At 37.9% G+C, this 53,480-nt stretch carries 51 protein-coding genes, 2 tRNA genes and 4 pseudogenes; 4 read left to right on the top strand and 53 right to left on the bottom strand.

Going from position 1 to position 53,480, the window contains the following annotated elements; all coding sequences use genetic code 11:
* Positions 1–256: 256 nt before the first annotated feature.
* The 16 genes and pseudogenes from lysS to OR571_RS00645 all read right to left on the bottom strand — a co-directional run bounded on the left by lysS (position 257) and on the right by OR571_RS00645 (position 18,400).
* Entirely contained in the window at positions 257–1,747 is a 1,491-nt protein-coding gene (gene lysS / locus OR571_RS00720; RefSeq protein ID WP_282240973.1) for a lysine--tRNA ligase, read from the bottom strand.
* A gap of 181 nt (positions 1,748–1,928) precedes the next feature.
* Positions 1,929–2,957, bottom strand: a complete 1,029-nt coding sequence (gene dusB, locus OR571_RS00715; RefSeq protein ID WP_282240972.1) for a tRNA dihydrouridine synthase DusB — start codon at positions 2,955–2,957, stop codon at positions 1,929–1,931.
* A gap of 32 nt (positions 2,958–2,989) precedes the next feature.
* Complete coding sequence (gene folK / locus OR571_RS00710) at positions 2,990–3,502, bottom strand: 2-amino-4-hydroxy-6-hydroxymethyldihydropteridine diphosphokinase (protein ID WP_282240971.1); 513 nt, start codon at positions 3,500–3,502, stop codon at positions 2,990–2,992.
* The gene (gene folB, locus OR571_RS00705) at positions 3,499–3,864 is read right to left on the bottom strand and encodes a dihydroneopterin aldolase (RefSeq protein ID WP_282240970.1); all 366 of its coding nucleotides are present in this window, start codon (positions 3,862–3,864) and stop codon (positions 3,499–3,501) included. Before folB ends, folK begins: the two co-directional genes overlap by 4 nt.
* Positions 3,865–3,869: 5 nt before the next feature.
* Complete coding sequence (gene folP, locus OR571_RS00700) at positions 3,870–4,727, bottom strand: dihydropteroate synthase (RefSeq protein WP_282240969.1); 858 nt, start codon at positions 4,725–4,727, stop codon at positions 3,870–3,872.
* Positions 4,724–5,560 (bottom strand): aminodeoxychorismate lyase, encoded by an 837-nt coding sequence (gene pabC / locus OR571_RS00695; protein WP_282240968.1) that lies wholly within the window; start codon positions 5,558–5,560, stop codon positions 4,724–4,726. The genes folP and pabC overlap by 4 nt, the downstream gene beginning before the upstream one ends.
* A complete protein-coding gene (gene pabA / locus OR571_RS00690) occupies positions 5,561–6,151 on the bottom strand; it encodes an aminodeoxychorismate/anthranilate synthase component II (RefSeq protein WP_282240967.1) in 591 nt (196 codons plus the stop codon).
* Complete coding sequence (locus OR571_RS00685) at positions 6,148–7,560, bottom strand: anthranilate synthase component I family protein (RefSeq protein WP_282240966.1); 1,413 nt, start codon at positions 7,558–7,560, stop codon at positions 6,148–6,150. The genes pabA and OR571_RS00685 overlap by 4 nt, the downstream gene beginning before the upstream one ends.
* 110 nt (positions 7,561–7,670) lie before the next feature.
* Complete coding sequence (gene cysK, locus OR571_RS00680) at positions 7,671–8,594, bottom strand: cysteine synthase A (RefSeq protein ID WP_282240965.1); 924 nt, start codon at positions 8,592–8,594, stop codon at positions 7,671–7,673.
* 117 nt (positions 8,595–8,711) lie between these two features.
* On the bottom strand, positions 8,712–9,641 hold the full coding sequence (locus OR571_RS00675) for a peptidyl-prolyl cis-trans isomerase (protein WP_282240964.1): 930 nt from the start codon (positions 9,639–9,641) through the stop codon (positions 8,712–8,714).
* A pseudogene (gene hslO / locus OR571_RS00670) lies at positions 9,625–10,494 on the bottom strand (Hsp33 family molecular chaperone HslO); the annotation flags it as partial. The gene OR571_RS00675 and the pseudogene hslO, both read right to left, overlap by 17 nt.
* A gap of 11 nt (positions 10,495–10,505) precedes the next feature.
* Complete coding sequence (locus OR571_RS00665) at positions 10,506–11,288, bottom strand: type III pantothenate kinase (protein ID WP_282240963.1); 783 nt, start codon at positions 11,286–11,288, stop codon at positions 10,506–10,508.
* Between the two features lie 653 nt (positions 11,289–11,941).
* Positions 11,942–13,942 carry an ATP-dependent zinc metalloprotease FtsH gene (gene ftsH / locus OR571_RS00660; protein ID WP_282240962.1) on the bottom strand — a complete coding sequence of 667 codons (2,001 nt, stop codon included), beginning with the start codon at positions 13,940–13,942 and terminating at the stop codon, positions 11,942–11,944.
* Between the two features lie 98 nt (positions 13,943–14,040).
* A complete protein-coding gene (gene hpt, locus OR571_RS00655; RefSeq protein WP_142540934.1) occupies positions 14,041–14,583 on the bottom strand; it encodes a hypoxanthine phosphoribosyltransferase in 543 nt (180 codons plus the stop codon).
* Positions 14,584–14,602: 19 nt separating this feature from the next.
* Positions 14,603–15,988 (bottom strand): tRNA lysidine(34) synthetase TilS, encoded by a 1,386-nt coding sequence (tilS, locus tag OR571_RS00650; RefSeq protein ID WP_282240961.1) that lies wholly within the window; start codon positions 15,986–15,988, stop codon positions 14,603–14,605.
* Between the two features lie 45 nt (positions 15,989–16,033).
* Entirely contained in the window at positions 16,034–18,400 is a 2,367-nt protein-coding gene (locus tag OR571_RS00645) for a SpoIIE family protein phosphatase (protein ID WP_282240975.1), read from the bottom strand.
* Between the two features lie 394 nt (positions 18,401–18,794).
* Here OR571_RS00645 and OR571_RS00640 point away from each other — a divergent pair.
* From OR571_RS00640 to OR571_RS00630, 3 genes are all read left to right on the top strand, one after another.
* Positions 18,795–18,868: transfer RNA gene (locus OR571_RS00640), tRNA-Met, on the top strand.
* 91 nt (positions 18,869–18,959) lie between these two features.
* A tRNA-Glu gene (locus OR571_RS00635) sits at positions 18,960–19,031 on the top strand.
* A 74-nt stretch (positions 19,032–19,105) separates the two neighbouring features.
* Complete coding sequence (locus tag OR571_RS00630; protein WP_282240960.1) at positions 19,106–19,819, top strand: nucleotidyltransferase domain-containing protein; 714 nt, start codon at positions 19,106–19,108, stop codon at positions 19,817–19,819.
* A 57-nt stretch (positions 19,820–19,876) separates the two neighbouring features.
* Here OR571_RS00630 and OR571_RS00625 read toward each other — a convergent pair whose 3' ends face one another.
* From OR571_RS00625 to metG, 27 genes and pseudogenes are all read right to left on the bottom strand, one after another.
* Positions 19,877–20,326, bottom strand: coding sequence for a DinB family protein (locus OR571_RS00625; protein WP_282240959.1), 450 nt, complete (start codon positions 20,324–20,326; stop codon positions 19,877–19,879).
* A gap of 121 nt (positions 20,327–20,447) precedes the next feature.
* Positions 20,448–20,879, bottom strand: coding sequence for a S1 domain-containing RNA-binding protein (locus OR571_RS00620; protein WP_282240958.1), 432 nt, complete (start codon positions 20,877–20,879; stop codon positions 20,448–20,450).
* A gap of 140 nt (positions 20,880–21,019) precedes the next feature.
* On the bottom strand, positions 21,020–21,415 hold the full coding sequence (locus tag OR571_RS00615; RefSeq protein WP_282240957.1) for an FtsB family cell division protein: 396 nt from the start codon (positions 21,413–21,415) through the stop codon (positions 21,020–21,022).
* 24 nt (positions 21,416–21,439) lie between these two features.
* Positions 21,440–21,937, bottom strand: coding sequence for a spore cortex biosynthesis protein YabQ (yabQ, locus tag OR571_RS00610; RefSeq protein WP_282240956.1), 498 nt, complete (start codon positions 21,935–21,937; stop codon positions 21,440–21,442).
* Positions 21,934–22,236 (bottom strand): sporulation protein YabP, encoded by a 303-nt coding sequence (gene yabP / locus OR571_RS00605; RefSeq protein ID WP_142540926.1) that lies wholly within the window; start codon positions 22,234–22,236, stop codon positions 21,934–21,936. The genes yabQ and yabP overlap by 4 nt, the downstream gene beginning before the upstream one ends.
* Before the next feature lie 78 nt (positions 22,237–22,314).
* On the bottom strand, positions 22,315–22,605 hold the full coding sequence (locus OR571_RS00600; protein ID WP_142540925.1) for an RNA-binding S4 domain-containing protein: 291 nt from the start codon (positions 22,603–22,605) through the stop codon (positions 22,315–22,317).
* A 7-nt stretch (positions 22,606–22,612) separates the two neighbouring features.
* On the bottom strand, positions 22,613–24,070 hold the full coding sequence (gene yabN, locus OR571_RS00595; RefSeq protein WP_282240955.1) for a bifunctional methyltransferase/pyrophosphohydrolase YabN: 1,458 nt from the start codon (positions 24,068–24,070) through the stop codon (positions 22,613–22,615).
* Positions 24,071–24,085: 15 nt separating this feature from the next.
* Entirely contained in the window at positions 24,086–25,693 is a 1,608-nt protein-coding gene (locus OR571_RS00590) for a putative polysaccharide biosynthesis protein (protein ID WP_282240954.1), read from the bottom strand.
* Positions 25,694–26,568: 875 nt separating this feature from the next.
* Positions 26,569–27,105, bottom strand: a complete 537-nt coding sequence (gene spoVT / locus OR571_RS00585) for a stage V sporulation protein T (protein ID WP_142540949.1) — start codon at positions 27,103–27,105, stop codon at positions 26,569–26,571.
* 95 nt (positions 27,106–27,200) lie between these two features.
* A pseudogene (gene mfd / locus OR571_RS00580) lies at positions 27,201–30,726 on the bottom strand (transcription-repair coupling factor).
* Between the two features lie 91 nt (positions 30,727–30,817).
* Positions 30,818–30,928 (bottom strand): anti-sigma-F factor Fin, encoded by a 111-nt coding sequence (locus OR571_RS22895; RefSeq protein ID WP_481900351.1) that lies wholly within the window; start codon positions 30,926–30,928, stop codon positions 30,818–30,820.
* 53 nt (positions 30,929–30,981) lie between these two features.
* On the bottom strand, positions 30,982–31,047 hold the full coding sequence (locus tag OR571_RS22890) for an anti-sigma-F factor Fin (RefSeq protein ID WP_481900350.1): 66 nt from the start codon (positions 31,045–31,047) through the stop codon (positions 30,982–30,984).
* Between the two features lie 46 nt (positions 31,048–31,093).
* Positions 31,094–31,657, bottom strand: coding sequence for an aminoacyl-tRNA hydrolase (gene pth / locus OR571_RS00575; RefSeq protein WP_282240953.1), 564 nt, complete (start codon positions 31,655–31,657; stop codon positions 31,094–31,096).
* A gap of 172 nt (positions 31,658–31,829) precedes the next feature.
* Positions 31,830–32,429: a 50S ribosomal protein L25/general stress protein Ctc gene (locus OR571_RS00570; RefSeq protein ID WP_282240952.1), complete on the bottom strand. Its 600-nt coding sequence runs from the start codon at positions 32,427–32,429 to the stop codon at positions 31,830–31,832.
* A gap of 79 nt (positions 32,430–32,508) precedes the next feature.
* Positions 32,509–33,468: a ribose-phosphate diphosphokinase gene (locus OR571_RS00565; protein ID WP_282240951.1), complete on the bottom strand. Its 960-nt coding sequence runs from the start codon at positions 33,466–33,468 to the stop codon at positions 32,509–32,511.
* 22 nt (positions 33,469–33,490) lie between these two features.
* Complete coding sequence (glmU, locus tag OR571_RS00560; RefSeq protein ID WP_282240950.1) at positions 33,491–34,861, bottom strand: bifunctional UDP-N-acetylglucosamine diphosphorylase/glucosamine-1-phosphate N-acetyltransferase GlmU; 1,371 nt, start codon at positions 34,859–34,861, stop codon at positions 33,491–33,493.
* A 278-nt stretch (positions 34,862–35,139) separates the two neighbouring features.
* Positions 35,140–35,430 (bottom strand): septation regulator SpoVG, encoded by a 291-nt coding sequence (spoVG, locus tag OR571_RS00555; RefSeq protein ID WP_142540916.1) that lies wholly within the window; start codon positions 35,428–35,430, stop codon positions 35,140–35,142.
* Between the two features lie 721 nt (positions 35,431–36,151).
* A complete protein-coding gene (locus OR571_RS00550; RefSeq protein ID WP_282240949.1) occupies positions 36,152–36,523 on the bottom strand; it encodes a RidA family protein in 372 nt (123 codons plus the stop codon).
* Positions 36,501–37,352 carry a pur operon repressor gene (gene purR, locus OR571_RS00545; RefSeq protein WP_282240948.1) on the bottom strand — a complete coding sequence of 284 codons (852 nt, stop codon included), beginning with the start codon at positions 37,350–37,352 and terminating at the stop codon, positions 36,501–36,503. Before purR ends, OR571_RS00550 begins: the two co-directional genes overlap by 23 nt.
* 55 nt (positions 37,353–37,407) lie before the next feature.
* A complete protein-coding gene (gene ispE, locus OR571_RS00540) occupies positions 37,408–38,274 on the bottom strand; it encodes a 4-(cytidine 5'-diphospho)-2-C-methyl-D-erythritol kinase (protein WP_282240947.1) in 867 nt (288 codons plus the stop codon).
* Positions 38,275–38,495: 221 nt separating this feature from the next.
* Entirely contained in the window at positions 38,496–38,669 is a 174-nt protein-coding gene (locus tag OR571_RS00535) for a small, acid-soluble spore protein, alpha/beta type (protein WP_093276510.1), read from the bottom strand.
* 127 nt (positions 38,670–38,796) lie between these two features.
* On the bottom strand, positions 38,797–39,060 hold the full coding sequence (gene veg / locus OR571_RS00530) for a biofilm formation stimulator Veg (protein ID WP_053591096.1): 264 nt from the start codon (positions 39,058–39,060) through the stop codon (positions 38,797–38,799).
* A gap of 155 nt (positions 39,061–39,215) precedes the next feature.
* A pseudogene (gene rsmA / locus OR571_RS00525) lies at positions 39,216–40,093 on the bottom strand (16S rRNA (adenine(1518)-N(6)/adenine(1519)-N(6))-dimethyltransferase RsmA).
* Between the two features lie 3 nt (positions 40,094–40,096).
* Entirely contained in the window at positions 40,097–40,657 is a 561-nt protein-coding gene (gene rnmV, locus OR571_RS00520) for a ribonuclease M5 (RefSeq protein WP_282240946.1), read from the bottom strand.
* Between the two features lie 84 nt (positions 40,658–40,741).
* Positions 40,742–41,944, bottom strand: a complete 1,203-nt coding sequence (locus OR571_RS00515) for a G5 and 3D domain-containing protein (protein WP_282240945.1) — start codon at positions 41,942–41,944, stop codon at positions 40,742–40,744.
* Between the two features lie 123 nt (positions 41,945–42,067).
* Positions 42,068–42,847, bottom strand: coding sequence for a TatD family hydrolase (locus OR571_RS00510; RefSeq protein WP_282240944.1), 780 nt, complete (start codon positions 42,845–42,847; stop codon positions 42,068–42,070).
* A gap of 215 nt (positions 42,848–43,062) precedes the next feature.
* Positions 43,063–45,015: a methionine--tRNA ligase gene (gene metG, locus OR571_RS00505; RefSeq protein ID WP_282240943.1), complete on the bottom strand. Its 1,953-nt coding sequence runs from the start codon at positions 45,013–45,015 to the stop codon at positions 43,063–43,065.
* A 346-nt stretch (positions 45,016–45,361) separates the two neighbouring features.
* On the opposite strand from metG, the gene OR571_RS00500 reads away from it, so the two are divergent.
* On the top strand, positions 45,362–45,637 hold the full coding sequence (locus OR571_RS00500; protein WP_142540905.1) for an AbrB/MazE/SpoVT family DNA-binding domain-containing protein: 276 nt from the start codon (positions 45,362–45,364) through the stop codon (positions 45,635–45,637).
* A gap of 42 nt (positions 45,638–45,679) precedes the next feature.
* Here the strand turns inward: OR571_RS00500 and rsmI are convergent, their stop codons facing one another.
* From rsmI to OR571_RS00450, 10 genes and pseudogenes are all read right to left on the bottom strand, one after another.
* Positions 45,680–46,555: a 16S rRNA (cytidine(1402)-2'-O)-methyltransferase gene (rsmI, locus tag OR571_RS00495; RefSeq protein WP_282240974.1), complete on the bottom strand. Its 876-nt coding sequence runs from the start codon at positions 46,553–46,555 to the stop codon at positions 45,680–45,682.
* Positions 46,527–46,820: a GIY-YIG nuclease family protein gene (locus tag OR571_RS00490; protein WP_282240942.1), complete on the bottom strand. Its 294-nt coding sequence runs from the start codon at positions 46,818–46,820 to the stop codon at positions 46,527–46,529. The genes rsmI and OR571_RS00490 overlap by 29 nt, the downstream gene beginning before the upstream one ends.
* On the bottom strand, positions 46,807–47,553 hold the full coding sequence (locus tag OR571_RS00485) for a tRNA1(Val) (adenine(37)-N6)-methyltransferase (RefSeq protein ID WP_282240941.1): 747 nt from the start codon (positions 47,551–47,553) through the stop codon (positions 46,807–46,809). The genes OR571_RS00490 and OR571_RS00485 overlap by 14 nt, the downstream gene beginning before the upstream one ends.
* 156 nt (positions 47,554–47,709) lie before the next feature.
* Positions 47,710–48,065: pseudogene (yabA, locus tag OR571_RS00480) on the bottom strand (DNA replication initiation control protein YabA).
* A 9-nt stretch (positions 48,066–48,074) separates the two neighbouring features.
* On the bottom strand, positions 48,075–48,905 hold the full coding sequence (locus tag OR571_RS00475; RefSeq protein ID WP_142540901.1) for a PSP1 domain-containing protein: 831 nt from the start codon (positions 48,903–48,905) through the stop codon (positions 48,075–48,077).
* Positions 48,898–49,905 carry a DNA polymerase III subunit delta' gene (gene holB, locus OR571_RS00470; RefSeq protein WP_282240939.1) on the bottom strand — a complete coding sequence of 336 codons (1,008 nt, stop codon included), beginning with the start codon at positions 49,903–49,905 and terminating at the stop codon, positions 48,898–48,900. Before holB ends, OR571_RS00475 begins: the two co-directional genes overlap by 8 nt.
* Before the next feature lie 196 nt (positions 49,906–50,101).
* Positions 50,102–50,542 (bottom strand): YaaR family protein, encoded by a 441-nt coding sequence (locus OR571_RS00465; RefSeq protein ID WP_282240938.1) that lies wholly within the window; start codon positions 50,540–50,542, stop codon positions 50,102–50,104.
* Between the two features lie 24 nt (positions 50,543–50,566).
* Entirely contained in the window at positions 50,567–50,896 is a 330-nt protein-coding gene (locus OR571_RS00460; RefSeq protein ID WP_093276576.1) for a cyclic-di-AMP receptor, read from the bottom strand.
* Positions 50,897–50,942: 46 nt separating this feature from the next.
* Entirely contained in the window at positions 50,943–51,584 is a 642-nt protein-coding gene (gene tmk, locus OR571_RS00455; protein ID WP_282240937.1) for a dTMP kinase, read from the bottom strand.
* A gap of 2 nt (positions 51,585–51,586) precedes the next feature.
* Entirely contained in the window at positions 51,587–53,008 is a 1,422-nt protein-coding gene (locus OR571_RS00450; protein ID WP_282240936.1) for an aminotransferase class I/II-fold pyridoxal phosphate-dependent enzyme, read from the bottom strand.
* Positions 53,009–53,480: the final 472 nt, after the last annotated feature.

The following is a 53,480-nucleotide window of genomic DNA, read 5'->3' as shown; positions in this document are numbered from 1 at the left end:
GTTGTCGTCTTGTTTCAGCGACATTTAATATCTTAACATTTCTGTTATTCATTGTCAACAACTTTTTTCAATTTGTTTTTCGTGTGAAATCAGTAGTGAAAATGACAACTTGATAACTATACCACCCTGTTTTTGTTTTGACAAGTACTTTTTTGAAATAAATTTCAAACCATTTTTTATATACTCCGAAACACTATATATAGAAGAATAAAAAAGGAGACACTACTACATAGCAGCATCTCCTTTACTATATTAATTAATCTTTATGACGCATCGTTGGGAATAATAGTACATCACGAATAGAAGCGGAATTCGTTAGTAACATTACTAAACGGTCAATTCCGATACCTAGTCCACCTGTTGGCGGCATACCGTATTCTAATGCTTCTAAGAAATCCTCATCCATTTCATGTGCTTCATCATTGCCTGCTTCTTTTTCTACCAACTGTGCTTCAAAGCGTTGACGTTGATCGATTGGATCATTTAACTCTGTAAATGCATTCGCATGTTCACGACGAACGATGAATAACTCAAAACGATCTGTGAAACGACTATCTTCTGGATTTTTCTTTGCAAGTGGTGACACTTCAACTGGATGTCCATAAATAAATGTTGGTTGTACTAATGTTTCCTCTACTTTTTGTTCAAAGAATTCATTTAATACATGTCCCACTTCCATAGAAGGTTTTACTTCTACTCCATGTTCTTTCGCTAACGCATGTGCCTCTTCTTTCGTCATTTGCTTCCAGAAGTCTACACCGGTAGTTTCTTTTACTGCATCCGCCATATGCCAGCGTCTCCAGCCTGGAGCAAGATTAATCTCGTCTTCACCATACATAATAGTGGTAGAACCTAGTACTTCTTGGGCTACATGCGATACTAAATTCTCCGTTAAGTTCATAATATCTTGATAATCCGCATACGCTTCATATAGTTCAATCATTGTAAATTCCGGATTATGACGTGTTGAAACACCCTCGTTACGGAATACACGACCAATTTCATATACCTTTTCTAATCCACCTACAATTAGGCGTTTTAGATGCAATTCAATTGCGATACGCATATATAATTCCATATCAAGCGCATTATGGTGTGTAATGAATGGGCGTGCAGCTGCTCCACCAGCAACAGAATGTAATAATGGAGTTTCTACTTCCAGGTAACCTTGTCCATCAAGGTAACGACGCATAGATTGAATGATACGACTTCTAGTAACAAAAGTTGTTTTACTTTCGTCGCTCGTCATTAAATCTAGGTAACGTTGACGGTAACGTTGCTCGACATCTTTTAGTCCGTGGAATTTCTCAGGCATCGGACGTAGCGATTTAGTTAAAAACGTGAATTCAACCGCTTTTACAGATAACTCGCCTACTTGTGTACGGAACACGTTTCCTCGTACTCCTACAATATCCCCTAAATCAGCTGAGTTAAATAATTCATATGCATCTTCACCAATCGCATCTTTACGCACATAAATTTGAATTTGACCGCCAAAATCTTGGATATGAGCAAAGCCCGCTTTTCCTTTTCCGCGCTTCGTCATAATACGTCCAGCTATGACTACTTCATGTGTTGTTTCTTCTAATTGTTCTTTTGTAAACTCTTCAAATTCTGCGATTACTTGGTTACTCAAATGTGTACGCTCGAATTTTCCGCCAAAAGGATCTAATCCTTTCTCTTGTATTGCAGTCATCTTTTGTCTTCTCACCAAAAGTTGATCATTTAATTCTTCTACATTAGACATGTCGGTCACTCCTCCACTACTTACTATTTCGCAAGTATCTTTTATAACATTGAACTTATTGTACACAATTTCTGTGTTCTATTCATCTTTTTCCTTCATCGTTCGATATTTTCCATTATTCAGATTACCTATCGAAACTTAAAAGAGCCATCACTAAATGTGACAGCCCTTCTTTTTGCTATTAAGCAAGAATAGAATCGACAGCGTTATATTCCTCTTTGGAAGCTTCTTCTGCAAAACCACGTAAGTAATTCTTTAGCGCTTGAGCGGTTTCCGTTTGGTTAATCACATTTCTTGCTGTCCCATTACCACGTATACCTTTCAAGTACCAAGCTGCGTGTTTGCGCATTTCCCTAACCGCTATCTTTTCCCCTTTTAAGGCAGTTAAACGATCAAAGTGCAATAAACAAACGTCAATTTTTTCTTGAGCAGTTGGTTCTGGCTTTAAAACACCTGTTTCTAAATATTCAACTGTACGGTAAATCATCCAAGGGTCTCCTAGCGCTGCACGTCCTATCATTACAGCATCCACGCCCGTTTCATCTAGCATCCGCTTTGCATCCTGAGGTGTATTTACATCCCCGTTTCCGATTACGGGGATATTCACCGATTGTTTCACTTGGCGAATTATATCCCAATTTGCCTGCCCTTCATACATTTGTACTCGAGTACGGCCATGCACTGCAACTGCCGCTCCACCAGCACGTTCTACGGCACGGGCATTTTCTACCGCATATAGATGTTCTTCATCCCAACCTGTACGCATTTTCACGCTTACTGGTTTTTTTACATTATCTACAACTGCTGAAACCATTTCGTAAATCTTTTCTGGATCGAGTAGCCATCTAGCACCTGCCTCACACTTGATAATCTTGTTTACAGGGCATCCCATATTAATATCAATGATGTCAGCAGTTGTATGTTGATCTACATATTTTGCGGCGGCAACTAGCGTCTCTTTCTCTCCTCCAAAAATTTGTAGGGATAATGGATTTTCACGTTCATCGATATACAGCATACTTAAGGTTCTTTCGTTTTTTAAAACGATTCCTTTATCACTAATCATTTCGGCGTACACTAGTCCTGCTCCAAATTCTTTTACCGTTAAACGGAAAGCCGAGTTGCATATACCTGCCATCGGAGCAAGCACTACTCGATTATCCATTACAAGATCACCAATTTGAAATGGTTTTGTTGATGTATTTGTCACTATTTTCCACCTACCTTTTTACTTACCTATTCTTATATTAAAACGAATGCTTCTACTCCATCGAAAGTTTTCCATACATGGACTCCTTCTTGTTGAGTATTGGCAAACTCCATGAAAGAACGATTTGTCCTTGGGTCTCTTACATCTGCGTTTATCTCAACTAATGGTATAAGAACGAAGCCTCTTTCTGTCATCCTTGGATGCGGAATAATGAGATTCTCCGTTTTCATATCCTCCTCATTATACAACAAAATGTCAAGGTCTACGGTTCTTGGACCCCAATGTATCTCCCTCGTACGTCCCAGTTCCGCCTCTATTTCGTTACATTTTTTCAGTAACTCATGTGGGGTCAATGAAGTCTCAAGCTCCACTACTATATTCAAAAATGCATCCTGATCCACATAGCCGACTGGATCCGTTTCATACACGGAAGATACTTGGCATACTTTTATACCTTTCACATTTTGCAATAATCGTACGGCTTGCTGGAGGAAAAGTAAGCGATCCCCAATATTTGAGCCCAATGATATATACGCTCTATTCATAGTGAACCTCTTGTAATATCCACTGCAACCGAAGCATAATGTCCTGCTATCGGCGGATTAGGCTTCACTAGCTGAATGCGACATCCACTAACTTTTGTTTTATAGTCTTCTAAAATACGTGATGCAATTTTCTCTGCAACTGCTTCTATCAATAAAAAAGGTTTCCCTTCTACAATTTCCTTACACAATTCAAAAACTTCCGCATAGTTAATCGTTTCAACTAAGTTATCGGTTTCGCCTGCTTTTTTTAAATCACACGCTAACGTAATCGTTACCCGAAAGATTTGACCAAGCTTTGTTTCTTCTGCTAGCGCGCCATGATATCCATAAAACTCTAAGTCATTTAAATGAATATAATCCATTATAATTAACCCTCGCTTTCCTCGTATTTCTGTTTTCCTGTCAGCACATCCATCATTTTCGTCATTCGCGCGATTTCCTTCACATCGTGCACACGTACCATATGGCAGCCAAGCTGCAAACCATAACAAACAGTTGCTCCTGTACCTTCCATTCGTTCATTAACAGGGAGATTCAACACATTACCGATTAAACGTTTACGAGACGTTGCTAATAACACTGGATATCCCATATCGACTAAATCAGCTAAATGCTGCATCATCCAAATGTTTTGCTCGGTTGTTTTTCCAAATCCAATGCCTGGGTCTAGCCAAATATGTTCGTCTGGAACCCCTGCCGATTTTGCAATTTGGATGCATTCTTCTAAGTCTTGCTTAGCTTCAGACCAGAAATCGTTATATACTTCGTTATCTCGGTTATGCATTAAAATAATCGGAACCCCTAGTTCAGCAGCTACTTCCGCTACTTTTGGATCTCTTTTCGCACCCCAAATATCATTAATGACATGCGCTCCTGCAAGGACTGCTGCCCTAGCAACAGCAGACTTATACGTATCAATGGATATGACTGCATCTACTTCTGCACGAATAGCTTGGATGACCGGAACAACCCTTGCGATTTCCTCTTCATCAGAAATAACCGTATGTCCGGGTCTAGTAGACTCTCCTCCTACGTCAATGATTTTTGCTCCATCCGCAACCATTTGCTTCGCGCGAGCAACTGCTGCCTCTACTTCATTAAACTTTCCACCATCTGAGAAAGAATCTGGAGTGACGTTTAATATACCCATCACAATGGTTTCTTTTTTAAAATCTAATGCAACTCCTCCACCTTCAAAGAGTCCGGTATGATATTGTAAATTCATCTTACTGTCCTTTCCTCCTGAATACACTTTACATACGCTTCATGTAGTGCCGTGTAAACAGGACCTTGATTGCCTAAAAATGGTCTTCCCTCTATCTCTTTAATAGGGACAATTTCTTGTACCGCATTTGTAATAAAAACCTCATCTGTCGATTCTAATACATCTTTCGTAAACAAGCCTTCTTCTACTTCAAAATTATGTAAAATCCATTCTCTTGTTATTCCAGCGAGTATTCCTGTTGCAAGTGATGGTGTGGAGATTTTCTTATCTTTGACCCAAAATATATTAGAAGTAACTCCCTCTGCAATATATCCCTCTGCTGTCAAAAAAACACCTTCATGTGTTGCTAATGACTCAACTTCAAATCTCGCTTGTATATTATTTGCGAAATGATGAGATTTATGACGATAAGCACTTTCCGGGGAATTCCGGGTCGTTTTCAACCATATTGCTTTTTTCTCTGTACCTCTTGGTGGAAGATGCAAAGCTTTTCGAAATAAAATCACAGTAGGCTTTTCATAATACGACGGCTGAAGCCCAATATCATGAACACCTGCCGAGATATTCAATCGAAAGTAGCCATCTTCTCCATTATTTTCTTTTGTTAAAGCGCAGATAGCAGCCAAAACAGTTTCTTTGTCGTATGGCATTGTCATACGATAGTCAGCTAAAGCACGACAAAGGCGCTTCCAATGTTCATCAAATAAAAACACGTGACCATCGTATGTGCGAAATGTTTCAAAGAAGCCTAACCCATATAAAAAACCATGATCATATGCAGAAATAGTTAGTTCATCTCTGGCATATAACTTACCATTCTTCCAAGCGTCCATTTATACCTGCTCCTTTGTAAGGAAGCAATGCTCTTCGATAAAGTTTCTGATAAGTTTTTTCCCATCTTGCGTCATGATGGACTCCGGATGATATTGCACTCCTTCAATCGGAAACTCTTTATGGCGTATGCCCATAATTTCTCCTTCTTCCGTCCAAGATGTTACTTCCAAACAATCTGGCAATGACTCTTTTTCCACGAGAAGAGAATGGTATCTTGTTGCATGAAAAGGATTAGGCATTTGTTCATTAACCCCTTTGCCATCATGAAAAACTAGAGAGGTTTTCCCATGCATCAATCTATTTGCACGAATCACTTTCCCCCCAAATGCTTGTCCAATCGATTGATGCCCTAAACAAACACCAAAGATGGGGATTTTGCCTGCAAAATGGGGAATGACCTCCAAGCTTATGCCCGCTTCGTTCGGCGTGCAAGGTCCTGGTGAGACAACAATGACTTGAGGTGCTAATTGTTCGATATCATTAATCGTTAATTCATCATTCCGAACAACCTTTACTTCCACCCCTATTTCCCCAATATATTGAACGAGATTATATGTAAAGGAATCGTAGTTATCAATCATTAAAATCATTTGCCTTCTCCCTCCGCCATCGCCTTTGCTTGCCAAACTGCTTTTGCTTTATTTAATGACTCCACATATTCAGCACTCGGTATCGAATCAATAACAACACCAGCCCCAGCTTGGATATATGCCATCCCACCTTGAATAAATGCAGTGCGAATCACAATATTGAACTCTAAATCACCTGAAAATCCTAACCAACCAATAGATCCTGTATAGATCCCTCTTCGAACTGGTTCCAGCTCTTCGATAATTTCCATTGTACGAATTTTAGGAGCACCTGTAATTGTTCCACCCGGAAACATTGCGCGTACAATCTCCGTATTCGATACTCCTTCACGTAATGTTCCTTTTACATTGGAAACAATATGCATCACATGAGAATATCGTTCAATTACCATGAACTCATCTACTTCGACCGTTCCATATGTAGATACTTTTCCTAAATCATTTCGCTCTAAGTCTACGAGCATTACATGTTCTGCACGCTCTTTTTCATGGTCGATTAGTTCATTGGCTAAAGCAATATCTTCCGCATCATTTTTACCACGTGGTCTCGTCCCTGCAATTGGACGAGTGGATAATTCTGTACCTTTTTTCTTCACTAATAACTCTGGGGATCCTGATACAACAGCAAATTCAGGCGAATGAATAAATGCCATATAAGGAGATGGATTAAAAGCTCGCAATGCTTCGTACATAGCAATTGGTTCTGCCTTCAGCTCTTTTGATTGGCGAACGGATAAATTCACTTGAAAAACGTCACCTTGCGCTATATATTGCTGTACTTTTCGAACAGCATCTTCAAATCCTAAAGAATCTACAGATACATGTAATTTCGAATGATCTTCCGCTACTTCCAATGTAGCTCCCGAGCTAAGGACACTGAATGCAAGACCCATTTCTGCAGCCGCTCTATATCGTTCTTCTAATTTCACCAAATCTACCATACTCGTAGATAGCTTCATCAGTGTAACAACTTCCCTTTCAACGTCTAATACTGCCCAAACGTCAAATAAATAAAAGTAAATATCCGGAATATGTAAATCATCATCCGCTATTGTCGGTAGCACTTCTATTTTCCTTGCATAATCATAGCTAATAAAACCAGCAGCTCCACCTTGGAAATCCGGCAAATTTTCTTGAAAAGGCAATTTATAAGAAGAAACTAGCTTTTCTAACTCCGCAAGCGCTTCTCCTTCGCGTTCTTCTACCTTTCCATCTCTCCACTCAATATGTAATCCAGTTTCCGTGGACCTAGTCACAGCTAGCGGATTCCAAGCCGCGACGGATAAATGACCTCCACGTCCACTTTCAAAAAATAAATGATGGGACTCATCTTTTGTGATTTCTTTATATCCATAAAAAAACGCAGTCTTTGATAGTTGAAATGCATGCGTTTGAAGTTGTAATTCCACTTTTTCAAATCCCCCTATAAACGGTTTGCCTTCATCTTAACTTGAAACTACTCCTTTTCGCCACAAAAAAAGAGAGGAAGCAATAATTGCCTCCTCTCCACTTTCATTTATTAATCTTCGAATTGGTATAACGGAGTACTTAAATAACGTTCACCGTTATCAGGAATAATTGCGACTACTTTTTTCCCTTTGCCAAGTTCTTTTGCAAGTTGAAGCGCCGCGTAAATAGCTGCTCCTGCAGAAACTCCACCTAAAATACCTTCTGACTTTGCAACTTCGCGAGATGTTTCGTAAGCATCCTCATTGGATACTTGTATAATGGAATCGTATAAATCTGTATCCAATACTTTTGGAACAAAGCCAGCTCCAATTCCTTGGATTTTATGTGGACCCGGTTTACCACCAGATAATACGTTTGAATCTTTTGGTTCTACTGCAACGACTTGAATATCAGGGAATTTTTCTTTTAATACTCCACCAGCACCAGTGATCGTTCCACCAGTTCCAATTCCTGAAACAAATCCGTGTAATTCGTCAAATGCTTCTGCAATTTCAGGTCCAGTAGTTAAACGGTGAATTTCTGGATTTGCCTCATTATTGAATTGTTGTGGCATAAACCAACCATTTTCATTTGCCAACTCTTCCGATTTAGCAATGGCACCTTTCATCCCATCTGCTCCAGGTGTTAATACTAGTTCTGCACCATATGCACGAAGTAGATTTCTACGCTCTAAGCTCATTGTGTCTGGCATTACCAATACTGCTTTATATCCTTTTGCAGCAGCGATCATCGCTAGTCCTATTCCTGTGTTACCACTAGTTGGTTCAATAATTGTGCTACCCTCTTTTAATTTCCCAGCTTTTTCTGCCGCTTCAATCATGGCAAACGCAATACGGTCTTTTACACTACTGCCGGGATTGAAGTATTCTAGTTTTACATAAACTTCTGCATCTTCCGGATTTGTAACTCTGTTTAGTTTTACGATCGGTGTTTTTCCAATTAAATCTAATACGGATTGTGCTAACTTCGTCATAGTTCCACTCCTAATCCCTACTTAGTTAATAGGTTTTATTTTCTTAATCATACCAATATTAGAGATGCATTGTCAATAATCGTAGTAAAATAAAAGCACACTCCTTAGAGTATGCTTTTATTTCTCGCTATAAAACCAATCAGCATCAAATTCTTCCCAAAATGCTTCTTGTGTGACTGATTGTGGCAATTGATCTAGTGCAAGTTCTCTACGTATATGATCTTTTACATCAGAAAACGAAAAAGACTGTCCCTTGAACACACTATTTACTTGCACTACTGCAAAACGACCATCCTTTAACGGAATAACATCGCTCCATTTGCCCACATCTATTTTCGGTAAAGCTTTCCCCAGTGCTTCGTCTATTGTTTCAGCGCCTTCCACAACATAGCCGATATCCCCACCTAAACTTGCTGAGCTTACATCAGAGGAGCGTTCTCTTGCTAATCCTTCAAAGGAAGAACCACTTTTCAGTTCCTTTAATACTTCTTTTGCTTCAGCTTCTGTTGAATTATAAATAACACTTGTACGATAAGAAGTTGGTATATTGTATAGGTTTTTATTGTTCTCATAAAATGCTTTAATATCAGCATCCTTAATAACAATATCTTTCGCTAATACTTTTTCTAAAATTAACCTTGCACGAACCTTTTTACGCATCACCTCTTCATCGAATGATTGAAATGATGTGTCGCCCCCTTCTTGAGTTGAACGAATAAGTGCAAGCTCCAAGTCTATTTCTGCATCGCTTACTTTAATATTGTTTTTTTCAGCTGCCGCTTCCATGACTTCTGTGTTTACCATGTCTAATAAAACTTCTTTTCCATACATCGATTCCATTTCAGCCATCCACTGATTTTTCGTAATAGCTTTCCCATTCACGGAAGCAACTTCTTCTGTCTCACTAGTAGTCTTGTCATTCGGTATTAACCAGGCGATGAACCACAGTAGATTACCGAGTAGTAAGATGCCGAGCACAAGAAGTACTGGTTTCGTTTTTAAACGCCGTTTCGGATGGAAATCTTCGTTATTACGCGTTGATTTCATCGATAAACGACTCCAATTCGTCTACTGAATAATTATATTTTTCCATACAGAAATGACAATGTGCTTCTGCTCCTCCGTCTTCTGCAATCATTTCCCGAATTTCGCTTTCACCTAAGCTAATAATTGCACTTCCAAATCTTTCTTTAGAGCAATTACACTCAAATGAAACTGGCATAGTACTTAAAATTTGTACATTTTCTTTCCCTAAAATCTCAAATAGTAATTCCTCAGGAGTTAATCCTTTTTCAATTAGCTTGGATACTGGCTCCATTTTGTTTAAATGTTCTTCAATAATAGTAATTGTTTCATCGTCCGTACCTGGCATTAATTGAATAATAAATCCACCTGCAGCTAAAATCGTGTTATCTGGGTTAACTAAAACGCCCAGTCCAACAGAAGAAGGCACTTGTTCTGATACAGCAAAATAATAAGTAAAATCTTCTGCGATTTCACCAGAAGTAATGGGTACTTGCCCTGTAAAGAAATCTCTCATACCTAAATCTTTAACTGTTGTGAGTGTACCTTCCGTTCCTACTGCACGACGAACATCTAATTTTCCTTTTTCATTCAAGTCAAAATGTGTTTGTGGGTTCGTAACATATCCTCGTACTTCCCCTTTTGCATTACTATCAATAATCATAGGACCAATTGGACCATTTCCCTCTACTTTGACGGTAAGCTTGTCTTCTCCTTTTAACATTGCACCCATCATTACAGTAGCGGTCATCGATCTTCCGAGAGCTGCTGAAGCTGTTGGCCATGTTTCATGACGACGTTGAGCTTCTCCCACTGTATCTGTTGTCCGAACAGCAAATGCACGAACGCTTCCTTCAAAAGCTAATGCTCTTACTAATAATCATTCATTTATCTCATACCTCTTTCGTCTATATTTCGTTGATATATTAAATACAATCCTTTTAACGTTAGGAACGGATCGATTACGTCCATTACGGTTGTTTCCTCACCGATCAAGGAAGCCATGCCACCTGTCGCGATAACTTTAGGGGCTTTTTTCGATACTTTTTTCATGCGATTCACGACACCCTCGACTTGTCCTACGTAACCATACACAATACCTGCTTGCATAGCCGATACAGTATTTTTCCCAATAATGTGTTCCGGTCTTGTTAGTTCAATTCGAGGAAGCTTACTCGCTTTTGTAAACAACGCTTCTGTCGATATACCAATACCTGGAGCAATTGCCCCACCCATATAGTCTCCTTTTTCATTGACATAACAATAGGTTGTTGCAGTTCCAAAGTCTACAATAATAAGTGGGACACCATATTCATGTATGGCTGCAACCGCATTTACAATTCGATCTGCTCCCACTTCTCGAGGATTTTCATATTTAATATTTAAGCCCGTTTTAACACCGGGACCTACTATCAATGGTTTTATACCAAAGTACTTTTTACACATCGCCTCTAAGGAAAACATAATTGGTGGGACTACAGAAGAAATGATAATTCCTTCTATTTGCTCAAAAGCAATATTTGCATGTGAAAATAGCGCCTTCACCTGCATCCCATATTCGTCTTCAGTTTTCAAACGATCCGTTTCCATCCGCCAATGATGGATTAATGCATCATTTTCATATACCCCTAAAACAATGTTTGTATTTCCTGTATCTAACACAAGTATCATCTGACTTGTCCCAACTCTCTAGTAAGTTTTCCAAAATATCATACCATATATGGTAGCTAGAACAAAAGCACAGGAGCCTGGCCAATCCCGACAAATAAAGGAGATGTAGGATGGTATACTGCGCATTATAGGGAAACTGCGACATAAAGAGTTGAATGAAGTATCCGCTAGGATTTCCGCTACAGGGTGGCCGCTTTCCGCGGGCACGGCTTCAATCTCCTCGGAGCTCTCGCTCCTGCGGGGCTTTCAGCTCGTACTGTTCCCGCCGGAGTTCGCCACCCTTTCACTACAATCCAGTAGAGTTTGCTATTTACTCTGTATTGATGCACTAAATCTAGTACTATGTTGCATATTCTATGGGTGAAAACCATTGATTAGTCAGCAAGTTCAATTGATTGAAGCGCAGGGCGGCGACACCTGCGGGATCAGCGGGACAGGTGAGACCCCACAGGAGCATTAGCGACGAGGAGGCTCACCGCCCGCCCCGCGGTAAGCTTCCGCCTAGAGCGGAAATCTTAACGGACGTATTATAAGATTTTTACCACGCAGTTTCCCTAATCAGTGACTTACATTCTGTTGTTGAAGTTTCTAGAGCAAGAAAAAGCTGATTACCTCGCGCATATATGCGGCAGGCAATCAGCTTTTCCATTCTATTAATCTCTACGTTCTTCTTGAATTGCGTTATCTGGTATGCTCGCAGGACCTTCTTCTTTTGGCAAGTCGCCAGTAGATGGATCTGCTGGAGCTCCTACCGAATCAGTTGTTTCTTCTTTTTTAAGATTCACTTCTGCTTCCTTGTTCGCTTGTTCATAAGGTCTCTCAGGAAGCGTTCCATGCTCCTCTAAATGCTTGATCTGAGCAGCATCGAGTGTCTCTACTTCTAATAACGTATTGGCGATTAAATTTAATAATTCGCGTCTTTCCGTTAAGATCTGTTTTGTTCGCTCATATTGCTCTTTAATCATTGTTTGCATTTCTTGGTCAATTTCGTAAGCAATTTTATCCGAGTAGTTTTGTTCAGAGTTAAAGTCACGTCCAAGGAAGACGTTTCCTCCTTGTGCTTGACCGAATTGCATTGGACCAAGTTTGTCACTCATACCATATTCCGTAACCATACTTCTTACTATTCCAGTAGCACGTTGGAAGTCATTGTGTGCACCAGTGGATACTTCACCAAATGTAATATCCTCCGCTACTCGACCACCTAATAATCCCGCTACTTTATCAAGTAACTCTGGCTTTGTCATGAAGTAACGATCTTCTTTCGGCAACATTACTGCATATCCACCAGCTTGACCACGAGGAACGATAGTTACTTTATGAACGATTTCCGCATCATCTAGTGTTAATCCGATTACTACGTGTCCCGCTTCATGGAATGCAACAATATTGCGTTCTTTTTTAGAAATGACTTTACCTGACTTAGCAGGACCTGCGATGACGCGGTCTGTCGCTTCATCAATATCACTCATATCTACTTTTTTCTTATTACGTCTAGCAGCTACAAGTGCCGCTTCGTTTAACAAGTTTTCTAAATCTGCACCAGAGAATCCTGGTGTACGTTGTGCAATTGCTTTTAAATCTACTGAGTCATCCAGTGGTTTATTACGAGCATGTACTTTAAGTACCGCTTCACGTCCTTTAACATCCGGACGACCTACAGTAATTTGGCGGTCAAAACGACCTGGACGAAGAAGTGCTGGGTCTAAAATATCCGGTCTGTTCGTTGCAGCGATAATAATAATACCTTCGTTTGCACCGAAACCATCCATTTCAACTAGCAATTGGTTAAGTGTTTGTTCACGCTCATCGTGCCCACCACCAAGACCAGCTCCACGTTGACGACCTACCGCATCAATTTCATCGATAAAAATAATACACGGTGCATTCTTCTTCGCATTTTCGAACAAGTCACGCACACGAGATGCACCGACACCGACAAACATCTCAACGAAGTCCGATCCACTAATAGAGAAGAACGGTACGCCAGCTTCTCCTGCAACAGCACGAGCAAGCAATGTTTTACCAGTACCCGGTGGACCTACTAACAAAATCCCTTTTGGAATACGTGCTCCAATTTCCACAAACTTACGCGGATCTTTTAAGAAATCTACTACTTCTACTAGTTCAGCTTTTTCTTCATCTGCACCAGCAACATCTGTAAACCTTACTTTTTTCTTTTCGTTATCATATAATTTCGCCTTACTCTTACCGAAGTTCATCACACGGTTACCACCGCCTTGTGATTGACTAAGTAAGAAGAAGAATAAAATAATGATGATTAGAAACGGTAACAATCCAGTGAAAAATTGAACCCAACCACTCGTTTTCGGAGCTTCTACGACTTCAACTTGAACTCCATTTGTTTCCGCTAACGTTAAAACTTTGCTTTGTGCTTGTTCAAAATTATATGGAAGCTTTGTTAAGAAAGTTTCCCCTTCTTCATAGCCCTTCATTTTACCTTCAACAAAATAAACTCCTTGTTCAGGCTGCATACTAAAGCTTGTTACTTCTCCATTTGCAAGAGAAGTCATAAATTCGTCATAACGAATATTTTTAGTTGGTTGATTGCCCGAATTAAAGGTCGCAAATATCCCAACAATTACAAAGAATATCAATAAGTATAATATAGCGTAGCGCAATGCTCGATTCATTCCCAGCCTCCTCACAAGGTAAACAGAAAAACTAAAGATAATCTTATCACACGATTTTTTTAACGTACAATGAAAAGCCTTTTAGTTTATCATTTGTTTTAAAAAGAATAAACTTCTTTCTTCAGTACGCCAACATATGGTAAATTACGGTATTTCTCTGCATAATCCAATCCATATCCAACAACAAATGCATCCGGTACTTCAAATCCTACATAATCCGCTTTAAGGTCTACTTTTCTTCCGCTCGGTTTATCTAGCAACGTAACCAATTTAATCGATTTTGCTTTACGATATTTAAATAGATCCACTAGATAGCTCAAAGTCATACCACTATCAATGATATCTTCAATAATTAAAATATCGCGCCCTTCCACACTAGTGTTTAAGTCTTTAATAATTTTAACTTCACCTGAAGAAACGGTAGCGTTTCCATAGCTAGACACATCCATATAGTCCATTTCAATATATGTGTCTACACGCTTCATCAAATCCGACATAAAAGGCATTGCACCTTTTAAAATACCAATAGCTAGTGGGAACTTGTCTTCATATTCTGTTGTTAATGTTGCACCTAGTTCACGTACTTTTTCTTCAATTTGTTCCTCTGTTAATAAAACTTTTAGTATGTCTTTTTCTAACATATTTAGTCCCCCCTAATGATTAGTCTCGCTTTATGTATAATACATAGTTTTGCGAGTAGTATTTCTTTGAGAATCTTTCTCCATAACGAAGTCCAATTACTGCTATAATTTCATTTTTCGATGTTACAAGTAGTGGCCACTCCATTCTTTCCTGTGCTGAGACTTTTTCATCTATAAATACCCGAGATACTTTTTTGAGAGAATTCATCCCTTTTACCAGGATACGATCCCCTTCTTCTCTTTGACGTATCATCAATGGAAGGCAATCATTTTCTAGTTGAACAAACCATTTTTCACCGGAAGTAGCATCGGTCAAGTTTCTCGTTAAATAGATGGAATAGCCAGCACCAATATTAATCCAACTGTCCTCTTCTACTACATTCCTAGCAATAATAGGTTGTTGTTTACCAGAGGAAAACTGAACTTTATTGTAATGACGTACGAGGAAATAATCTTGAGGCAAATGAATGGTAATATTGCCATCATGCTTATTACAAGCAGCCAAAATGGAATCGATTAAGTGATCATTAAGAAGTATTTCGGAGTTTTTGTATAGATACTTTAATAGTAGTAGAATCACTCTTCTTTGTAAAGCGATGGGCACTTCTATAAAGCACTTTGTATCTAGAAAAAAAACGCCCTCCTGATCAATTGTCACAAGCTGTTCATACTTTCTTTTCGCCATGCTTTGAAGAAAGTCTTCATCCTGCTTTTGTTTCTCCACAAATGTGCGAATACTGTCGCTCAGATTGGGGTTTTCTTCTTTTAGAAGCGGGACAATTGTATGACGAATACGATTCCTAGTATATGTATGTTTATCATTGCTTGGATCATGTCTAAATGATAGCTGATGAAGATGAATATACTCGAAGATCTCATTTTTCGTTATACACAGAAATGGACGGATGATGTGGCCTTCCGAAAAAGGTCTGGACCTCGGTATTCCTGTAATAGTAGACGAATTAGAGCCTCTCGTCAGTGACATAATGACAGATTCTATTTGGTCATCTGCATGATGACCAAGCACTAGCTTTGTATAATGAAAGTTTTTCATTGTTTTTTCGAAAAAAGAATATCGCTCTTCTCGACAAATTGCTTGTACATTTCCACCTTCTGCAGCAACTCGTTTTGGTACTTCCAGAGTTGCTGCGTAAAATGGAATATTTAAATTAGCTGCGAATCGTTCGACAAATCTACTATCTTCAGCTGATTCCTCTCCTCTTAACTGATGATCAGCATGCGCAATTCCTATTTCGACACGATACGTTTCTTTTAAAGTATTTAAAACATGCACTAATACTAAAGAATCTGCTCCACCAGAGCAAGCAATGAGGAGACGGTCCCCTTCTTTTATAAGCTGATGCTTGTCTATATATTCTTTTATCTTCCGGATGAACGGCTGCATCTCTTCACCTTATTTCGTATTTGCTTGGCGCTTCCGCTTTTCTTATTAGTGTACCATGTTTTCTTGGTATTTTGCTGCTTGGCGCGGTGAAAAAATGGACCATTCCGGAACTGCGTGTTTCACTTGCATGAAGATGACGGTTCGATCGTCTCCTGGTAAAGAGTACGTTTCTTCTAGCGTCTTGACAAAACGTTCTGCATTCATCGTTGGATCTTGTAGTATTTTTTTGTAATACATTTCTTGTTTTTCGATGGATGTATTGGCAGAAAAGACTCCATCTGAAAGCATCACTAATACATCTCCATCCTTTACATCTACTTTTCTTGCCTCAATCGAAAAAGTTGGTAAAAATCCAAATGGCACATGCTGACTTTCAATTTTCCGCATTTCATTGCCTCTGATTAAATACGTTGACATACTTCCCGCCTTCCATGACCATAGTTCTCCGTTTTGTAAGTCAATTAACGCTAAATCTACGGTCGCATAACTATCCGTATCATCCTGTAAGCTCATCATGTAATGCAGCGTATGCATAGTCGTTTCCGGATCCATTTTTTTATTCAAACATTCGCGCATAAATTGCATCACTCTTCTGCTTTCTCGGTGAGCCTCTACATTATTCCCCATACCATCCGATAAAATAACCGCAAGTAAACCGGGATGAAGTTGGAAAACAGCATGTGCATCCCCTGAATAAATCGTATTTCTACTAGAAGATGTATAAATATCATGCGTTATTTCAAAGCGTACGGAGGATTTACAAGTCATTTGCACATGCTCGTACGGATGGTGCATTTCTTTCATCGATGTAATTTCGAAAGGCTCTTTCCACAAGTCATATAATATTGGTAATACCAATCTTTCCCCAGTCATTTTCGCTTTTGACTCAATCGGCAAGCAACATACTACTTCCATTTGCCCAATTTCAATATTGAGCACATCAATTTGAAAGTACGGAATATTACATTGCTGAAACTTTTGTTTAATCTCCTCCTCATGTGAAGTATATAATGTTACATCATTTTCTAGATTACTCATAAGCTCTCCCATATGATTACCCATATCACGAAGTTTTAGTGCGAACATCTTTTTACCATGCTGCATTTCATATGATAATTGTTTTTTCGCCTCCTTCTCTTTTAACTCTTTCATAATTTGGGCAGGCTTTATACATTTGTACTGCATTTTCTTTTCTATGTGGAACCTCGTCTTATTCGGTTGCTCCTCCCATTGTTTCATCAATGCCGGAATTCCGTTTGACTTTTCCCCCCAACAAGTTTCGTAACGAAAACAAGCCTGACAAATTGGTAGCGGGGCGGGTTGTCCTTTCTGAGCGGCTGCTTTTGGTTCGAACCGATCTGATATAAATCGTGTGATGAAGTCAACAAAATGCTGAAACTCCTGAAGTTGATGGTTTACTTTTTCCGTCATCCACTTTTGCCTTCTTAAAAGAACATTTGAAGTATCCGGAAATAATTGATCCTTTAAAGTTTTGATCCAACTAGACGGAATGACAAAAAACAGTAAAGAAGCAGTAACGAGAGAACCAATATAAACAGCATCTAAAGGTAAAGTTCGATCGTAGAGTATAAAGAAAAATGTTGCTCCAAGCATACCAAACGCTTGCCACAACCTACCAAAAGGCTTGTGAAGTCCTGCGAAAAATCCAGTTAATGCATATACAGCTATCATTCCACTAAAACTGAGCTTGGAAATACTTAACACAGTCCCTGCGAGTACTGCAACTACTGTAGCAAGTTGAACACCACCTACTGCCGCTGATATCGCGATAACCAAGTGAGTAAATATTAATGGGATAGAAACATATCCGAAAATATACGAAGACATCCCTGTTAATACTAGTGCCCCTATTAGTAATGCCGCCCCCATTCTTTCGGCCGTCCATCTTTTATGAATGAAGTCTGGCATAGGAAGGAAAAGTTGAAACAAAAATATCGTCATGAATAAAGCCAGTACTCCTTCGTAAGCAATTGCTAACCAAATGGTACCTGGAACATTTCCACTGTACGAAACATATTGCCATATAGACTGGATAATAACCACGTCCAACAAAACAAAGATTGGCACAGGAATTTTCTTTAAAATTCTTTTCGAATAAAGAGGGAATAGAAGCGCTTGCAACGCATGGATCACTACTTGTCCAAGTCCTAATGTCACACTGCCCAGTAAAGCTCCCGCAATTGTCCACGGAAGAAAACGTGGAAAACGTAAACTAACAAGTGCCCAAATCGGAAGAAAAAAAGGTACAGAAGCTTCGAATAGTACAACTTGTGCTAAGAAAAATGAAAGAATAAAAAAGACAACCGTAAGTGAAATAGCTACTTTTCGTGCTTGAAGACCCTCTATTACCCTTCTAAAAGACAAACTCCTTTTTTGCTCTTGCTCATACATTGTTTTCAAATCTTATACCTCCCCGTATTCAACTATTGATGGAAGTATACCTACTGTATGCACAAAAAGTATGTCTCTTTCTGACGTCTCCCTATAAAAAGTTTTCGACGATTTCGGTCATGAAGTGAAACGGGGAAAAAGGATTGCGGGATGCATATAAGGAATATTCTTAACCAATAAAGGACTGACCAAAATGTACTGTTCATGCGTTTATACGGATAAATAAGTAGTATTTATTAAAGACCTTTAGCTCTAATATAAGGGCTACATTTGTTAAATTATAACTAAGTATAATTTGTCGGAATAAACTTTCTTTTTATCTTTTTATAATTTTTCAAAAGAAGTATTGACACTTTAACAAAAGGATTGTAATATGTTAATTGTTCGTTAAAACGGCGGTGTAGCTCAGTTGGCTAGAGCACTCGGTTCATACCCGAAAGGTCGTGGGTTCGACTCCCTCTGCCGCCATACATTTTTAATTGATTATTCATTTATAGGCACTCAGATAATGTCGGATAACTTAAATTATTATCATATTAAAAATGGCATATTTTAATATGGCCCCTTGGTCAAGCGGTTAAGACACCGCCCTTTCACGGCGGTAACACGGGTTCGAATCCCGTAGGGGTCATCATTTAAAAAAGCAATTTCTAAAGCTTAACTTTAGAAATTGCTTTTTTCATATACATAAAAGGAGATTGCGATATGAATCCAAATAGACTTGAGCCTATTGAAGCTGCAAAGCAATTTATTTCTATCTATTTCCCGTATTGCCAGGGCGCTATTTTAGCAGGAAGTGTCGTTCGAGGAAAGGCGACAGAAACTTCTGATTTGGACATTGTCGTATTTAGCGAAGATACTCACTCATCCTACAGAGAGTCCCTTATCTTCAGTGGTTGGCCCATAGAGGTATTTGTTCATAACTTAGTCTCTTACAAAGATTATTTTGAAAGCGATCGTAAAAGGGCAAGACCTTCTTTACCAAGAATGATTGCTGAAGGTGTTAGCTTAAAAAACGAGGGAATTTTGGAAGCTATTCAAGAGGAAGCAAAGCAAATATTAGCCACCGGTCCGGAATTATGGTCGGTCGAAACGATAAAAATAAAGCGTTATTTTATAACAGATGCACTGGATGACTTTATTGGAAGTAATAATAGAGCCGAGGAATTATTTATCGCTAATATCTTGGCTGAACTGACTTGTGAATTTATATTACGTACGAATCGTAGGTGGATTGGTGCATCAAAGTGGATTGTCCGATCACTAAAAGAATATGATGAGGCATTCACAGACCAATTTGTCGAAGCTTTTGATCTTTATTATAAAACCGGTCAGAAAAGCGAAGTAATTGAAATAGTAGATAAAGCGTTATATCCTTATGGTGGTCGCTTATTTGAAGGATTTTCTTTAGGAAAGTGAGACTATTGGCCGGATTTACTAAAAGAGACATCCTTGTAATTTGGATGTCTCTTTTTTCTATCTAGTGGAAATTTGTGCTCGATGATGATTGTCATGCTCCATAAAACTAGTGAAGTATCTACGAATAGTTTCTTTATGTTCCCCAATATAAAAAACCTTGTCCCATTCTACTTCAGCAATTGCTTGCAATTGCTCCATAATGCTTTGACGTTGTTGTTTTGCGTAAGAGAGGGTTTCTTTAAATGTTTGTTCATGAGCAAGGGCTGCGGCTTTTGCATTAAAGACTTCGAAGTCTGGAAACGCTTCAAGCTTTTCACCTTCTCTCATACTAGGTATACGTTGCACTAAAGTAAATCGATCCCACTCTGCTAAATGCATAATTATCTCGTTTGGTGACCACTTTCCTGCCGCGTACGGCGTATTGGCTTGTTCTTCATTTAACTTTGATAACGAGTCTATCCAATTCAAGTATTCTATGTGTGCTTGTCGTATTTCCTCTTTTGTCATGACTTCCCCCTCCTATTGCATACATTTATAACTAATATTGTTTATACAAAAAAGGCGTCAGCAATGCTGAACACCTTTTCATCTATTAAACATTTTTTCTACCGATAAAACAGACAGCATGTTATCCTCTTTTTGCGCCTCTACCGCCGCGCTTAGATTCTGTTGCACGCTTTAACGTAGACAAACGATCTTCACTATCCTTTAGGAATCGTGCCATTTTCTGCTCAAAATTCTCTTTATTCGGACGATCACGATCATTTGGGCGATTGTTGTTACGTGGACGCTGAGAACGTTCTGGTCTCTCTGGTCTTTCCGCTTGAGGCTTCGCTTTACGGATAGATAATCCGATTTTGCCGTCCGCTTCAACATTCATCACCTTAACTTCAACAACGTCTCCAACCTTCAAATGCTCATTAATATCTTTCACATAATTATCCGCAACTTCACTAATGTGAACTAGACCTGTTGAGCCTCCTGGCAGCTCGACGAATGCTCCGAAGTTAGTGATTCCTGTTACTTTACCTTGTACCTTGCTGCCTACTTCAATTGACATAAAAAAAATGCTCCTCCTTAAATTTTAAACGACTCTTTAGCGAGCTAGTATGATTTTTTTCATACCGTTCCCTACCTTTATTATAGCTAACAAAAAAAGAGTGTCAATAAGACTACTCTTTTATAACTTGTTTTTTTAATTTATTTCTCTTTAGGATCTGGAAGTGTAAAGATAATTTCCCCTTCTTCTGAAAGGAAATATTCTTTTCTTAATAATTTTCCAATGTACTCATCGTCATTTAATTTTGAAATTTGAAGCTTCAGCATTTCCTGTTCTTCCTGGACTTTTGCTAATTCTTCCGAGACTTTTTCTTTTTGTAATTGTTTTTCTTCTAATGCCTGATTACTGTTTATTAAGGTAGTTATTAAAAATCCTACAAGCGCTAAAGACATAATTCCAAATACAGCTAAACGCCTAAACAAACGAACCTTTTTTGCTTTTTTACGATTTTCTTGACGTTCGATAGAGCGAACATAATCTGTATTAATTGCTGCAACTTGTTTCAAAGCGGATACGTTTCTTTGCTTTTCTCCCATTTCGCCCTCTCCCGTCAAAGTACCTTAATTTTTCGTGTACTTTTTATTATAACGGAATTTCGGTTTTTTCTTAAGAGCCAAATGCCGCATTTTTTTATAAATAAAGCGGAACGGTCGAACTATAGTTAAAAGAATAAGTGCTATCAATCTAAGAATTTTACGAATAATTGTTACAATTATGCGAATGATAAACCAAATCGGTTGGATAATCATCCGTAAGAAAACTCTTCCCATAAAACGAAAAATAGGCTGAAACAATTGCTCATACAATAGAATGCCTACTATTTGTGCTAATGGATCATAAATTCTCCATATACCATCTCGTACTTGAAAAAGAATATAAAAAGTTCCTAATCCAAGTAAAATCCAAATGATTATTTCTAGAGCAGTGCTATATTTGAAAACAAAGGTACGCTTTGGAAAACTATTCATCACAAAGCGTGTCCCTTCAATTATCGCACCTATGACTACTCCACTCAACACCATTAATAATAAACTAAAAAATTGTAAAGAGAGTGTCATCCGAATAGTTTATGAAGTAACCCTCGAGCACCGTCTAAATTCTGCTCCTCATCATACTGGATGGCCTTTACAATTCCATCTAGGGTTAGCAGGCCTTTGTCTACATCTAAATGGACAATCTTCAGTTCTTCTCCCTTGATAAGAAGCAATCCTTGTGATGTTCTTACATAGAACTCTTGTTGGTCAAATCGTTCAATTGCTTTTACAGAAGTTAAATCCATTCTTTTTCGGTTTCTTAACGATATTAAGTGGTCCCCCGATGGAATAGTAATTGTTTGGTTTTCTGCTTGAAATTGCATATGCTCTCTCCTCTCCTTGTCCTAATTCATTGTATGCACGTAAAAAAAAAGCATGACAAATGTGTCATGCTTTTTTTCTTAATCTTCGTCATCTATAAATGCTGGGTCGATTTTTTCCAGTCGTTCTTCTTTTATTATGGTAAACATAGAAGCAGCATCTTCTTTTTTCGCCGAATCTTTAATCGCATCAACAGAAGCGGTTACTACTTTTTGCCCGAAACGAATAGATAACTCATCCCCTGCTTTTACATCGGAGCTTGCTTTTGCTACTTTTCCGTTAATCGTAATTCTTCCTTGGTCTGCAACTTCTTTTGCAAGTGTTCTTCTTTTAATCAATCTAGAAACTTTTAAAAATTTATCTAATCTCATATTCACACTACCTCTCTAGTTTCTTTGCTTCATTCCAAAAATTATCGAGCTCTTCTAAATTATATTCTGAAAATTTTCCTTTTCCCTTTTTAACACTCGACTCGATAAATTGGAATCTTCTTTTAAATTTTTCATTCGCTTGTATCATTGCTTGCTCAGGAGATATTCCATAAAACCGTGCTAGATTAACAATTGTAAATAACACATCTCCTAGCTCATCCACTTGTGTATCTTTTGTCCCCGACTGTAATTCTTCTTTCCACTCTGCTAACTCTTCTGAGAATTTGTCCCAAGCACCAGAGACATCTGGCCAATCAAAACCAGCCTTGGCAACTTTCTTTTGATAATTGAAAGATGTTAGAAGGGAAGAATCTGAACGCATTTCTCCGTCCAGTAATGACTCCTCATCGCTGTTTTTCTCTTCCGCTTTTATTTGCTGCCAATTGCGCATGACGTCCTCTGTGCTGTTTGCGGTGACTTCTCCAAATACATGTGGATGTCTACGAATCATTTTATCGGAAATGGAGTTCAGTACATCCTCCATGTTGAAGTATCCACTATCCTCTCCAATTTGTGCGTGTAAAAACACTTGTAAGAGGACGTCCCCAAGTTCTTCGACAATATGATCATCATCTTCCTCATCGATCGCCTGTAAGAGCTCGTAAACTTCTTCTACTGCATATTTCTTTAGTGTTGCATGCGTTTGTTCTTTATCCCAAGGACATCCGTTAGGCCCTCTTAAATCGGCGACGATTTGGCGTAATGTTTGCCATTCCTTTAATCGTTTTTCCTGCTCTTGTATAGGGGGAATATACAATGTCGTTAAGTTATCAAGCTCCATTACATGGTCTAGCTCGTATAAAGGTACTTTCGTTAGTTTTTCTTGCGTAGAGCCTGCAGCTGTTACAATCGTCACTTCATAATCGTCCGGATACTTTTCCATAAGTGTTAGCTTTACTTCAGATGCACTAAACGCATCATACACCTGTCCGATTAGTACATGCGATCCCATTTGGACATCATCTCGTTTAAAACTAGTTCCATCTAACAGTTGAAACCCTTCAATTGGATCAATGCGTAAAGCTGCAAAAATTGGATCCAAAAAGCTTTGTCCACCTTCAATTCGGATATTTGCATTTCCCTTTCGCTCCGATTCGATTAATAACTGAACAGTTTGTTCTGCTACAAGCGGATGCCCAGGCACTGCGTATGTAACAGAAGTTTCGTTTGCTAACTTTAGCAGTGTTTGTACTATCTCTTCGTAGACCGTTTCAAATTGATCATTTTCCTCGTATATCGTGTCAAAGCTTGTCCAGCTAAGACCTTCCGATTTTAGCTCCTGCAATACTGGGTGCTGCTCTGTACGTACATATAAATGCTCTGCTGCTTTTAGCTTTTTATATATACCTAAAGGAAGCTGATCTAAATCACTTGCTCCAAGTCCAATAATCGTTATTTCATTCATCTGTTCACACCCTTACTAATCTTTATTTAGCCATAACTGGAAAGAGGCCATTCTTCTACCAAATGGCAATAAAAACCACTCTTTCTCCGCTATAACACGTCTTTTTGCTAAAATTATTAAAAAGATCGCTGCTCCGAGCATGACTGCACTTAATGATATTGCAAGTGCCTCTATACGACTAGGCAACCAATCAAAAAAGTAAGCATCTGCTACTAAACTATAAGCTATAACACCTGCAACCATAGCTACAGAGGAAAATGCAATTCCTTTGTAAAATGCTAATGAAGCAAAACGTATCTTCCAACTTCTTTTAAAATAATAAAACATACATATAAATACAAGCACTAAACTAATATTTCCCGCTATAGCTGCCCCTAATATGCCGTACGCTGGTACAAGCATACCATTTACCAGCCACTTACTACATACACCAAGCATTAAAAACACTGTCGGAAGCTTTACTTTTCCGCTTCCTTGTAGCATTGCCATCAAGGTGAGAATTAAAGACATCCATACAATTTGAAAAGAGAACACCATTAAAGTGATTGACTCATCTCTCGTTTGAAACAGCATCTCATTCACAAACGGAAGTACTACAATCAGACCTAAAGCTGCAGCAATACTGAAAGTAAAGGCTACTCGAAACGTAAGCTGCATAAAAGGGATTGCGGTTCGTCCTTTTTCTTTATTCATCCGATGTGCGACGAGTGGAACGATCGCCAATGATAAAGTGGATGCAATAACAATCCCTAGTTGTACAAGTGGTTGACCACGATCGTAGACTCCTTTTGTCTCCATTGCCTCTTGCTTCTCCAAGCCATTTTCTAAAAGAATTTGAAAAACGGTAAATGAATCTACTAATTGTAGTAGCAAAAATAATAACGCACTTATACTTGCACTAATACTAATCATCGTTAAATCTTTTAGAATTGGCCAAAGTAGCACAGCTTTTTGTTTATGACTCTTCTTCTCACGTCCAATTACCTTCCAATAAATAAATGCCAAAAATAATACACCAGCAAGTTCCCCTGCTACCGCGCCGTACATTGCCATACTGCCAGCTTTATATAGATCAAAGCTTTTGGATATAACGATCCATGTACCAAGTAATATAACGGAAACTCGAATTGCCTGCTCCACTATTTGAGCATACGCTACTGGTTGCATATGGCCTTTAGATTGAAATTCTCCTTTTAACACTGCAAGCATCGGCATCAGTAAAATGACATATGAACCAGCTTTTAATAAGTAAGCTAGATTTCCATCACCCATCGCCTCTGCGAAAAAATTTGCACCAACATACAACACGATAAAAGACAAAAAGGAAAGTATCCCAATGTAGATAAATGCTATTTTCCGGACTTGCGGTATGGCGTATTCTTTCCCGCTTGCTTTATAATCTGATAATACTTTTGATAGTGCAACTGCAAAACCATAGGAAGTCCAAGTTGTAATAATCCCAATAAACGGATATACCTGTTGGTAAATATAAAAACCTTCATCTCCTACTAGGTTCTGAAAAGGGACTCGGTACACTGCACTTAGTAGTTTTACAATAATTGCCGCAACGGTTAGCATTGCAGCCCCTTTCATATAAGTCTTCATATTCCAATCATTACTCATAGTTGAATCCTTCTTCCATCCAGCAATGCATTTATTATACACAAGATAAGTTGGCGCAGGACAATAAAAACATAAATGAGGATTGGATGGATTGTTTTTCGAAGCCTTTAGAAAAGTGAGGAGTATAGGGAAACTGTGCGGTAGCAAGTTCTATTTAGGCGGCCACTAGGATTTTCGCTGCAGGGCGGACGCTTTCCGCGGGCACGGCTTCCATCTCCTCGGAGCTCTCGCTCCTACGGGGCTTTCAGCTCGTACTGTTCCCGCCGGAGTCGCCACCCCTTCGCTACAATCCAATAGAGTTTGTTATTTACTTCATAATAAGACACTAAATTTAGTACTATGTTGGATTTTCTATGGGTGAAAACCTTTGATTAGTTGAAAAGATATACTATCTAGCGATTGTTATCTATTGTTGAGACCCATTGCTTGAATGGCTAATGGCAACCTTCCCTATAATTTATACTGTACATCAAATGATTTTAAATAAGAGACAGCTTGACAGTGGTAAATAAATTAAAGAGCTTTTTTGCATTTAATTATGGATTAGTCAGCAAGTACTATTGATGGAAGCGCAAGGCGGCGACCGGCGGGATCAGCGGGACAGGTGAGACCCCGCAGGAGCGTGCGACGAGGAGGCTCACCGCCCGCCCCGCGGTAAGCGTCCGCCTGGAGCGGAAATCAATTACCTTTGACGTATCTCTTTACCGCGCAGTTTCACTAGAATGCGCACTAGTCGTCGACAAGAGACAGCCGATTAATCTAACTCGCTAGTTCCCATTAATAATAGTTGATAAAAAGTTATCTACATATCATAGCCTTTATCATTTCCTAAAGCACAAAAAAGCCTTCCTCTTTTGTAAAAGAGGAAGACTTTTTTAGCTTTCCATTTGTTTTGCCAGGAAATTTGCAGCGGTTTCAATTGCTTTTAGTTCCGCTTCCCCGATAAAATGCACTTTTGATATTAAAAATACTGCCCCAATTGGATCTCCAGATGCAATTATAGGCGCGATACAATAGGACTTAACTGTTTCAAAAATTCCCGGTACCCACTCTACAGAGTTTTCATGTTTTTCCATTACAACGGATCTCTTACTCACTATTTCCTCTACATCTGGGCTTAACCTACGATTTAAATAATCTTTTTTCGATAATCCTGCTGCTGCAATCATTTCATCACGGTCACTTATCAGAACTGGAGTTCCTAAAGTTTCATACAAAGTTTCCGCGTACTCTTTTGCAAAACTTCCAAGCTCGCTTATAGGCGAATACTTCTTTAAAATTACTTCTCCATCTCTATCCGTAAAAATTTCCAACGGATCTCCTTCTCGGATGCGAAGTGTTCGTCGTATTTCTTTCGGGATTACTACTCGCCCTAAATCATCAATACGACGTACGATGCCAGTTGCTTTCATGTAATTTGCCTCACTTTCGACAGATTGGAAACTAAAATTCATTTCTGCCATAGTATGCATCACATTACCAAAAAATATGCAAAGTGGTATTTAGCTTATGCTATTTCTTTTTTTGCCTCTGGAAGAACTAACATCATTTCTTCTAATACATCAAACGGATCAAATTTCCCTGTTTTCCGTTCATCTATTGTAATGACCAGATTGCTATTATCCATCGTAAATCCTACCGCACGTCCATATTTCATAGACTTCTCTACAAGTAAGGCGCCATTTATATTTTGTGTACCTTCCACGGTAAATCGAATAGATACGATTTTATTTACTTCTTTAATGGATTCGACGCCCGCTGATTTACCATAAACCTTCATACGTGCAATACGTAATAATTTCTCTGCTTCAAGTGGTAAATCACCGAAACGGTCTTGTAATTCATCTACAAGATCCAAATACTCCTCTTCCTTCTCCATTGCTTTCACACGTTTATACATTTGAATTTTTTGATACCCGTCTGGAATATACTCATCTGAAATATATGCATCCGTCGATAACACAATTTCTAAATCTGGTATTTCCTCTTTTTTAATCCCCGTTCGTTTTTCTTCTATTGCATCTTCAAGCATTTGTGTATAGAGATCGAAACCAACCGAATCTATAAACCCATGTTGCTGAGATCCAAGTAAATTACCGGCTCCCCGAATAGAAAGATCTCGCATGGCGATTTTAAAGCCAGAACCGAGCTCCGTAAACTCTTTAATCGCCTGCAATCTTTTTTCTGCTACGTCTGTCAACACTTTATCTCTTTGGTGCATTAAATAAGCATATGCAACTCGGTTGGAACGCCCTACACGCCCACGTAATTGATAAAGCTGAGACAATCCCATTTTATCTGCATCATGAATAATTAGCGTATTAACATTAGGGATATCAATACCTGTTTCAATAATAGTCGTCGTGACTAAAACGTCATATTCTCCTTCTAAAAAGCTAATAATAACCGATTCAAGCTCCGTTTCAGACATTTGTCCATGTGCAAATCCAACTCTCGCACTTGGTACAAGCATTTGGATTTCATCTACTTTTCGAGTGATATCTTCTACACGGTTATATAGGTAGAATGCCTGTCCTCCCCTTGCTAGTTCTCGTTCAATCGCTTCTCGGACAAGTGCACCGTTGTATTCCATTACATACGTTTGGACAGGAAAACGGTTTTTAGGTGGTGTTTCAATAACAGATAAATCCCTTACTCCAATCATCGACATATGTAATGTACGTGGAATTGGGGTAGCGGTTAGTGTTATAACATCTACATTTGTTTTTAATTGTTTAATCTTTTCTTTATGCTTTACGCCAAACCGTTGTTCTTCATCGACAACGAGAAGTCCTAAGTCGTGATAAATAACGTCTTTTGATAAGATTCGATGCGTTCCTACTACTACGTCTACCATTCCTTTTTTAAGTCCATTAATCGTTTCTGTTTGTTGTTTTTTGGAACGGAAACGACTAAGTAAACCTACTTCAATGGGAAACTCTTGGAACCGTTCTAGCATCGTCTCATAATGCTGTTGTGCAAGGATGGTTGTAGGACAGAGAAATGCAACTTGTTTTCCTTCCATCACCGCTTTAAATACAGCACGAATAGCTACTTCCGTTTTCCCATATCCTACATCGCCACATACTAAACGATCCATTGGACGAGCTCTTTCCATGTCCTGTTTCACTTCACGAATGGTACGAAGTTGATCTTCGGTTTCTTCATAAGGGAAGGCTGCCTCGAAAGATTGTTGCATGTCACCATCTGGTTCGAAAGCATATCCTACTTCCGCTTCTCTTTTCGCGTATAGTTTTATCAGTTCATCTGCAATATCTTGAACAGCTGCAGAAACTTTTGTCTTTGTTTTCTTCCAATCTGCCCCGCCTAGTTTATGAAGCTTTGGATCCTTTTCTCCAGAAGCAACATACTTTTGAATAAGATCTATTTGGTCGACCGGAACGAATAGTTTATCTTCGCCACGATATCGAATATGCAAATAGTCTTTATGAATGCCGTTAACTAATAGTGTTTCTATTCCGATATATTTCCCTATCCCATGATGAATATGTACGACATTGTCTCCAGGTTTAATTTCGGAATAACTTTTAATCCTTTCTGCATTCGATACTTTTTGTGTTCTTGTTTTTTTCTTATGCTTTTGTTTAAATAACTCAGCATCTGTAATAACAGCAATTCTTTGTAATGGTAGTTCAAAGCCTGCATCCAAATCACCTTCTACAACAAAAACACCAGGCTGCTGTAAATCTTCGGTAGAGGCCCCAATCTTGGAGACTATTTCATAATCTTCTAGAACAGTATGGATTTTGGAAACGCGGTCTTTACCATCCGCTAAAATAACAACGCGGAACTTCCCTTGTATAAACCGTTCCACTTCGTTTTTCAATAAGTGCATTTGCCCATGAAAGTTTTGCATTGGTTTGCAGGAGATCGTTACATTTTTCTTAATAGTTATGCCGGAGAATGTTCGTGAAAATAAAGAAAAATAGACTTTTTCATTCGAAAGCATGTGAATGATATCTTTTAAATGAAACGAAGGCTTTACATCATGAACTGTTTTTCCTTCTTCTAATAACGATAAAAACCAGTCATTCTCTTCTCTCTCTAACGTATCTGCTACTTCTTGAATTCTTCCAAGCTCGTCAAATAAAACCATACCATCTTGATTGAAGTAGTTCCCTAAGAAGCTATTGTCTTCATCTAATAATGAGACGTACTTCATAAATTCTTTCGGTTGCTCACCTTGTTTTAATAATTCAATATCATGTTGAATGTTTTGATAAAACTGATCTTTCATTTCCTGTGTTTTAACTTTTTTTTAAACTTTCTGCTAGGGATTGTTCCAATTTATGAGCAAGTAATTTCTTTTTATCCGCTGTTAATACATACTCTGTAGCTGGTAATATTCGAATATCCTTCAACTTTTCTAAAGAACGCTGATCTTCCGCGGAGAATGTTCGAATAGAATCTACTTCTGTATCAAATAACTCTAGACGGATCGGGTTTTCTAAATATAAAGGATAAATATCAATGATTCCGCCTCTTAAAGCAAACTCTCCAGGAGTAGTGACCATTGGTTGTCTTACATATCCCATATCCACTAAACTTTGTAAGAAAGATTCTAGTATTATTTCATCTCCTTCTGAAACGGAGATTATACTTTCTTTCCAGTCTTTCACTTTTGGCATATGCTTTTTTAATCCAGCAATCGGGACAATATAAATTCCATTTTTTTTCGTCAGCATATGATCTAATGCTTCCAGACGCTGTGCACGAAGCTCTGGACTTGTGATGGATATATCTGCAGCTATAAGCTCGTCTGCAGGATATAGGCGCACTAATTCCTCTCCAACAAGCTTTACTAAATCCTCTGTCAGTTTTTGAGCATGTAGTAAATTGGGAGTAACAATTAAAATAGCTTTCCGACGTTCCTTATAAAGCATTTTTGTGAAGACAGCTCTTGCACTAGAATTGAGACCAGTTATTAACTGTTGGTCATTTCCACCCTCTAATTCTCTTACTAGTTTTTGTATATGTGTATCTTCGATTAATAGATTGCTTAAAAGTTCCATTCAATCCTCCCCTATCCAACAAACAAAAGAACTTTTTTGAATGATAACAAAACAGAAAAGGCTTTGTGCACGAAATCGTGCCAAAGCATCTTTACTGTATCCATTTTTTTAATGCATAATAGTTTGGAAACGTTTGAAGAGAATTTTGACATTCTTCACATATGCATTGCACGGTATACTCTCCCTCAGCTCCACTTACTATGTATTCATGTTGTTCTTCCGGTGTTATTTCATGTTTATTTAGAAACTGTTCATCTATACTATCAATGGTATTTGACCAATTTCTGTTTCACAGTGGCGGCATTTATAACGAATCGGCATAACCATCAAACCTCCTTTTAGGAAGTATAGGTCTTTTCGTTAAAATTTATGCACCATTGTATTTATTCATCACTTCTAAAAAACTTTTTGACAGCCAATCCTCACATGCATCCGCACTTTTTTTCACTGCTGTCTCCATTTCCATTCTTTCATCATCACTAAATTTAGAAAGCACATAATCTGGAACTTTCATCCCGTTCGTAGGCCGGTCAATTCCTATTCGAATTCGGTTAAATTCTTGCGTCCCTAGGTGCTGTATAATAGACTTAATACCATTATGTCCTCCAGCACTTCCTTTTTGACGAAGTCGAAGCTTTCCTACTTGTAAATCTAGATCATCATAAATAACTACGAGATCATCGTCGTCTACTTCAAAATAATCCATCATCGGTACAATACATTCACCCGATAAGTTCATGTATGTTAATGGTTTCAAGAGCATAACTTTTTCTGTGCCTATATGAGAGATACCATACATCCCATTAAACTTTGATTGCGTGAGCGGTAACTTGAAGCGATTTGCAAGCTCGTCTATTACATGAAAACCAATATTATGTCTCGTTGCTTCGTATTGCTTCCCCGGATTTCCTAGACCAACAATAATTTTCATTCATTTCCATTCCTTTAATACGTATTTCCTTTATTTTATCATAAGAAAAGCGCAAGCGCCTATATTAGAGGGATACCGGCTAAGTTCACTATGTTGTGTCGAACAGAAGGATACTTTCTTATCTTCTTAATAAAACAAAAGAGATTGCCTTAAGACAATCCCTTTTGTTTTATTATTCTTCTGTTTTTGTCTCTTCAGTTGTTTCTTCTGTATCCGTTTCTTCAGTATCTTCTACTCTCGGTGCTGACACAGTAGCTAATGTATACTCATCATCATTTACAATAGTGTACTCTATTTTTTCGCGAACATCTGCAACTGTTAATGTGTCACCAATTGCCATTCCCGAAACATCAACATCGATGCTTTCAGGGATACTTGATGGTTTTACAGTAATCGTTATTTCTCTATTTGGTTGTTGCAGCAGTCCACCCTCAGATACACCAACTGAATTACCAACAACATTTACTAAAACGTTTACGTCTAACTCTTCTTGCATGTTAATCGCTAAAAAGTCTGCATGAATCATTTGACCCTTTAGTATATTCATCTGATAATCACTCATCACCGCGTTAACTGTTTTACCGTTAACTTCTAGCTTAATGACTCCATTACGACCAACTTCACGAAGCGTTTTAGTTAAATCTTTTTCTTCTACTGCGATTGGTTGTGATTCTACTTCAAAACCATATACGACAGCAGGAATATATCCATTATTTCTTAACTTGTTATTTTCTTTACGCCCTCTTGCTTGTGCTTTTACAGTTGTACTCATCTATTCTCATCCTCCCGATAGTTTTCTACCAATATGTATACCCACTATCAGGAGTCTTCAAACATTATTCAGATTAATCTCAATCAAATAAAGTACTTACTGACTTTTCTTCGAATACACGTACGATTGCGTCTCCTAATAATTTTGCTACTGATAATTCTTTAATTTTTGGAGACGTTTTTTCTTCGGATAATTGAATTGAATTCGTGATCACTAATTCCTTTATTACTGAGTTATCGATACGTTCAATAGCTGGACCAGATAGTACTGCGTGCGTACAGCAAGCATAAACTTCTTTTGCACCGCTTTCCATTAACGCTTGCGCCGCAATAGAAATAGTACCAGCTGTATCGATGATGTCGTCGATTAAAATAGCAGTCTTACCTTCTACATTACCGACAATATTCATTACTTCTGCAACATTTGGACGTGGACGACGTTTATCGATGATAGCGATCGGTGCTTTTAAGCGATCCGCCATTTTACGAGCACGTGTTACACCACCATGGTCTGGAGATACAATAACTAATTCCGCAGGATCAATATCTTTTTCTAAGAAATAATCAGATAAAATCGGCGCTGCCACTAAATGGTCAATCGGAATATTAAAGAATCCTTGAATTTGTGGAGCATGTAAATCCAATACGATTGCACGAGTTGCCCCTGCTGTTGTTAAAAGGTCTGCTACAAGCTTAGCTGTAATCGGTTCACGAGCACGTGCCTTTCTATCTTGACGAGCATATCCGTAGTAAGGTAATACCACACTTATTGTACGTGCAGAAGCACGTTTTAAAGCGTCTAGCATTATTAGTAATTCCATAATATGTTCGTTTACAGGAGCAGACGTTGATTGGACGATAAACACGTCACAACCGCGGATACTTTCTTCAATATTGATTTGAACTTCGCCGTCACTGAATCTAGTAACTGTGCTTTTCCCTAGTGGAACTCCTACTGCGTTTGCGATTTCTTCAGCTAATTCTTTATTAGAATTTAAGGTAAATATTTTTAACTTCGAATTTGCATATTGTTCTGACATGATAATCCTCCTGAGGAATCAGTTATTTTAGTTTTAGTTTATTTACATAGCCTTCTTTATTTTCTTGTCGTGCACGACCTATTGCAAGTGCTTCACCAGGAACGTTTTTTGTGATTGTAGAGCCTGCAGCAACATACGCCTTAGTTCCAATTGTAACAGGTGCTATTAAATTAGAGTTACAGCCAACAAAAGCATCGTCTTCGATTGTTGTTACAAATTTATTTTTCCCATCATAATTTACTGTAATCGTTCCACAGCCAATATTTACATTTGAGCCAATTGAAGCGTCACCCATATAACTTAAGTGAGAAATTTTACTACCATTTCCTACTGTCGATTTTTTCACTTCAACAAAGTTACCAATCTTCACGTCATTTCCAAGTTCAGACTGTGGTCGAATATGTGCAAATGGACCAATTGTTGTATGATCGCCGACTTCACTCGATAACACAACGGATGAATGGATAGTTGTTCTGTTCCCAATAACACTTGAAACAAGATGACTGTTCGGACCAATTATACAATTTTCTCCAATGGTAGTTTGTCCTTCAATAATAACTCCAGGCTGGATAACTGTGTCTGCACCAATTATCGCATCGCTACTGATGTATGTATTCTGAGGATCAATAATTGTGACACCTTCACGCATATGATGATGAGCAATACGAGATCGCATGATCTGTTCTGCTTGAGAAAGTGCGATTCGATCATTTATACCAAGAATCTCATCAAAATCCTTTGCGGCAAAAGCAGAAACTACTTCTCCTTCTTTTTGCAAAATTTCGATTACATCCGGTAAATAATACTCACCTTGTGCATTTTCATTTTTCACTAATTTTAACGATTTAAATAATGCTTCATTATCGAAACAATAAGTACCTGAGTTAATCTCATTTACAAGCTGCTCTTCTGCAGATGCATCTTTTTGCTCGACAATGCTTTTTACATTTCCACCTTCAGCACGGATTATTCTTCCATACCCAGCTGGATCAGTAGCAATTGCAGTTAAAATCGTCGCTTTAGCTCCTGTTTGTTTATGATGATTTAATAACTCTCTCATTGTTTCTGCTGTAATTAGTGGTGTATCCCCGCAAATTACAATAGTTGTTCCAGATAAATCGGCAAGTGTTGTTTCTGCTTGTAAAACTGCATGCGCTGTTCCTAGTTGCTCTGCTTGAAGTACATACTCACTTCTGTTTCCTAATTCACTTTGAACAACTTCTGCACCATGACCAACTACTGTCACGATTTTTTCAACGCCTAGCTTTTCCATGTTATCGATAACATGTTCCACCATGGGCTTTCCACAGACAGGATGCAGTACTTTATATAGATTTGACTTCATACGAGTTCCTTTACCAGCTGCTAGTACAACCGCAAAAGTATTTGTCATATTCCGAATTCCCTCCAGTGGGCTAATTTCCTCTTTTGACTATAGCGGAAATGAACCGATTTTTCAAGGAAATATCTCTTGACAAATACATGACAAAACAAGTATTATAGACAAATTTATTGCACAAAAAAACCATCTCTGGAATAGAAATGGTTTTGTTGTGCATTTTTTAGTTGTCCAATCTTTTGTACACAGCTCCTCAGGGAAGGATGCTACTCCTTGATATCATAGGAGAAAAAGCTATGGTTATTAGATATAGGCGCTTTTGCTTTTGTATATTATACGCTGGCCTCTGTTAGTTTCTGTTCTTCCGCATCACTACTTAAATGATACGCATACAATACTGCTTCTTGAATTTTGTTTCTCGTTCCAGGATTTATCGGATGGGCAATATCCCTAAATTCACCTTCTGGAGTTCTTTTACTTGGCATTGCAACAAACAACCCAGCATTTCCATCTATCACTCGAATATCATGCACAACAAATTCGTTGTCCAGTGTAATGGAAGCGATAGCACGCATACGACCATCTGTTAGTACTTTGCGTAACCTCACGTCAGTTACTTCCATTTAATCACCACCCCTTTTTCATAGTTGCATCTCTTTCTATCCATATACTATTCCACAAGAATTTCATTTTTCCTTCTTTTATATAAGAATATTTTTAATATTATAAAATAAAAAGTGCTTTATGTTGAGATAGATTCACAATTTAGGAATGCCGCGTGGTAATGGGTTAAATGAATTGTCCGCTAGAATTTCCGCTGCAGAGCGTATGCTTTCCGCTACAATCCGTAAGAAATAATTCTAGTTAATTAGCGTCACTGTTTAATAGCGTTTCACTCCAAGTAAACTTGGTTAATGAAAATTGGTTGCTCTCAAGAGTAATTTGGTTGCTTTCAGACTAGATTAGTTGCCCCCAACGGTCTTTTGGTTGCTCTCAGAATAGAAGTGGTTTCTTTCGACAGCTGTTTGGTTGCCCTTATCCATTTACTGGATCTATAGAGTGGAAAACTGTTGATAATTTTGTTTTTAGTAGGTCGATCATAAATAAAAAAGAATTTACCATTGATTTTGCTGCAGGCGTCGACTCCTGCCGGATGAGGGAGCAAAATGAGACATTCCAACGACGCCCTAAGCGGAGGGAATGGCTCATCGCTCACCCGGTTGAAAGCGTACGACTGCAGTGAAAATCTAGCGGACATCTTCATCAACTCACTACCGCACAGTATCTCTATATCCCTCTTTAAATAAAAAAAAGCATGTTCTCCGAAGAAAACATACTTTATGTTTAAACTATAGCAATTACTTCAATTTCCACTTTTACGTCTTTGGGCAATCTTGCTACTTCTACAGCGGAACGAGCTGGTTTATGGCCTGCAAAATGTTTTTCATACGCATCATTGAATTCTGCAAAATCATTCATATCTTTTAAGAACACCAATGTTTTTACAACTTTGGATAAAGATGAGCCAGCTTCTGTTAAGACTGCCTCTAAATTTGCAAATACTTGTGCTGTTTGTTCTGTTATAGAACCTTCTACAACTTCTCCTGTTGGAGTTAATGGGATTTGGCCAGAGCTATAAAACATTCCATTTACGATAACTCCTTGTACATAAGGCCCGATTGCTGCTGGTGCATTAGTTGTTGCTACTGCTTTCATCTAAATTTCCACCCTTCACAAAATAATTTCCTTCTGTTAAAGCAATTGTACCACTTTTTTCATTTACTTCGTGTAGTTTCACTAGAGATAAATAATCTTTTACTAACTGCTCGCCTTCATGCTCCGCTTCTACCAGTACCGCAATGCCTGCAAGCTCACAATTGAATTCCTCTAGTAAGCTTTTCATCCCGTTAATCGTTCCACCGACCTTCATAAAGTCATCAGTGATTAACACACGTTGTCCTTTTTCCATACTTCTTTTAGAAAGTACCATCGTTTGAATACGTCTGGCAGATCCAGAAACATAATTAATACTAACCGTTGGACCTTCTGTTACTTTACTGTCTCTTCGTACAACAACTACTGGTACATTTAAATGTCTGGCTATGGCGTGCGCAATAGGAATTCCTTTTGTGGCAACCGTCATAATCGCGTCTATTTTTTCCTTTGCAAAAGCGGAAGCAAACACTTTCCCCACTTTATTCATTAGAGCTGGGCTTCCTAACAAATCGGTCATGTACAAGTAGCCACCTGGTAACAAACGTTCTGCCTTTGAAAGTTGTTCCATCAGCTCTTCTGCTACAACTTTTACATCTTCGTCCGTCATCGTCGGGATAAACTTTACTCCACCTGCTGCTCCAGGCACAGTTACAAGTAAACCGCTACCTCTTTCTTCAAATGTTTCTTTTACGATCGTTAAATCTTCACTGATGGAAGATTTAGCTGATTCGTACAAAGAAGCAAAAAATGTCAAAGGGATTAATTTATGAGGATGTTCCATTAAGAATTGCGTCATATCTACTAATCGTTCACTTCTTTTCCACTTCATCCAATCACCTCCAAATACGAATATTTTATAAAAAACTTAACACAAACATCCGTATTTAAGCAAGTGCGTCTCTGTCTCCAATTAATCGAACAGCGTATACTTCATCACAAAAACCACGAAGTCCGTTATATACTCTTTGTACTCTCGATTCCTGATTTACTAGCCCGAATACGGTTGGACCACTACCACTCATCAATACGGCATCTGCACCAAACTTTTGCATCTGCTCTTTTAATACTGCTACTTCTGGATATAGTTTCAATGTGACATCTTCTAATACATTTCCTACCGATGCACACATCAATTCAAAATCTTTTTTCTTGATCGCTTGAATCATTTGTTCTGTATTTGGATGTGTTATGTCATTTATTTTTAAATTCCCATAAATATCGGCAGTTGAAACTCCAAGTGTTGGCTTTGCTAGAATGACCCAGCAATTTACAGGAGGCGGTAACTTTTGAATTTTTTCGCCTCTTCCAGTTGCAAGTGCTGTTCCACCGTAAACACAAAAGGCAACATCTGAACCGATTTTAGTAGCTACCTGAGCAAGCTCGTCCAATGTAAGCCCTAAATTCCATATCGTATTTAATCCTCTTAATGTGGCAGCGGCATCACTACTTCCACCAGCTAGTCCAGCCGCAACAGGAATATTCTTTTCGATTTTTATCGATACACCAAGCTTCACATTGTACATTTCTTTTAATATCTTCGCAGCCTGATATGCTAAATTGCGATGATCATTTGGAACAAAACGATCGACCGATATTATATGTATAGCTCCATCTTCTCTTACTTCCAATCCAATACGGTCTGCTAAATCAACTGTCGTCATTATCATTTCAACTTCATGATACCCGTCTGGACGTTTATGTAGTACATCAAGGGTTAGGTTTATTTTGGCAGGTGCTTTTACATAGTACATCCCATCTGCTCCTTTTCCAACATATATTGTTCCCTATTTTACCATAGTACATAAGAAAAGCGGAAGCGCCTATGTTAGCACGATACACTCTAAGATCACAACGACTGTCTGACTGCTTCGTAAAGCATCCTAAGTAAGCCACATTGTGACGACTTAAAAAAGAAAAGGCAGATTTCTCTGCCCCTTCTAGTTGCTAATTGCTCTGTTTTTGAGAATCTCGCTTACTTTGGTGATTTCATTTGTTGTTCAGCCATTTCAATTGCTCTTTTCACCATATTACCTGCATCACGTGATTTTATTCCACCCCAGCCCTCGGTTTTGACAACGTCATAAAATCCAAGATCTTTTGCTATCTCTTCTTTTAATTCATTAGACATAATACCTTTTCTAGCCATGTGGTGAATCCTCCTTTTTAACAACTAGCCTTTTTAGTATGCCCCATAAAACAGAAAAAACTCTTTTTCCATTCCTAAGAACAGAGAAAGAGCTTTTTCTAATATAAAATGTAAAAGTTCTAGTTACTCATTTTACAACGATTAAATTATTTGCTTCATCAAAAATAGTGATTTCTACTGCTTCTGTCAAAATGTCTGCATAACTATAAGATACACGTTCAAAAGAATTTTCATCTTGATCCAAGTCGATAACGAATACGGCGTGATAAGTTTCTCTTAATACACCAGCTCGTTCGATTGTTTTCTTACGTCCCCCGTTTGCTTTTAATTGCAAACGCTTGCCTAAATGATGATCTAATGACTTCTTAATATCAGCTAAAGTTTTTGGCATTCCGCTTACACCTCACTGAATATTACTATATCATGTATTTATTTTTTTGTCAAACAAAATATTTTAACAACCAGAGGTACCCTTTGTCAACGTTTTTATTTCTATTCAATGACTACTTTTGTTTATAAACATTACTAATATTGTAACAAGTAGGATTAATGAAAATGAGGATATAACTCATCCGCTAAACGTCCAAATTCTTCAATAGTTAAAGTTTCCCCTCTTCTAGTCGGATTAATACCTACTTTTTCTAAAGATTGTAGAATTAAGTCTTTCTTCTGTTTACCATTTGGCAAGGAGGATTGCAGATTATTGATAATCGTTTTTCTGCGTTGGACAAATGATCCCCTTGATACTTGAAACAAAAAGTCTTCATCGATTACATGTACTGGTGGTTCTTCATGTCGTGTTAGCTTGATAACCGCCGATTCCACATTAGGTTGAGGCATAAAAACCGCTTTCGGTACGATCATAGCCACTTCTGCTTTCATGTAGTATTGAATGGCTATAGAAAGAGACCCGTACGCTTTTGTTCCAGGTTTCGCAGTGATCCGGTCTGCTACTTCTTTTTGCATCATGACAACCATTCCTCGGATAGGAAGACGGTCCATTAACAATTTTAACAAGATAGGTGTAGTTACATAGTAAGGTAAATTTGCAACTACCATGACATCTTTATAATTCTCCAGCTTGTCTGCAAACATTTGTTTTACATCTGCTTCTAATATATCAGAATGGACAATTTCTACATTATCGTATGGGGATAGTGTATCTGCTAATACTGGCAATAGTCGTTGGTCAATTTCAAAAGCGACTACTTTTCCTGCAGCTCTTGCTAAATGCTCTGTTAAAGCACCAATTCCTGGTCCAATTTCTATCGCTGCAGAATCTTTAGTAAGTTCAGCATGAGCTACGATATTCCGTAGAATATTCGGATCGATTAAAAAATTTTGTCCTAAACTCTTTTTAAATGAAAAACCATATTTTTTAGTATCTCTTGTGTGCGAACCGGGGTAGCTATATCTTTTTGCATAAATTATTTGTCCTCCATATCCAGTTGTAAAATTGCTTCTGCTAGCTGCTCTTTGCTAATTTGAAAAACGGAAAGTCGCTTTTGTAATTGTTTCCCATTTGTGTACCCAATTTTCAATTGCTCTCCGAGTCTTGTTCTTCGTTCTTTGGAGTTTGGAAAGCCAATCAACTTTCCTTCTACCAGCATATTTAAAGGGATATCCTCTGTTACATCCGTATCAGTCTTAGGTGTGTAAACACTTGCAAGAGCAAGTCGGATATCTTCATCTTTTGCATGTTCGATTCCTAGTCCTTTTCCGTTTTTGGCAACGGTCTTTTCTTTCGTTAAAAACGCATGCTTCACATTAGGAACATGCTCTTCAATAATGGCACGGATCCTTCTTCCAGGGTAATCCGGATCTGTAAATACGATAACCCCTCTTTTGTCTTGTGCATGCTGGATTTTCATCAATGTCTCTTTAGAAATAGCGGATCCGTTCGTTTCTATCGTATCTGCTTCGACAGCACGCTTAACAGCAGTTGTATCATCCTTACCTTCTACAACAATTACTTCTTTTATTCGCAAAGGTACTTCCTCTTTTCTACTTTATTACTCCTTATCATAACGCAAAAAAGCTTCCCCTAACAACGAAAGGGAAGCTATACAACATCAATTAAGCACTTTTACACGTACCTTCTTGCGTCCAAAATTATATGCTTTGGATTTGGAAGGCATAAATAAGTCAATTTTGTTTCCTTTTATGGCACCACCAGTGTCGCCAGCTACCGCATAGCCATAGCCTTCTACCCACACTTTAGAGCCTAGTGGAATTACTTTAGGATCTACGGCAACTACTTTCACATCTGGATTAGATTTTAGATTAATCCCAGTTGTAGTAACACCAGAGCAACCATTGCAATAAGCGGTATAAGCGGTTGCTGTTACATAGAACTCTTTGCCGTCACTAGTATCCGAAGCCCCACGAGATACACTAGCAGTCACTACTTTTGTTCCAACTGCAACTACTTTTTTCGTAGGCTCTTTAGTCACTTTTTCACTGATAACATTACGAGATACTTCTACCCCGTTTTCTTTTATCACATCATATGTACGTGAAACAGTTCCTTTTTCGCCTGCTTGCACTACTTTTTCTTTCCCTTTTAATAGCGAGTCATCTTTTTTCGTTTCTACTGCAAAATTTGTAGCTTCCTCAACTACATCGGTGACCTTTTCTACTCGCACCACTTTTATAACGGAATCTGGAATGACCTTCTCATCCATTTGCCGTTCTACTCGGTCGAATTCATTCAATTGAATGTTATGTTGTTTTAAAAAGTCAGCGACCGTAGTCGAAGTGGACCATACCTTCTTCTCTTCATTACCATCTAAAAGCGTGACTTCAAACGCTTTTTCAACTGCAATTTTGTTATTCGGTCCAACCTCTGCATCCGCAGCAGGTGTTATAGCATCATGTTCGTTTATTGGAACATCTGCTTTTGCGAGTATTTCTGAAACTAAATGTTCAGTAGTGTTGATTGTTTGAATTTCTCCATCTACTGTAATTTCTATTTGTCTAGCCTGCTCCCACTCAATCGCTATATTATTTTTGATTGAAGTGTTCAATGAGGGTTTTAAAAAGTCTTCGTTTGCAACTACTATGTTATGTTGTTTTAGTAGTTCTTCGACTGTATTTGCATGTGTTAAAATCTCTTGTTGTTCACCGTTGACTGTTAAAGCAACAGTTTTCTTTGTTCCTTCGAATAATACGAAAGAAACCACTGCAAGAAACAATAGTAAAGATGCAATAGTTACTAGTGTTTGCTTGCTCCTCAATGAATGAAAGAACAGGTTTTTCATGGAATTATTTGACATGAAAAACGCCTCCTTGTTCACTCGAGTGATTATATAGAGTACTCGTCATCTTGTCAACTTTTTATATTTTATTGTACTATTCAAACATGACGAAAACCCGCTGTGTTAAGTTTGTGGTAATGTTTACCTACTTTCATCTGTAATGCGGAAAAATTGTTCTGCATTATTCGTTGTTGCTTCTGCTACTTGTTCAATTGGAAGCCCTTTTAACCTTGCGATTTCTTCCGCAACTAAAGTTACAAGTGCAGGCTCATTTCTTTTTCCTCGATGAGGATGGGGTGCCAAATATGGTGCATCCGTTTCAATCAATAGATGTTCTAAAGGAATTTCCGTAGCTACTTCCTTAGGCTTTTTAGCATTTTTAAAAGTTACTGGACCTCCCAGTGAAATTTTGAATTTCATGTCGATACATTGTCTCGCTGTTTCGACACTTCCTCCAAAACAATGCATAATTCCGCCAGTTAAATAGGCATCTTCTTCTTTTAAAATACGTACAACATCTTCCGTTGCATCTCGATTATGAATGATAATCGGTAAATTTACCTTTTGAGCTAAGCGAATTTGTTTTCGGAATAATGTTTGTTGAATTTCTTTTGGTGATTTATCCCAGTAATAATCCAATCCTGTTTCACCGATTCCTACTACTTTTTCATGCGCAGCAAGCTCTTCTATCCATTGTAGATCCTCATCTGTGCAATCGATTGCGTCTACAGGATGCCAACCAACTACCGCATAAATGAATGTATATTGTTCCACCAGCTTCATTGCTCGTTCGATTGTTTTACGATCAAATCCAACAACAACCATTTTCTTTACGTTTGCTTCCAGTGCACGATCAATTACTTCTTGTAAATCTTCATCATATTGATCGGCGTTTAAGTGCACATGTGTGTCTATAAACATTCCATTTTCCTCCTTTATTACCATGAATATTAGGCGAAATAGTATTTTCAAATAGTATTCAACGAAAATTATTTAGCTTATTAAGGGAAGCTCGTCCAAATGCCCTCGGAATCAGAGCCGTTTTATCTATAATAAATGATTTTCTAATTCAGTTAAAATGATACGAAGTTAAATAAGACCTGTCACTTTTTCAGCAACAGGTCTATTTTAAACAATTATTTCACTTGTGCGCCATTTTCAAGTTTTTCATCTACTGTTGCTAGTGTTAAGAAACCATCTTTTTCGCCAGCAAGAATCATCCCTTGAGAAAGTTCTCCTCTAAGTTTTACTGGTTTTAAGTTAGCTACTACAATTACTTTCTTGCCAACAAGATCTTCTGGCTTATAGTGTTTCGCTATTCCTGAAACAACTTGACGTTTTTCATAACCCATATCCAATTGTAGCTTCAATAGTTTATCTGCCTTTGGAATTTGTTCGCATTCTATAACCGTAGCAACTCGCAAATCAACTTTAAAGAAATCATCAATTGAAATCTCTTCCGATTGAACTTCCTCTACCACTTCTTCCTGTGGTGTTTGCACAGACCCGCGCATTTGATCGCGAATATAAGCTACTTCCACATCAACATCTAAACGGGGGAATATTGGCACTCCCGTTTGAATTACTTCTATTCCATCTCCAATTTCGTGGAAGTTTCCAAGCTTATCCCACTCCAAATATTCTTCTGTCAATCCAAGCTGTTTTATGATTTCTTTAGGACTGTTCGTCATAAATGGTTGGATTAATATTGCTATTTGACGTAAACTTTCTGCTAAGTTCGTCATTACAGCTGCCAACTGACCGCGAAGTGCCTCATCTTTTGCAAGTACCCATGGTTGTGTTTCATCAATGTATTTATTAGTACGAGAGATAAAAGCCCATAATTCACTCAATACAATACTAAATTGCATCTTCTCCATGCTCTCTTCGTACTTTTCAATTGTTTCTTTAGCGAATTCCTGAAGAGCTGCATCAAATTCTGTAGGCTCACTTAGAGCTGCTGGAATTTTTCCGTCGAAGTATTTATTGATCATGGAAACTGACCTATTTAACAAATTACCTAAGTCATTCGCTAAGTCGAAGTTTGTGCGTTCCACAAACGATTCAGGTGAAAACACCCCATCTTGTCCAAATGGAAGCTCACGCAACAAGAAATAACGTGTTGCATCTAAACCGTAACGTTCGACTAACATTTCTGGATAAACGACATTTCCTTTAGATTTAGACATTTTGCCGTCTTTCATCATGATAAATCCATGTGCAAATACCTTTTTAGGTAGTGGTAAATCTAATGCCATTAAGAAAATTGGCCAGTAAATTGTATGGAACCTTACAATATCTTTCCCTACCACATGTACATCTGCCGGCCAATACTTTTTAAATAACGAATCATCGTCCGATAAATAACCAAGAGAAGTAATATAATTCGTTAAGGCATCTACCCATACGTATATTACATGCTTTGGATCTCCTGGTACTCGTATTCCCCAATCGAATGATGTTCTGGAAACAGATAAATCTTCTAAACCAGGCTTAATGAAGTTATTAATCATTTCATTTTTTCGAGACTCTGGTTCAATAAACTCTAAATTCTTTTCATAATAAGTCAAAAGACGATCTGCGTATTTCTTCATATTAAAGAAATATGACTCTTCTTTTACTTTATGAACAGGTCTGCCACAGTCCGGACAGTTGCCATCTACTAACTGGCTTTCTGTAAAGAATGACTCACAAGGCGTACAATACCAACCTTCGTATTCACCCTTATAAATATCCCCATTGTCCAAGAAACGTTGAAATATTTTTTCTACCGTTTTGGTATGACGTTCTTCCGTCGTCTGAATGAAATCATCATATGAAATGTCCATTAAAGCCCACACTTTTTTTGCTGCTTCTGCAATTTCATTTACATATGCTTGCGGCTCCATTCCAGCTTCTTGAGCTTTTTCTTGAATTTTTTGACCATGCTCATCCATTCCTGTAAGGAATCTGACATCATAGCCTCTTAGTCTTTTGTAACGTGCCATTGCATCGGATGCTACTGTTGTGTACGCAGTACCAATATGAAACTTGCCACTTGGATAGTAAATAGGCGTTGTTAAGTAAAATGTTTTTTGTTGATCTTTCAATGAAAAATGCCTCCAATGCGAAAATCTACTTTATATTCTATTCTATCTAAACGGCGTATTTGTTTCAAATAATTAATAAATCTAAAGCATATTTATTCAATAGTACTTAGCTGATTAATTTATTAAATAAAACAGTTAATATTTCAAATAATAACTATTTTTATTTTATTAATCAAATATTTATCTATTAATAAATTAAATAATCATATTTTTACCATATAACGCAAGTATTTTGTTAATTTAATTATTGACGAAAATGGTATTACTTGGTATGATATTATGTATGAAAGAGATTTATGTCGAATATTGACGAAAAATTTGTACTCTTGAGAGGAGAAAATTTATAATGAAATCTACAGGTATTGTTCGTAAAGTTGATGAATTAGGACGCGTAGTTATTCCGATTGAACTTCGTCGTACATTAGGTATTGCAGAAAAGGATGCATTAGAAATTTATGTAGATGATGACAAAATTATCTTAAAAAAATATATGCCAAACATGACTTGCGCTGTAACTGGTGAAGTGTCAGATGACAACCTTCGTCTTGTTGGCGGTAAATTAATTCTAAGCCCAGAAGGTGCAGAATTACTAATTAAAGAGATTCAAAATAACTTAAAATAAATAAAACATCCGTATTCTTTGTTAGAATATGGATGTTTTTAATTATTCTACATGATAGTTTTGATAAACCTCTCTTTTTGGTAAACCTCTTTGGATTGCTACTTCTTTAATAGCCTCTTTTGTAGTACATTGTTTTTCTTCTATAATACTGTTCACGTGTTCTTCTATACTTAGCTTCTCCCACCATGCAGTTTCTATTTCATCCAATGCTCCATCACTACCATTTAATACGATACAAAATTCACCACGAATTTCATTTTGCTCTACCCAACTTACCGCATCATCAATTGTTCCTCTTAAAAACTCTTCAAACTTTTTTGTTAGCTCTCTCGCTAATACAATTTGACGAGTGCCTTCCATAATTGCTTGTATATCTTTTAACGATTCCTTTAACCGATGTGGAGATTCGTATAAAATAATCGTCTCCTGTCTTTTTTGAAGCTGCGTGATTTCTGCTTTTCTTTCTTTTTTATTTCTACTTAAAAATCCATAAAAGAAAAAAGGTTGTGTTGATAATCCGGATGCGATTAACGCACTTAGTGCAGCATTTGCCCCTGGGATCGGCACGACAGCAAATCCTTCACTGACAGCTTTTGCTGCAATATCTGCTCCAGGATCTGAAATGCAAGGAAGTCCAGCATCACTTACTAACGCTATACGTTTTCCCTGTCTTAATAGATTTAAAATCTTTTCTCCTCCAGCTTGCTGATTGTGGTCATGATAACTCATTAGTGGCGTCGATATCTCAAAATAATTACAAAGTTTTTTCGTGTTACGTGTATCTTCTGCTGCTATCATATCTACTTCTTTTAATATGCGAATAGCACGCATCGTCATATCCTCTAGATTGCCGATAGGCGTTGCAACTAAGTATAAGCAGCTACTTTGTTCATACTCCGTCGATTTCTGAGATTTCATCATTTTTTGGTCCTCCCATATAATGAGTCTTTTGCTTCCTCGATAATTGTTTAAAAGCATATTCTGCCTGCAATGCCTCACTTTTCGTGTCAAACGTTTCATGATATATACAGACTACTGGGCGTTTTGCTCGTGTATATTTTGCTCCTTTTCCCTCATTATGCACCTTAACTCTTTTGGTTAAATCATTCGTATAACCTGCATAATAGGAACTATCACTACATTCCAAAACATAAAATGTATGGATTTTTTCATTCTTTTCCATATAACATCTCTCTTACTTCTTCTGTATATTGCCCGTCTGCTCCGTATACATATAAAGGAGGTAAAATTTTTAAATCTGGCTTCCCATCTTTTATTGCTTCTATTAATAGTGTATTTGCTTCTTTTCCTTCTTTTGGATAGACAAAACGAATACGCTTAGGCTCTAATCGATTAGCTCTCATCGCTGTTACAATATCAAGTAATCTTCCAGGTCGATGAACAAATGCTGCTTTTCCACCTTGCTTTAACAATTCACTTGCAGAAATGACTGCTTCCTCTAGCGTCAGATGAATCTCGTGCCTAGCAATCGCTAAATGTTCTTTTAAATTCCGTTCACTCGCTTCATGAGCTGGAAAATAAGGTGGATTACAAGTAACAACATCGTATTTTTCCGATCCAATTTGTGTGGCAATACCTTTTACATCGCCTTGCTTAATCGTAATTTGTTCTGAAAGTTTGTTGTATGCAACACTTCTTGTGGCCATATCTGCAAGCCTTTCTTGCAATTCAATCCCTATTATTTCTGCTTTCGTACGTGCGCTTAAAAATAATGGAATTGCTCCATTTCCCGTGCATAAATCTACAACTTTTCCTCTTTTAATCGGGACATATGTAAACCTTGCTAATAAAACAGCATCCAATGAGAATGAGAAAACAGAAGGACTTTGAATAATTCGCAATTCCTCTGCCAATAAATAATCGAGCCGTTCGTCATCCTTTAACCATTGTTCCATCATTAATTCCTCCAAGCATTAGAAAAGCAAAAGCGCCTATTTCCCCCCGAGGGGTAGGGCACTTGAGCTAGATTGATACTAAGTAAAAAAGTTTATACTTTCTTACCTCAAAATAAAAGACTGACACCCTCTTTTGGAGTGGCATCAGTCAATTGATCATACGTTTTGTTTATTTAAAATGATAAGCAAAATAGACAATCTTCTTCTTTACGAGAGCTTCCAAAATGAACATGACAAACATGATAGCCTTCTTGATAAAGTCGTGCTAAATTGTCATGACCTTCTCCAATGTCTGCCTTGTTTAATCTTTCTTCTCGAGCTTTCTCATTTAATACTTCTTTTTCATGCATTTCATCGAGTCTCTGCCTTAAATGGTTGTTCTCTTGTTGTAGCGTTTGTTGTTCTTCTACCATTATCGCCACAAATTCTTTTAAAGCTCGAAATTGCAGCTGCGTGGACTCTAGTTGTTTTTCAAATTCTATAATTGTATCTAAAAAATTTCGGTCCATCACACATTCACCTCATTGCCTCGACCATTCTACCGGATTTTCCGCATGGCTAATAATTTCTTCTAACGTGTAATCTAATACTCTTTGGGGATCATTTAACTCAATACGCAAAACTCGCTCTAAAATATTCATACTTACTACTCTTCCAAAACCGTCTGGCGTTTCAATTCTATCGCCAATATCTGGCATTTGTTCTCTTGCTTCTTCGTACTCATCATTTTCATACTTTAAACAACACATTAAACGTCCGCATAGCCCAGATATTTTCGATGGGTTCAACGATAAGTTTTGATCTTTTGCCATTTTAATAGATACTGGTTCAAAATCACCTAAAAATGTAGAACAGCAAAGCATGCGCCCACATGGACCAATGCCCCCTAGCATTTTCGCTTCATCACGAACCCCGATTTGTCGAAGTTCAATGCGAGTTCTAAATACAGATGCTAAATCCTTTACTAAATCACGAAAATCTACTCGACCTTCCGCAGTAAAATAAAAAATAATTTTGTTTCTGTCAAATGTATATTCAACATCCACAAGTTTCATCTCTAAAGCTCTTTCTAGAATTTTCTCTGTTCCTAAAGCCAAAGCTTGTACAGATTCTAAACGATTTTCTTCTACTTGAATACGATCCTTTTCCGTAGAAGGTCTTACTACCTGTTTTAAAGGAAGTACAACATCATGCTCTCCTACTTGCTTAATCGGTACGACAACCTTACCGTACTCGACTCCCCTAGCAGTTTCTACAATCACATAGTCGTCTTTCTCTAGTGCAAAATCTACTGGATCAAAATAATATATTTTACCCGCTTTTTTAAAGCGAACTCCTACAACTTTATACAAAAGTAAATACCTCCTGCAAGTTCAGCATTAACTGCTCCATCATCAGTGTCCGGTTCATGTTCTTATGCAAATTTTGTTTTGCATGTAAAATTATTTCTAATTGCTTGGATAATTGCTCATACGTTGTATGTAGGGCAACTTGATTCCAATAAGGGATCATATCCGGATAAGTACAGACTGCGACGTTACTTGCTTTTATAGCTACTATATCACGATAAGCGAATAGTAGTAAATCTAATGCTTGCTCTGCTTGTTCCTTTTCTTTAAGCAATGGCCCAAAATCTTCATGAATACACATCAATGCATCCTGAACACTTTTTCCACTTGCTTCAACTAATTTTAACACTGATTTCCTTGCAAGTCCAAAGTGCTCGTCCTTTGCTAGGACAATCGCTTCTTCCACTTGATTTGTCATTCGACAAACAGTAGAAGCCATAGAATCAGTTATTCCCTGTTCCACAAGTCTTTGCTTCAGAACGGATTGGGGCATGGCTGCTAGACTTATATGCTGACATCTAGAACGAATAGTTGGTATTAATGCATGCATTCTATCAGTTAAAAGTATTGCCGTTATTTCACTTTGCGGCTCTTCTAAAAATTTTAATAATGTATTTGCAGCACTTGCATTCAATTGATCTGCATGATGGATAACATATATTTTACGACCAGTTTCAATTGCAGTTTTACTCATTTCTTGAATTAAATCATCTATTTGACCTCTTTTTATAAATTGTCCGTCTGGTTCAAGCTCTTTAAAGTTTAGGTGATTATTTGATTTTAATCTCTTACAGCTTCGACATGTTTCACATGGAACATTTTGTGTAGGGTTTTCACATAATATGAGCTGTACAAAAAATTGCATCACCTTTACTTTTCCAGTACCTTTTGCACCCTCTATGATATATGCATGTCCTACGCGTTTTTTCTGAATAAGTGATTGTATTTGCTTTATAGCGACTGGTTGCAATTTATCTACTGCTTCAAACGACCAGTTGTTCATGTTGTCACCTTCTTTTATTCAATTCCTTTTAACTATGTGCAGTTTGTTTTTTCGCGTTAGCTTTTCACAGGCGAAAATTGATTAATAGAGAGCCACAATGATAGGAGGCTACTAACATGCTAGATTAACAATTATATATAAATTCTTTTCTCTCTTAAAAACTCCCGTGTCTCGCGATTGGCGAAAACACGGGAGTTTACGTGTAAAGGTTAATAAGTAGACCTTTTATTTCTCCGATTTTATCTAAAAGATCAATGGAGCTTTTCTCTTGGTCTAAAATCTCTTCAGCTAGTTCCACTAATTTCTCATCAATTGTTTCCACAATCTTTAACTTTCTACCTTCACCAAAACGATTCCATGTATGAGATTGTTTTAACCCCATTCCAAAATCTACGGCTTCTTGTAGAAACTTTCGAATTAGCGTTTTAAACTTTGCCATATCACGTAAATTTCTTGATCGTGCAAGACGATCTCCTGCCGTTGAAATATCTCCTAACAGTTTAGTTATTGTTTCTGTTTGCATTCTTTGTTCATGCTTAGTAACCATTTGTCCAAAGTTTGCAGATCGTGGGCCATTCTGGATAGAGTCTTTTCTTACTTTATCTAATCCTACTCGTAAATCTTGATTTATCTTCAATCTTTTCTACCCCTTCCCTCATTATTAAAAATGATGGAATTGTTCAATCGGTAGAACAAATACTGTAGCTCCTCCAACTTCAACCTCTACAGGGTAGGGAATATATGAATCTGCATTTCCTCCCATTGGAGATACAGGTGCAACCATTTGCTCTCGTGCTCGACAATTATCTCTAATCAATTCTAAAGCTGAAGCCACTAATGAGTCATCGGTACCGATTAAAAAGGTAGTGTTTCCAGATCGTAAAAAACCACCTGTACTTGCCAGCTTTGTCGCTCTAAATTTTGCTTTTGTTAAAGCATTGGATAATCGATTACTATCCTGATCCTGTACTACCGCTACTATCAATTTCATCGATACTCACTCCTTTTGTATTTTCTTCTTTTTATTATAACATGAATTATCTAATTATTTCTAATTGGCTTTTTATTACTTTATATACATCTTCTAAAACTGTTTTCACAGAGCGAGAAGCATCAATCACTTCAATTCGTTCTGGATACTGATCAACTAACGATAAATAACCTTCTCTAACTTTTTCATGGAACATTAAACTTTCTGCATCTAACCGATTTTTTTCACGATTTTTATGTGCATTGATTCTGGCAAGTCCCACACTAGGTTCAATATCGAAAAGAATCGTTTTATCCGGCATTGTATCACCAATTGCAAACTTATTGATAGCTAGTATTTCTTGTACTCCGATGCCTCTTGCAAAGCCTTGGTAAGCAAGTGAACTATCTATAAAACGATCACATATAACTATCTTCCCTGCATCAATAGCAGGCTGTACCTTTTCAACTAAATGCTGTCTGCGGGCTGCCGCATATAGTAAAGCTTCCGTACGACTCTCCATCATTATATGCTCGTTATCTAAAATTATGTTTCTAATCTTTTCCGAAATCATAATTCCACCAGGCTCTCTTGTCATCACAACGTCGTAGCCTTCTTCGTTTAATTTATCTCCCAGTAAATTCATTACTGTAGTTTTTCCGGCTCCCTCAGGACCTTCACTAGTTATAAAATACCCTCTTTTTTGCACACTTAATCCTCCACTACATATATTAAATTTTCCGTTAGTCGATGTTCACCTTGAAATACCGCACCTTTTTCTAACCATTCTTCCAATTCCGTGAGCATCGAGACCGTAATTTTCTCTCCTGGTATTATTAAGGGTATTCCTGGTGGGTAGGGAATTACCATCGCTTTTGCTATTCTTCCGATAGAACGCGTATATGGAATCCATTCTCCTTGCTTTTCACTTAATACACCTACACTCATTTGCAATGTAGAAAGGGGCTTTTGAATAATTGGATGGCCTTCACTTGGACTATTTGCTACTTCTTTTCGTAATTCATCTACTGCGTGCTTTATACGCTTTCTAATATCTGCAAAAGGATATTCATGCTCTCCTTTTAATAAAGGCAAAATTAATAATACCTGATGTGTATCGGCTAATTCTACATATATATTCTGTGCTTCAAAAGCTTTTTGTATTTGAAAACCAGCATAATTGTCAACTCGTATTAACAGTTTTAGTGGGTCGTCTACTTGTAATACCTGCAGATGAGGAATAGTCTCCAATGCATGAACAAATAACTTTCTTCTATTCATGAAGTTTTTATAATCAATCTCATTGTATCTTTCCACATAGCTTCTTGCATCATCCAGCGAAGCTAGTATGAGATAGGACGGACTGCTAGATTGTAGCATTCTTAAATACTTATTTATGGCATTTTCCTCAACTAACTTCGAATTAAAATGTAAAAAAGAACCCATAGTCAATGCTGGTAATGTTTTATGAGCAGATTGCACAACTACGTCTGCTCCATACATTAATGCAGACTTCGGAAATTGCTTATTAACTTGGAAGTGAGCCCCGTGAGCTTCATCCACCAATACCGGTATATTATTCGTGTGACACAAGTCGATAATATCCTTTAATTCAGAAGAGGCAACACCATAATAGCTAGGATAGGTGAGTACAACAGCTCTAGCCATTGGATACAGTTGTATTGCCTTATTAATTACGTCCATTGGAACATAAGAGGCGGTTTTCGTTCGCTCATCCCATTCTGGTGTTACAAAGATAGGCTCTGCACCAACTAATTCAATCGCGTGAAAAATAGACTTATGAGCATTTCTTTGTACAATAATTTGCTCTCCAAACTGACAAGTAGCATAGATCATTGCCAAGTTTCCTACCGTTGTTCCATTTACTAAAAAGAAGCTTTTCTGTGTTTCATATGTAACTGAAAGTAGTCGTTCGGCTTCTTTAATTGCTTCTTCTGGATGATGATAGTCATCTAACCCACTTAGCTCGGTCAAGTCATACCGCATAGTTTCTTGCATTGCTTTTGGCAAGTTTGATAAAAGTCCGTTCTTATGTCCAGGTACATGAAAAGAAATATTTCTTTGACTATGAAATTTCTCTAATGCCTCGACTAACGGTCGTTTTTCCTGCATGTTATACTACCTCACAATTTCCCTACTGATTCTCTTCTTTCATTATACATGAATTGAGCTTTTTTATGTTTCTCTCTGTTTCATATAATTCCACATAATAGGGAAACTGCGCGGTAGCAAGCTCTATTTAGGTGACCAATAGGATTTTCGCTGCAGGGCGGACTCTTTCCGCCGGCATGGCTTCAATCTCCTCGTCGTTCACGCTCCTGCGGGGCTTTCAGCTCGTGCTGTTCCCGCTGGAATCGTCACCCTTTCGCTACAATCCAGTAGAGTTTGCTAATTACTAAGACATGATGCACTAGATCTAGTACTATATTGTTTTTTCTATAGGGAAAACCTATGACTAATTGAATAAGACTTACTTTATAGTGATTATTAGTAGGTTCTATTGATTGGAGTGCAAGGCGGCGACTCCTGTGGGAATAGCGAGACAGGTGAGACCCCGCACGTAGCGTTAGCGGAGGAGGAGGCT

The sequence above is a fragment of the Psychrobacillus sp. NEAU-3TGS genome (genome assembly GCF_029955155.1).
GTDB lineage: Bacteria > Bacillota > Bacilli > Bacillales_A > Planococcaceae > Psychrobacillus.
Note: the sequence above shows the minus strand (reverse complement) of the source record. Positions and strands in the feature narration are given on the sequence as shown.

Bases quoted from the DNA above. Each gene is read 5' to 3' on its own strand.
- lysS (WP_282240973.1), bottom strand. From the start codon at position 1,747: ATGTCTAATGTAGAAGAATTAAATGATCAACTTTTGGTGAGAAGACAA.
- folK (WP_282240971.1), bottom strand. From the start codon at position 3,502: ATGAATAGAGCGTATATATCATTGGGCTCAAATATTGGGGATCGCTTA.
- folB (WP_282240970.1), bottom strand. From the start codon at position 3,864: ATGGATTATATTCATTTAAATGACTTAGAGTTTTATGGATATCATGGC.
- folP (WP_282240969.1), bottom strand. From the start codon at position 4,727: ATGAATTTACAATATCATACCGGACTCTTTGAAGGTGGAGGAGTTGCA.
- pabC (WP_282240968.1), bottom strand. From the start codon at position 5,560: ATGGACGCTTGGAAGAATGGTAAGTTATATGCCAGAGATGAACTAACT.
- pabA (WP_282240967.1), bottom strand. From the start codon at position 6,151: ATGATTTTAATGATTGATAACTACGATTCCTTTACATATAATCTCGTT.
- cysK (WP_282240965.1), bottom strand. From the start codon at position 8,594: ATGACGAAGTTAGCACAATCCGTATTAGATTTAATTGGAAAAACACCG.
- OR571_RS00675 (WP_282240964.1), bottom strand. From the start codon at position 9,641: ATGAAATCAACGCGTAATAACGAAGATTTCCATCCGAAACGGCGTTTA.
- OR571_RS00665 (WP_282240963.1), bottom strand. From the start codon at position 11,288: ATGATACTTGTGTTAGATACAGGAAATACAAACATTGTTTTAGGGGTA.
- ftsH (WP_282240962.1), bottom strand. From the start codon at position 13,942: ATGAATCGAGCATTGCGCTACGCTATATTATACTTATTGATATTCTTT.
- hpt (WP_142540934.1), bottom strand. From the start codon at position 14,583: ATGTTAGAAAAAGACATACTAAAAGTTTTATTAACAGAGGAACAAATT.
- tilS (WP_282240961.1), bottom strand. From the start codon at position 15,988: ATGCAGCCGTTCATCCGGAAGATAAAAGAATATATAGACAAGCATCAG.
- OR571_RS00645 (WP_282240975.1), bottom strand. From the start codon at position 18,400: ATGTATGAGCAAGAGCAAAAAAGGAGTTTGTCTTTTAGAAGGGTAATA.
- OR571_RS00630 (WP_282240960.1), top strand. From the start codon at position 19,106: ATGAATCCAAATAGACTTGAGCCTATTGAAGCTGCAAAGCAATTTATT.
- OR571_RS00625 (WP_282240959.1), bottom strand. From the start codon at position 20,326: ATGACAAAAGAGGAAATACGACAAGCACACATAGAATACTTGAATTGG.
- OR571_RS00620 (WP_282240958.1), bottom strand. From the start codon at position 20,879: ATGTCAATTGAAGTAGGCAGCAAGGTACAAGGTAAAGTAACAGGAATC.
- OR571_RS00615 (WP_282240957.1), bottom strand. From the start codon at position 21,415: ATGGGAGAAAAGCAAAGAAACGTATCCGCTTTGAAACAAGTTGCAGCA.
- yabQ (WP_282240956.1), bottom strand. From the start codon at position 21,937: ATGACACTCTCTTTACAATTTTTTAGTTTATTATTAATGGTGTTGAGT.
- yabP (WP_142540926.1), bottom strand. From the start codon at position 22,236: ATGCAATTTCAAGCAGAAAACCAAACAATTACTATTCCATCGGGGGAC.
- OR571_RS00600 (WP_142540925.1), bottom strand. From the start codon at position 22,605: ATGAGATTAGATAAATTTTTAAAAGTTTCTAGATTGATTAAAAGAAGA.
- yabN (WP_282240955.1), bottom strand. From the start codon at position 24,070: ATGAATGAAATAACGATTATTGGACTTGGAGCAAGTGATTTAGATCAG.
- OR571_RS00590 (WP_282240954.1), bottom strand. From the start codon at position 25,693: ATGAGTAATGATTGGAATATGAAGACTTATATGAAAGGGGCTGCAATG.
- spoVT (WP_142540949.1), bottom strand. From the start codon at position 27,105: ATGAAAGCAACTGGCATCGTACGTCGTATTGATGATTTAGGGCGAGTA.
- pth (WP_282240953.1), bottom strand. From the start codon at position 31,657: ATGAAAATTATTGTTGGTCTAGGAAATCCGGGGAAGCAATACGAAGCA.
- OR571_RS00570 (WP_282240952.1), bottom strand. From the start codon at position 32,429: ATGAGTACAACTGTAAAAGCACAAGCAAGAGGGCGTAAAGAAAATAAC.
- OR571_RS00565 (WP_282240951.1), bottom strand. From the start codon at position 33,468: ATGTCAGAACAATATGCAAATTCGAAGTTAAAAATATTTACCTTAAAT.
- glmU (WP_282240950.1), bottom strand. From the start codon at position 34,861: ATGACAAATACTTTTGCGGTTGTACTAGCAGCTGGTAAAGGAACTCGT.
- spoVG (WP_142540916.1), bottom strand. From the start codon at position 35,430: ATGGAAGTAACTGACGTGAGGTTACGCAAAGTACTAACAGATGGTCGT.
- OR571_RS00550 (WP_282240949.1), bottom strand. From the start codon at position 36,523: ATGAAAGCAGTAGCAACAACTAATGCACCAGCAGCAATCGGGCCTTAT.
- purR (WP_282240948.1), bottom strand. From the start codon at position 37,352: ATGAAGTGGAAAAGAAGTGAACGATTAGTAGATATGACGCAATTCTTA.
- ispE (WP_282240947.1), bottom strand. From the start codon at position 38,274: ATGTACTATGTAAAAGCACCTGCCAAAATAAACCTAACCCTTGATGTA.
- OR571_RS00535 (WP_093276510.1), bottom strand. From the start codon at position 38,669: ATGGCTAGAAAAGGTATTATGTCTAATGAATTAAAAGAAGAGATAGCA.
- veg (WP_053591096.1), bottom strand. From the start codon at position 39,060: ATGCCAAAAACTTTAGCTGATATTAAGAAGTCATTAGATCATCATTTA.
- OR571_RS00515 (WP_282240945.1), bottom strand. From the start codon at position 41,944: ATGTCAAATAATTCCATGAAAAACCTGTTCTTTCATTCATTGAGGAGC.
- OR571_RS00510 (WP_282240944.1), bottom strand. From the start codon at position 42,847: ATGTTTATAGACACACATGTGCACTTAAACGCCGATCAATATGATGAA.
- OR571_RS00500 (WP_142540905.1), top strand. From the start codon at position 45,362: ATGAAATCTACAGGTATTGTTCGTAAAGTTGATGAATTAGGACGCGTA.
- rsmI (WP_282240974.1), bottom strand. From the start codon at position 46,555: ATGAAATCTCAGAAATCGACGGAGTATGAACAAAGTAGCTGCTTATAC.
- OR571_RS00490 (WP_282240942.1), bottom strand. From the start codon at position 46,820: ATGGAAAAGAATGAAAAAATCCATACATTTTATGTTTTGGAATGTAGT.
- OR571_RS00485 (WP_282240941.1), bottom strand. From the start codon at position 47,553: ATGGAACAATGGTTAAAGGATGACGAACGGCTCGATTATTTATTGGCA.
- holB (WP_282240939.1), bottom strand. From the start codon at position 49,905: ATGAACAACTGGTCGTTTGAAGCAGTAGATAAATTGCAACCAGTCGCT.
- OR571_RS00460 (WP_093276576.1), bottom strand. From the start codon at position 50,896: ATGAAATTGATAGTAGCGGTAGTACAGGATCAGGATAGTAATCGATTA.
- OR571_RS00450 (WP_282240936.1), bottom strand. From the start codon at position 53,008: ATGCAGGAAAAACGACCGTTAGTCGAGGCATTAGAGAAATTTCATAGT.